Origin of the sequence: Sphingomonas ginsenosidimutans, from assembly GCF_002374835.1 — a bacterium.
GTDB lineage: Bacteria > Pseudomonadota > Alphaproteobacteria > Sphingomonadales > Sphingomonadaceae > Sphingomonas > Sphingomonas ginsenosidimutans.
This window is the reverse complement of sequence record NZ_NWVD01000008.1, coordinates 1-56,431: the sequence shown is the minus strand read 5'-3', so window position 1 is coordinate 56,431 and position 56,431 is coordinate 1. Positions and strand designations below refer to the sequence as shown.

Annotated in this window: 52 protein-coding genes, 1 tRNA gene and 1 pseudogene; 26 read left to right on the top strand and 28 right to left on the bottom strand. The window is 68.9% G+C overall.

The genetic code is table 11. The annotated features are described in order from the left end of the window. Nucleotides 1-47 precede the first annotated feature (47 nt). On the bottom strand, nucleotides 48-1,427 hold the full coding sequence (gene radA, locus COA17_RS14890) for a DNA repair protein RadA (protein ID WP_096613524.1): 1,380 nt from the start codon (nucleotides 1,425-1,427) through the stop codon (nucleotides 48-50). Between the two features lie 158 nt (nucleotides 1,428-1,585). Between radA and COA17_RS14885 the strand changes: the two genes are divergently transcribed. Then, nucleotides 1,586-2,254 carry a hypothetical protein gene (locus COA17_RS14885; protein ID WP_141397113.1) on the top strand — a complete coding sequence of 223 codons (669 nt, stop codon included), beginning with the start codon at nucleotides 1,586-1,588 and terminating at the stop codon, nucleotides 2,252-2,254. 80 nt (nucleotides 2,255-2,334) lie between these two features. Here COA17_RS14885 and alaS read toward each other — a convergent pair whose 3' ends face one another. The 8 genes from alaS to COA17_RS14845 all read right to left on the bottom strand — a co-directional run bounded on the left by alaS (nucleotide 2,335) and on the right by COA17_RS14845 (nucleotide 13,284). Beyond that, nucleotides 2,335-5,013, bottom strand: coding sequence for an alanine--tRNA ligase (gene alaS / locus COA17_RS14880; protein WP_096613520.1), 2,679 nt, complete (start codon nucleotides 5,011-5,013; stop codon nucleotides 2,335-2,337). A gap of 368 nt (nucleotides 5,014-5,381) precedes the next feature. Continuing rightward, entirely contained in the window at nucleotides 5,382-6,029 is a 648-nt protein-coding gene (locus COA17_RS14875; RefSeq protein ID WP_066488678.1) for a glutathione S-transferase family protein, read from the bottom strand. After that, nucleotides 6,026-6,865, bottom strand: coding sequence for a class I SAM-dependent methyltransferase (locus COA17_RS14870; RefSeq protein WP_096613518.1), 840 nt, complete (start codon nucleotides 6,863-6,865; stop codon nucleotides 6,026-6,028). The genes COA17_RS14875 and COA17_RS14870 overlap by 4 nt, the downstream gene beginning before the upstream one ends. Before the next feature lie 139 nt (nucleotides 6,866-7,004). Continuing rightward, nucleotides 7,005-8,078, bottom strand: coding sequence for a recombinase RecA (recA, locus tag COA17_RS14865; RefSeq protein WP_066489116.1), 1,074 nt, complete (start codon nucleotides 8,076-8,078; stop codon nucleotides 7,005-7,007). Nucleotides 8,079-8,184: 106 nt separating this feature from the next. After that, complete coding sequence (locus tag COA17_RS14860; protein ID WP_096613516.1) at nucleotides 8,185-8,892, bottom strand: enoyl-CoA hydratase/isomerase family protein; 708 nt, start codon at nucleotides 8,890-8,892, stop codon at nucleotides 8,185-8,187. Then, complete coding sequence (locus COA17_RS14855; protein ID WP_096613655.1) at nucleotides 8,889-9,722, bottom strand: 4-(cytidine 5'-diphospho)-2-C-methyl-D-erythritol kinase; 834 nt, start codon at nucleotides 9,720-9,722, stop codon at nucleotides 8,889-8,891. The genes COA17_RS14860 and COA17_RS14855 overlap by 4 nt, the downstream gene beginning before the upstream one ends. Nucleotides 9,723-10,013: 291 nt before the next feature. Beyond that, nucleotides 10,014-11,615 carry a tetratricopeptide repeat protein gene (locus tag COA17_RS14850; RefSeq protein ID WP_245857842.1) on the bottom strand — a complete coding sequence of 534 codons (1,602 nt, stop codon included), beginning with the start codon at nucleotides 11,613-11,615 and terminating at the stop codon, nucleotides 10,014-10,016. A gap of 10 nt (nucleotides 11,616-11,625) precedes the next feature. After that, nucleotides 11,626-13,284 carry an electron transfer flavoprotein-ubiquinone oxidoreductase gene (locus tag COA17_RS14845; RefSeq protein ID WP_176484932.1) on the bottom strand — a complete coding sequence of 553 codons (1,659 nt, stop codon included), beginning with the start codon at nucleotides 13,282-13,284 and terminating at the stop codon, nucleotides 11,626-11,628. Between the two features lie 120 nt (nucleotides 13,285-13,404). On the opposite strand from COA17_RS14845, the gene COA17_RS14840 reads away from it, so the two are divergent. Together COA17_RS14840 and COA17_RS14835 are read left to right on the top strand one after the other, a co-directional pair. Further along, nucleotides 13,405-14,124, top strand: a complete 720-nt coding sequence (locus COA17_RS14840; RefSeq protein ID WP_096613510.1) for a uracil-DNA glycosylase family protein — start codon at nucleotides 13,405-13,407, stop codon at nucleotides 14,122-14,124. 41 nt (nucleotides 14,125-14,165) lie between these two features. Continuing rightward, nucleotides 14,166-15,950 (top strand): lytic transglycosylase domain-containing protein, encoded by a 1,785-nt coding sequence (locus COA17_RS14835; RefSeq protein ID WP_096613653.1) that lies wholly within the window; start codon nucleotides 14,166-14,168, stop codon nucleotides 15,948-15,950. Between the two features lie 93 nt (nucleotides 15,951-16,043). Here COA17_RS14835 and COA17_RS14830 read toward each other — a convergent pair whose 3' ends face one another. Further along, complete coding sequence (locus tag COA17_RS14830) at nucleotides 16,044-16,439, bottom strand: hypothetical protein (RefSeq protein ID WP_096613508.1); 396 nt, start codon at nucleotides 16,437-16,439, stop codon at nucleotides 16,044-16,046. Between the two features lie 86 nt (nucleotides 16,440-16,525). Here COA17_RS14830 and COA17_RS14825 point away from each other — a divergent pair, with 86 nt between their 5' ends. After that, entirely contained in the window at nucleotides 16,526-17,104 is a 579-nt protein-coding gene (locus COA17_RS14825) for a hypothetical protein (protein WP_096613506.1), read from the top strand. Nucleotides 17,105-17,151: 47 nt separating this feature from the next. Continuing rightward, on the top strand, nucleotides 17,152-17,679 hold the full coding sequence (gene moaB, locus COA17_RS14820) for a molybdenum cofactor biosynthesis protein B (protein ID WP_096613504.1): 528 nt from the start codon (nucleotides 17,152-17,154) through the stop codon (nucleotides 17,677-17,679). A gap of 16 nt (nucleotides 17,680-17,695) precedes the next feature. On the opposite strand, the gene COA17_RS14815 is transcribed toward moaB, so the two are convergent. Continuing rightward, entirely contained in the window at nucleotides 17,696-18,223 is a 528-nt protein-coding gene (locus tag COA17_RS14815; protein WP_176484931.1) for a YbjN domain-containing protein, read from the bottom strand. 118 nt (nucleotides 18,224-18,341) lie between these two features. On the opposite strand from COA17_RS14815, the gene COA17_RS14810 reads away from it, so the two are divergent. Beyond that, nucleotides 18,342-19,421, top strand: coding sequence for a PA0069 family radical SAM protein (locus tag COA17_RS14810; protein WP_096613500.1), 1,080 nt, complete (start codon nucleotides 18,342-18,344; stop codon nucleotides 19,419-19,421). Between the two features lie 214 nt (nucleotides 19,422-19,635). Here the strand turns inward: COA17_RS14810 and dnaE are convergent, their stop codons facing one another. Next, entirely contained in the window at nucleotides 19,636-23,133 is a 3,498-nt protein-coding gene (dnaE, locus tag COA17_RS14805) for a DNA polymerase III subunit alpha (RefSeq protein ID WP_066484923.1), read from the bottom strand. Between the two features lie 93 nt (nucleotides 23,134-23,226). Between dnaE and COA17_RS14800 the strand changes: the two genes are divergently transcribed. Beyond that, on the top strand, nucleotides 23,227-23,856 hold the full coding sequence (locus COA17_RS14800) for an HdeD family acid-resistance protein (RefSeq protein WP_096613498.1): 630 nt from the start codon (nucleotides 23,227-23,229) through the stop codon (nucleotides 23,854-23,856). Nucleotides 23,857-23,932: 76 nt separating this feature from the next. On the opposite strand, the gene COA17_RS14795 is transcribed toward COA17_RS14800, so the two are convergent. The 5 genes from COA17_RS14795 to COA17_RS14775 form a co-directional block, all read right to left on the bottom strand. Further along, complete coding sequence (locus COA17_RS14795) at nucleotides 23,933-24,415, bottom strand: glutathione peroxidase (RefSeq protein WP_096613496.1); 483 nt, start codon at nucleotides 24,413-24,415, stop codon at nucleotides 23,933-23,935. Further along, entirely contained in the window at nucleotides 24,412-25,005 is a 594-nt protein-coding gene (locus COA17_RS14790; protein WP_096613494.1) for a GNAT family N-acetyltransferase, read from the bottom strand. Before COA17_RS14790 ends, COA17_RS14795 begins: the two co-directional genes overlap by 4 nt. After that, nucleotides 25,002-25,688 carry an ABC transporter ATP-binding protein gene (locus tag COA17_RS14785; protein ID WP_096613492.1) on the bottom strand — a complete coding sequence of 229 codons (687 nt, stop codon included), beginning with the start codon at nucleotides 25,686-25,688 and terminating at the stop codon, nucleotides 25,002-25,004. Before COA17_RS14785 ends, COA17_RS14790 begins: the two co-directional genes overlap by 4 nt. Then, complete coding sequence (locus COA17_RS14780; protein WP_066490121.1) at nucleotides 25,681-26,931, bottom strand: lipoprotein-releasing ABC transporter permease subunit; 1,251 nt, start codon at nucleotides 26,929-26,931, stop codon at nucleotides 25,681-25,683. The genes COA17_RS14785 and COA17_RS14780 overlap by 8 nt, the downstream gene beginning before the upstream one ends. 410 nt (nucleotides 26,932-27,341) lie before the next feature. After that, complete coding sequence (locus COA17_RS14775; RefSeq protein WP_096613490.1) at nucleotides 27,342-29,747, bottom strand: TonB-dependent receptor; 2,406 nt, start codon at nucleotides 29,745-29,747, stop codon at nucleotides 27,342-27,344. Nucleotides 29,748-29,948: 201 nt separating this feature from the next. On the opposite strand from COA17_RS14775, the gene COA17_RS14770 reads away from it, so the two are divergent. Next, complete coding sequence (locus COA17_RS14770; RefSeq protein ID WP_066487644.1) at nucleotides 29,949-30,416, top strand: Hsp20 family protein; 468 nt, start codon at nucleotides 29,949-29,951, stop codon at nucleotides 30,414-30,416. Nucleotides 30,417-30,651: 235 nt separating this feature from the next. On the opposite strand, the gene COA17_RS14765 is transcribed toward COA17_RS14770, so the two are convergent. Next, nucleotides 30,652-32,286 carry a CTP synthase gene (locus COA17_RS14765; protein ID WP_096613488.1) on the bottom strand — a complete coding sequence of 545 codons (1,635 nt, stop codon included), beginning with the start codon at nucleotides 32,284-32,286 and terminating at the stop codon, nucleotides 30,652-30,654. A gap of 85 nt (nucleotides 32,287-32,371) precedes the next feature. Next, nucleotides 32,372-32,755: a preprotein translocase subunit SecG gene (gene secG, locus COA17_RS14760; protein ID WP_066487581.1), complete on the bottom strand. Its 384-nt coding sequence runs from the start codon at nucleotides 32,753-32,755 to the stop codon at nucleotides 32,372-32,374. Between the two features lie 264 nt (nucleotides 32,756-33,019). Between secG and COA17_RS14755 the strand changes: the two genes are divergently transcribed. The 8 genes from COA17_RS14755 to eda all read left to right on the top strand — a co-directional run bounded on the left by COA17_RS14755 (nucleotide 33,020) and on the right by eda (nucleotide 40,449). Next, a complete protein-coding gene (locus COA17_RS14755) occupies nucleotides 33,020-33,343 on the top strand; it encodes a MarR family transcriptional regulator (protein ID WP_066487590.1) in 324 nt (107 codons plus the stop codon). Nucleotides 33,344-33,353: 10 nt separating this feature from the next. Beyond that, the gene (locus COA17_RS14750) at nucleotides 33,354-33,647 is read left to right on the top strand and encodes an SH3 domain-containing protein (RefSeq protein ID WP_245857840.1); all 294 of its coding nucleotides are present in this window, start codon (nucleotides 33,354-33,356) and stop codon (nucleotides 33,645-33,647) included. After that, nucleotides 33,644-34,573 carry an N-acetyl-gamma-glutamyl-phosphate reductase gene (gene argC / locus COA17_RS14745; RefSeq protein WP_096613486.1) on the top strand — a complete coding sequence of 310 codons (930 nt, stop codon included), beginning with the start codon at nucleotides 33,644-33,646 and terminating at the stop codon, nucleotides 34,571-34,573. Before COA17_RS14750 ends, argC begins: the two co-directional genes overlap by 4 nt. Nucleotides 34,574-34,599: 26 nt before the next feature. Beyond that, nucleotides 34,600-36,063 carry a glucose-6-phosphate dehydrogenase gene (gene zwf, locus COA17_RS14740; protein WP_066487583.1) on the top strand — a complete coding sequence of 488 codons (1,464 nt, stop codon included), beginning with the start codon at nucleotides 34,600-34,602 and terminating at the stop codon, nucleotides 36,061-36,063. Between the two features lie 140 nt (nucleotides 36,064-36,203). Continuing rightward, a complete protein-coding gene (gene pgl / locus COA17_RS14735) occupies nucleotides 36,204-36,908 on the top strand; it encodes a 6-phosphogluconolactonase (protein WP_066487584.1) in 705 nt (234 codons plus the stop codon). A 109-nt stretch (nucleotides 36,909-37,017) separates the two neighbouring features. After that, complete coding sequence (gene edd / locus COA17_RS14730; protein WP_096613484.1) at nucleotides 37,018-38,850, top strand: phosphogluconate dehydratase; 1,833 nt, start codon at nucleotides 37,018-37,020, stop codon at nucleotides 38,848-38,850. 25 nt (nucleotides 38,851-38,875) lie between these two features. After that, nucleotides 38,876-39,844 carry a glucokinase gene (gene glk / locus COA17_RS14725; protein ID WP_066487595.1) on the top strand — a complete coding sequence of 323 codons (969 nt, stop codon included), beginning with the start codon at nucleotides 38,876-38,878 and terminating at the stop codon, nucleotides 39,842-39,844. Next, on the top strand, nucleotides 39,841-40,449 hold the full coding sequence (gene eda / locus COA17_RS14720; RefSeq protein ID WP_141397111.1) for a bifunctional 4-hydroxy-2-oxoglutarate aldolase/2-dehydro-3-deoxy-phosphogluconate aldolase: 609 nt from the start codon (nucleotides 39,841-39,843) through the stop codon (nucleotides 40,447-40,449). The genes glk and eda overlap by 4 nt, the downstream gene beginning before the upstream one ends. A 25-nt stretch (nucleotides 40,450-40,474) precedes the next feature. Here eda and mltG read toward each other — a convergent pair whose 3' ends face one another. The 6 genes and pseudogenes from mltG to fabD all read right to left on the bottom strand — a co-directional run bounded on the left by mltG (nucleotide 40,475) and on the right by fabD (nucleotide 45,380). Next, the gene (gene mltG, locus COA17_RS14715; RefSeq protein ID WP_096613482.1) at nucleotides 40,475-41,443 is read right to left on the bottom strand and encodes an endolytic transglycosylase MltG; all 969 of its coding nucleotides are present in this window, start codon (nucleotides 41,441-41,443) and stop codon (nucleotides 40,475-40,477) included. 13 nt (nucleotides 41,444-41,456) lie between these two features. Further along, nucleotides 41,457-42,713 (bottom strand): beta-ketoacyl-ACP synthase II, encoded by a 1,257-nt coding sequence (fabF, locus tag COA17_RS14710; RefSeq protein ID WP_066486346.1) that lies wholly within the window; start codon nucleotides 42,711-42,713, stop codon nucleotides 41,457-41,459. A gap of 163 nt (nucleotides 42,714-42,876) precedes the next feature. Then, the gene (locus COA17_RS14705; RefSeq protein WP_066486348.1) at nucleotides 42,877-43,113 is read right to left on the bottom strand and encodes an acyl carrier protein; all 237 of its coding nucleotides are present in this window, start codon (nucleotides 43,111-43,113) and stop codon (nucleotides 42,877-42,879) included. A gap of 118 nt (nucleotides 43,114-43,231) precedes the next feature. Continuing rightward, entirely contained in the window at nucleotides 43,232-43,975 is a 744-nt protein-coding gene (gene fabG / locus COA17_RS14700) for a 3-oxoacyl-[acyl-carrier-protein] reductase (protein ID WP_096613480.1), read from the bottom strand. Continuing rightward, nucleotides 43,954-44,386: pseudogene (locus COA17_RS14695) on the bottom strand (GxxExxY protein). The gene fabG and the pseudogene COA17_RS14695 overlap by 22 nt, the downstream one beginning before the upstream one ends. Nucleotides 44,387-44,420: 34 nt before the next feature. Then, entirely contained in the window at nucleotides 44,421-45,380 is a 960-nt protein-coding gene (gene fabD, locus COA17_RS14690; protein ID WP_066486350.1) for an ACP S-malonyltransferase, read from the bottom strand. A 214-nt stretch (nucleotides 45,381-45,594) separates the two neighbouring features. Here fabD and rpsF point away from each other — a divergent pair, with 214 nt between their 5' ends. Genes rpsF through rplI form a run of 3 tightly spaced genes read left to right on the top strand, consistent with a single transcriptional unit; the run spans nucleotide 45,595 to nucleotide 46,841 of the window. Continuing rightward, complete coding sequence (rpsF, locus tag COA17_RS14685) at nucleotides 45,595-46,008, top strand: 30S ribosomal protein S6 (RefSeq protein ID WP_066486351.1); 414 nt, start codon at nucleotides 45,595-45,597, stop codon at nucleotides 46,006-46,008. Then, the gene (gene rpsR / locus COA17_RS14680) at nucleotides 46,008-46,232 is read left to right on the top strand and encodes a 30S ribosomal protein S18 (RefSeq protein ID WP_007403456.1); all 225 of its coding nucleotides are present in this window, start codon (nucleotides 46,008-46,010) and stop codon (nucleotides 46,230-46,232) included. The genes rpsF and rpsR overlap by 1 nt, the downstream gene beginning before the upstream one ends. A 12-nt stretch (nucleotides 46,233-46,244) precedes the next feature. Next, nucleotides 46,245-46,841, top strand: coding sequence for a 50S ribosomal protein L9 (gene rplI / locus COA17_RS14675; protein ID WP_066486352.1), 597 nt, complete (start codon nucleotides 46,245-46,247; stop codon nucleotides 46,839-46,841). Between the two features lie 146 nt (nucleotides 46,842-46,987). Here the strand turns inward: rplI and COA17_RS19455 are convergent, their stop codons facing one another. Beyond that, nucleotides 46,988-47,176 carry a hypothetical protein gene (locus tag COA17_RS19455; protein ID WP_176484929.1) on the bottom strand — a complete coding sequence of 63 codons (189 nt, stop codon included), beginning with the start codon at nucleotides 47,174-47,176 and terminating at the stop codon, nucleotides 46,988-46,990. Nucleotides 47,177-47,307: 131 nt separating this feature from the next. Here COA17_RS19455 and COA17_RS14670 point away from each other — a divergent pair, with 131 nt between their 5' ends. Further along, the gene (locus tag COA17_RS14670) at nucleotides 47,308-47,832 is read left to right on the top strand and encodes a GAF domain-containing protein (protein WP_176484930.1); all 525 of its coding nucleotides are present in this window, start codon (nucleotides 47,308-47,310) and stop codon (nucleotides 47,830-47,832) included. A gap of 13 nt (nucleotides 47,833-47,845) precedes the next feature. On the opposite strand, the gene COA17_RS19085 is transcribed toward COA17_RS14670, so the two are convergent. Both COA17_RS19085 and mutL read right to left on the bottom strand, forming a co-directional pair. Continuing rightward, a complete protein-coding gene (locus COA17_RS19085; RefSeq protein ID WP_141397110.1) occupies nucleotides 47,846-48,361 on the bottom strand; it encodes a DUF6680 family protein in 516 nt (171 codons plus the stop codon). 14 nt (nucleotides 48,362-48,375) lie between these two features. Then, entirely contained in the window at nucleotides 48,376-50,181 is a 1,806-nt protein-coding gene (gene mutL, locus COA17_RS14665) for a DNA mismatch repair endonuclease MutL (protein ID WP_096613476.1), read from the bottom strand. Nucleotides 50,182-50,329: 148 nt separating this feature from the next. Here mutL and COA17_RS14660 point away from each other — a divergent pair, with 148 nt between their 5' ends. The 6 genes from COA17_RS14660 to COA17_RS14635 all read left to right on the top strand — a co-directional run bounded on the left by COA17_RS14660 (nucleotide 50,330) and on the right by COA17_RS14635 (nucleotide 56,227). Continuing rightward, nucleotides 50,330-51,370 carry a rod shape-determining protein gene (locus tag COA17_RS14660; RefSeq protein WP_066711664.1) on the top strand — a complete coding sequence of 347 codons (1,041 nt, stop codon included), beginning with the start codon at nucleotides 50,330-50,332 and terminating at the stop codon, nucleotides 51,368-51,370. A gap of 21 nt (nucleotides 51,371-51,391) precedes the next feature. Beyond that, nucleotides 51,392-52,306, top strand: coding sequence for a rod shape-determining protein MreC (gene mreC / locus COA17_RS14655; protein ID WP_096613474.1), 915 nt, complete (start codon nucleotides 51,392-51,394; stop codon nucleotides 52,304-52,306). Continuing rightward, the gene (gene mreD / locus COA17_RS14650; RefSeq protein WP_066490256.1) at nucleotides 52,303-52,818 is read left to right on the top strand and encodes a rod shape-determining protein MreD; all 516 of its coding nucleotides are present in this window, start codon (nucleotides 52,303-52,305) and stop codon (nucleotides 52,816-52,818) included. The genes mreC and mreD overlap by 4 nt, the downstream gene beginning before the upstream one ends. Continuing rightward, nucleotides 52,818-54,944, top strand: coding sequence for a penicillin-binding protein 2 (gene mrdA, locus COA17_RS14645; protein ID WP_096613472.1), 2,127 nt, complete (start codon nucleotides 52,818-52,820; stop codon nucleotides 54,942-54,944). Before mreD ends, mrdA begins: the two co-directional genes overlap by 1 nt. After that, complete coding sequence (gene rodA / locus COA17_RS14640; protein ID WP_096613470.1) at nucleotides 54,941-56,047, top strand: rod shape-determining protein RodA; 1,107 nt, start codon at nucleotides 54,941-54,943, stop codon at nucleotides 56,045-56,047. Before mrdA ends, rodA begins: the two co-directional genes overlap by 4 nt. Before the next feature lie 104 nt (nucleotides 56,048-56,151). Then, nucleotides 56,152-56,227: transfer RNA gene (locus tag COA17_RS14635), tRNA-Lys, on the top strand. The last annotated feature ends 204 nt before the right edge of the window (nucleotides 56,228-56,431 follow it).

The window sequence follows — 56,431 nt, the reverse complement described above, 5'->3', positions numbered from 1 at the left end:
CCGCTAGAGCGGTTTCCGGCCGATCCAGGGCTGGCGCGCGCCCATGGTCACCCCCGGCCCAGCATGTGGTCGACGAACTGGCCCAGCGTGCGGAACCCCGATACGCGAATCGGCCCGCTCGCTGCCGCCTCGGCCGCCGCGATCGGCAGCAGCGCGCGCTCGAACCCCAGCTTGGCCGCTTCCTTCAGCCGCAGCGGCGCGTGCGCCACCGGCCGCAATTCGCCGGACAGCGCGATTTCGCCGAACGCTACCGCATCGACCGGCACCGGCCGCTCGCTCAGCGCCGACACCAGCGCCGCGGCCACCGCCACATCCGCCGCCGGATCCTGCACGCGATAGCCACCCGCGACGTTCAGATAGACCTCGCAGGTTGAAAAGCTCAGCCCGCAGCGCGCCTCCAGCACCGCCAGGATCATCGCCAGCCGCCCCGAATCCCACCCGACGACCGCGCGCCGCGGCGTCGCCCCGCTGGCGAGCCGCACGACCAGCGCCTGGATCTCGACCAGCACTGGGCGCGTCCCCTCCAGCGCGGGGAACACCGTCGTCCCGGTCACGCTCTCGTCGCGCTGCGTCAGGAACAATGCGGAAGGGTTGGACACCTCCGCCAGCCCGTCGCCCGCCATCGCGAACACGCCGATCTCGTCGGTGCCGCCGAAACGGTTCTTCAGGCTGCGCAGAATGCGATACTGATGGCTGCGCTCGCCCTCGAAGCTGAGCACGGTGTCGACCATATGCTCCAGCACGCGCGGCCCCGCGATCGTGCCGTCCTTGGTCACATGGCCGACCAGGATGACCGCGGTGCCGCGCTCCTTGGCGAAGCGGATCAGTTCCTGTGCGCTCGCCCGCACCTGACTGACCGTCCCCGGCGCCCCCTCGATCAGGTCGGAATGCATCGTCTGGATCGAATCAATCACCAGCAGCGCAGGCGGCGTGCCCTGTCCCATCGTGGTCAGAATATCGCGCGTCGACGTCGCCGCCGCCAGCCGCACCGGCGCATCGCCCAGCCCCAGCCGCCGCGCGCGCAGCCGCACCTGATCGGCCGCTTCCTCGCCGGAGACATAGGCGACGTCATGCCCCCGCCGCGCCAGCGCCGCCGCCGCCTGCAACAGCAACGTCGACTTGCCGATTCCGGGATCGCCGCCGATCAGCGTCGCCGACCCCGCGACCAGCCCGCCACCCAGCGCGCGATCCAGTTCCGCCATGCCGAACGCGGTCCGCTCCGGCAACGCCACGTCGGTGTCCAGCCCGATCATCTCGATCGCACGCCCGCCGCCCTGCAGGTTGTGCCGCGCCTGGAACGGCGTGACCGTGACCGGCGTCTCCTCCACCAGTGTGTTCCACGCCGAACAATCGGCGCATTGCCCCTGCCAGCGGTGGCTAACCGAGCCACATGACTGGCATACGTATCGCTTCTGAGCCTTGGCCATGCGTCCCCCTAGCGCCAAAGGAACGATAGGGGAACAAACCTGCGATGAACAGCCGGTTCATGCAACGTGCAGGCAAAATGCGGCAGATTCGGAACCCTCTTCATGGCCTCGTCGTTGCCATGGCGACACGAATTCACAAACGAGAGAAGGAGTGCCTCGTGAAGAATTTTGCTGTTTTCGCTCTTGCTTCCGCCATCGCGCTGCCGGGTGCCGCGATGGCCCAGGCACCAGCGCCAGCCCCCGCACAGACCGGTGCCGCCACCGCGGGCGTCACCGTCACCACCGGTGCCACGGTATATGACACCGCCGGCGGTGTCGTCGGCACCGTCGACAGCACCGACGGGACCAACGCGGTCATCAACACCGGCACCGTGAAGGCGGCTGTTCCGCTGACCTCGCTCGGTAAGGGTGCGCAGGGTCCGGTGCTGGCGCTGACGAAGGCGCAGCTCGAGGCCGCCGCTGGCCAGCAGCAGGCGCAGGCCAGCGCGGAATTCAAGTCGAAGCTGGTTCCCGGCGCCACCGTCTACGGCACCGGCGGTGCGCAGCTCGGCACGATCAAGTCGGTCGATGCCACCGGCATCACGCTGACCACGACCGACGGTGACGCCAAGCTGCCGATGAACGGCTTCGGTCCGGGGCCGCAGGGCATCACGATCGGCATGACCGCCGACCAGCTGAAGGCCGCGATGGGCGCCGCCGCCCCGGCAGCCAGCGCCAGCGCCGCCACCGCGACGCAGGCGGAAGCCGCAACCACCTCGACCGACACCGCGGCGGAGGCGACTACGACGGCCGCCACCACCCCGAAGGCGAAGCGCAAGCCGCGCTAAACGCCGGTTGACCGCTTGAAATAGGGACGGCGCCCGCATCGCAGGATGCGGGCGCCGTTTCCTTTTGGCGTATCCGAACGTCAGGCCGGCTGGCTGACCTGCTCCAGTGCCGCTCGCACCGCCGCGACCGCCCCGGCCGCCTTGCTGCCGTCCGGTCCGCCGCCCTGCGCCATGTCGGGGCGGCCGCCGCCGCCCTGTCCGCCCAGTTCGGCCACCGCACGGCGCAACAGGTCGACCGCGTTCAACGCGCCCAGCAGATCGTCGGTCACGCCGACCGCAACCGACGCGCGGCCCTCATTGACCGCGACCATCACCGCCACGCCCGAACCGACGCGCGCCTTGGCGTCGTCCACCGCGCCGCGCAGCCCCTTCGCCTCGAATCCGTCCAGCACCTGCCCGACGAAGCCGATGCCGTTGACGCTCTCCGGCCCGGGCGTATCGGCGCCCGCGCCGCCGCCCAGTGCCAGCGCCTTCTTCGCTTCGGCCAGTTCGCGCTCCAGCCGGCGGCGCTCCTCCATCAGCGTGGCGACGCGCGCGGGCACGTCGTCCGGCGTCGTCTTCAGCGTCGCCGCAGCCTCGCGCAGCTTCTCGTCGCGTGCGTTCAGATAGGCGCGTGCCGCTTCACCGGTCAGCGCCTCGACGCGGCGCACGCCGCTCGACACCGCGCTTTCGCCGATAATCTTGAACACGCCGATGTCGCCCAGCGCGCGGACGTGCGTCCCACCGCACAATTCGATCGAATAGGTCGCGCCCGCATCGTCGCTTCCCATCGATACGACTCGCACTTCGTCGCCGTATTTTTCGCCGAACAGCGCCATGGCGCCCATTGCGATCGCATCATCCGGCGTCATCAGCCGCGTTTCCACCGTGCCGTTCGCGCGGATCTGGGCGTTCACGGCGGCCTCCGCCTCGGCCAGTTCGGCGGCCGACATCGCGCTGGGATGCGACACGTCGAAGCGCAGCCGCTCTGGCGCCACCAGCGATCCCTTCTGCACGACATGCGTGCCCAGCTTCTGGCGCAGCGCCTCGTGCAGCAGGTGCGTGGCCGAATGGTTCGCGCGGATCGCGGCCCGCCGCGTCAGGTCGATCGCCAGCTTGACGGTGTCGCCGACCTTGATCGCGCCCGCGTCGACCCGCGCGTGATGCACCCACAGCTTGCCGAGCTGCTTCGACGTATCCGTCACGGTCGCGGCCAGCCCGCCGTCGCCGGCGATGCTGCCCGCGTCCCCGACCTGTCCTCCGCTTTCGGCATAGAAAGGCGACTGGTTGACGATAACGTCCACCTGCTCGCCCGCCGCGGCCTGGTCGACCCGCGCGCCGTCGCGCACCAGCGCGAGCACGACGCCCTCGCCGACGTCGCTGGCATAGCCGGTGAATTCGGTCGCCCCGACTTCCTCGGCGATATCGAACCACAATTCGTCGGACGCCTTCGCCCCCGAACCCTTCCAGGCCGCGCGCGCGGCACGCTTCTGCTCCGCCATCGCGGCATCGAACCCGGCGCGATCGACGCCAAGGTCCTGCGCGCGCAGCGCATCCTCGGTCAGGTCATAGGGGAAGCCGAACGTGTCGTAGAGGCGGAACGCCGTCTCGCCCGGCAGCGTATCGCCCGCGCGCATCCCCGCGGTCGCCTCGTCCAGCAGCTTCAGCCCCTTGTCCAGCGTCTGGCGGAAGCGCGTTTCCTCCTGCCGCAGCGTGGCCTCGATCAGTGGCTGCGCGCGGACAAGTTCGGGATAGGCCGCGCCCATTTCCGATACCAGCGCCGGCACCAGCCTGTGCATCAACGGCTCCCCACCATTTCCTTTGGCGCCACCCAGCAGATGCGCATGCCGCATCGCGCGCCGCATGATCCGGCGCAGCACATAGCCGCGCCCCTCATTGGCGGGCAGCACGCCATCGGCCACCAGGAAGCCCGAGCAGCGCAGGTGATCGGCGATCACGCGATGGCTCGCCTGCGTCTCACCCGTGGTGGCCGTGTGGGTCAGCGCCCCCGACGCCGCGATCAGCGCCTTGAACGTATCGGTATCGTAATTGTCGTGGACGCCCTGCATCACCGCGGCGACGCGCTCCAGCCCCATACCGGTGTCGATCGACGGCCGCGGCAGGTCGCCGATGATCGCATCCGCCTCCTGCACATGCTGCATGAACACCAGGTTCCAGATTTCGACGAAGCGGTCGCCGTCCTCGTCCGGGCTGCCCGGCGGGCCGCCGGGGATGTGATCGCCATGGTCGTAGAAGATTTCCGAACACGGCCCGCACGGCCCGTCCGATCCCATCGCCCAGAAATTGTCCTTGGTCGCGATGCGGATGATGCGCTGATCGGGCAAGCCGGCAATCTTCTTCCACAGATCGGCCGCCTGATCGTCGGTATGATAGACCGTGACGGTGAGCCTGTCCGCCGGCAGCCCCCATTCGCGGGTCAGCAGTGTCCACGCATGCGTGATCGCCTGTTCCTTGAAATAATCCCCGAACGAAAAATTGCCGAGCATTTCGAAGAAGGTGTGATGCCGCGCGGTATAGCCGACATTGTCCAGATCGTTGTGCTTGCCGCCCGCGCGCACGCACTTCTGCGAGCTGGTCGCGGTGGAATAGGGGCGCGTTTCCAGACCGGTGAAGACGTTCTTGAACGGCACCATCCCGGCGTTGACGAACATCAGCGTCGGATCGTTCTGCGGCACCAGCGGCGCGGAGGGCACGATGCGGTGGCCGCTGCCGCCGAAATAGTCGAGGAACGAGCGGCGAATGTCGTTGGTCGAAGTCATAACAGCGCGACTTAGGCGGAACCGGCGCGCGCGACAATCCGTGACGCGCGCGCGAAACGACCGATAGGGGGTGCTGTTCCCGGCGGGCGACCGGGGGTGTGTGCGGGGTCCAGCGCTATTGTCCCGCTGGCCATCTGTCCGTCAGGGCGCGCCATAGTACGTCCCTAGCATCCCACGGTCGCCGGCCCGACGGAATGGTCGGTCGACCGGGCAGCGTCGCGCGGCGGGAAAAGGTTCTTCCAAGCGGAAGCGAACGTTCCGGGTGGCGGTTGGAAGGCGCGGGGCACGAAATGCCCGTCACGCCCTGGACGGAACAAACGTCGACGTCACGCGATGCGAACCGGCGGACCGCCGTTCCGCTTCACTCGTCAGGCGTAGGCGTAGGGCCCGCCAGCCTCCAGCGCGCGCTGATAGGCTGGCCGCGCATGGATCCGTTCGAGCCACGCGATCGTCGCCGGACGCCCCCCGTCCAGCCCGGCACGGCTGCGCGCCGCCTCCAGCGGGAAACTCATCATCACATCGGCGGCGGTAAAGCCCTCACCCGCGAACCACGGGCGGCTGGCCAGCTGGCTTTCGACGTAATCGAGATGCCGGTCGATCATCGGCTGGATCTTCTTCGCCGCGGGCTTGCCCATCAGCGGGATGCGCCCCAGCACCAGTTTCAGCAGCAGCGGCGGCATCATCGAGCCTTCGGCGTAATGCAGCCAGAACCGATAGGCGAGCGCCTCTTCGCGCCGGCTGGGTGCGCCCAGTTCCCCGTCGGCCTTGTCGACCAGATACTCCACGATCGCGCCGGTCTCCGCGATCACGCGCGGCGCGCCGGCGGCATTGTCCTCGTCATCCTCGATCACCGGCGACTTGCCGAGCGGATGGACACGCCGCAGTTCCGGCGGGGCCAGCATCGTGCGGCGGTCCCGCTCATAGCGCTTGACGGTATAGGGCATGCCGAGTTCCTCGAGCATCCACAGGACGCGCTGCGACCGCGAATTTTCCAAGTGATGGACGATGATCGTCATGCCATTCGCTCTCCTGCCGCCGTGGCGGTCCATATCCAGATCGCTGCGGTAAACGCGATTGCCCCGCCGCATATCCGTGCGGCCAGCATATCGCGCAACGCATCTTCCAGCCGCCGCCGTTCCCCCCCGTCCACCGCGGCCAATATCGCCGCCGCCGACCCGATCCGGCGATAGAAGGCCAGGGCATCCTCCACCGCATCGTCACCTTCGCCGACGACGTAGCGGACGTCGTGCGGAGTCGCCGCGATCCGGTGCCAGCCGGCGTCGTGCAGGATGCGATAGGTGCGTTCCCGGTCGGCGAGCGCATAGGGACCGGGCGCATGGCCGTCGGCGGGTGCCGCCTGGCCCAGCACGCGATCGACCGCGCCCGACCAGTCGTTTTCGATCCGCGAGCGAAAGCACGAGAACACCAGCGGCGCCCCCCCGCGCGCCGCGCGGGCCATATCGGCGAATCCCGCGACGGGATCGTCGAAGAACATGACGCCATGTCGTGAGACCAGCAGGTCGAGCGGCGCCATCGACGGCAGCAGCTCACGCGCATCCCCTGCAACGAATTGCAGGCGCGGGATGCCGTCCGCGCGCGATTGCGCCACCGACAGCAGCGGGACCGACAGGTCGATGCCGGTGACAGTCATGTCCGGCCGCGCCCGCGCCAGCGCGATCGCGGTACTGCCCGCCCCGCATCCGATGTCCACGGCCCGGCCCTTATCGGGAGCATGTTGCGCAACGGTGAGATCGAGCGCCTGCGCGATCGCGGAAAAGGCGCGCTCGGTCCGACGATATTCGGCGGCCCAGGTCTCGCCGACTCGGCCGCGCCAGTCCTGTGCTCCGGTCATGGCATCCGATCCTGCCCTTGCGCGGCGACACCGGCATCAACAACCACGGATCGCCCTTGCCTCTCCCTGCTGCCGCGGAAACGAATCGACCCGCCGTCGCCGGCGGGTCGCCCGTCACCGACGCAGGCAGATGCGCGGATCAGAGATCGTCCTCTTCGCTCGGACCGGCCATCATCCCGTCCGACACCTGCGCGGTGCGGGCGCGAATCGCCTTTTCGAGTCGATCGAGCATCTCGGGATTCTCACGCAGGAACGTCTTGGCGTTCTCGCGCCCCTGCCCGATCCGTACCGAATCGTAGGAGAACCATGCGCCCGACTTCTCGACCAGCCCGGCCTTGACCCCCAGGTCGAGCACCTCGCCGATCTTCGAGATGCCTTCGCCGTACATGATGTCGAATTCGACCTGCTTGAACGGCGGGGCGACCTTGTTCTTCACCACCTTCACGCGGGTGGCGTTGCCGATCACCTCGTCCCGGTCCTTGATCGCGCCGGTGCGGCGGATGTCGAGGCGGACGGAAGCGTAGAATTTCAGTGCGTTGCCGCCGGTGGTCGTCTCCGGATTGCCGTACATCACGCCGATCTTCATGCGCAGCTGGTTGATGAAGATGACCATGCAGCGCGAGCGGCTGATCGAACCGGTCAGCTTGCGGAGGGACTGGGACATCAGGCGGGCCTGGAGGCCGACGTGGCTGTCGCCCATCTCGCCTTCGATCTCCGCGCGGGGGACCAGCGCGGCGACCGAATCGACCACCAGCACGTCGATCGCGTTGGAGCGGACCAGCGTGTCGGTGATCTCCAGCGCCTGTTCGCCAGTGTCCGGCTGCGACACGATCAGTTCGTCGATGTTGACGCCCAGCTTGCGCGCATAGACCGGATCGAGCGCGTGTTCGGCATCGACGAACGCCGCGGTGCCGCCGTTTTTCTGCGCCTCGGCAATGACATGCAGCGCCAGCGTGGTCTTGCCCGAGCTTTCGGGGCCGTACACTTCGATCACGCGGCCGCGCGGCAGGCCGCCGACGCCGAGTGCGATGTCGAGGCCCAGCGAGCCGGTGGAGATCGCCTCCACCTGCATCGTTTCCTTCTGCCCCAGCTTCATCGCCGAGCCCTTGCCGAAGGCGCGGTCGATCTGCGCGAGCGCGGCGTCGAGCGCCTTTTGACGGTCGGTAGTTGCGGTTGCCATGCCGGTATCGATCACCTGAAGTTTGGCGGCCATTGCCTGAAGACCCCTTCGCTAGAGCACCCGCGCGTACCATTCAACGCGTTCGGAAGCGTGTATCGCCTTTGTTCCATGAGAACAAGTGGGGAACTTCATGGGCAAATCAAGAGGTGCGGCGGTAGCGGGCGACCCCATTGGCGAAGGCAGGGGAGCCGAACGACGCCTCGAAGGCGGCGGACAGGGACGAGTCGTGCGGCGAACGAAGGGTGTTTTTGAGCAACCGGAGCGCATCGGCGTCGTTCGCGGCGATCGTCCGGGCGACGTCCACGCCGTCACCGGACAGATCGGCCAACCCGATCCGCAGCGCCTCCGCCGCATCGACGGGTGCGGCGGTGAACAGCAGCCGCGCCGCCTGCCCCTTCCCCACCCGCGCGATCAGCCGCGCGACGTCGCCGGCCGGATAGCCGATCCCCAGCCGCGCCGGGGGAATGGAAAAGCGCGCATCCGCCCCCGCGACGATCACGTCGCAGGCGAGCGCGAGCGCGACCCCGGCGCCGAACGCCGCGCCCCCGACCGCCGCGACCGTGGGCATCGGCAGCGCGGCCAGCGCCTCCACCGCGTCCTGCATCGCCTGCCGGAACGCGGTGCGCGCCGGCACATCATCGACCAGCCGCGCCAGATCGGCGAGATCGGCGCCGGCGGAAAACACCCCCGGAGTCGATGAGGCGACCACCAGCGCCGCGGCATCGGCGGGGACGCGGGCGAGCAGATCGGCGAGCGCGCGCCACCCGGCGGTCGGCAGGGCGTTGCGCGCCGCCGGGCGATCGAGCGTGACCGTGGCGATCCCGCCGGCGACGTCGAGCGCGATCACGCGACGACGCTCGCCAACCGCCACCAGCCCGGTTGTTCCGCGGCGACCACGGCCGCCGCCGCGTCGCGATCCGCCGCGTCCGGGAACAAGGCGAAACAGGTCGCGCCCGATCCCGACATCCGTGCCAGCACCGCGCCCGGTCGCTCGCGCAGGATCGCCAGCACCTGCGCCACCTGCGGCGCGACCCGTTCGGCGGCGGGCTGCAGATCGTTGCGCCCGGCGATACCACGCGCGAGCGTGTCGCCGCCGTTCGGGATCGCGCCGCGATCGACGCCGTCCCACCCGGCGAAGATCGCCGCGGTCGACACCGGCACCAGCGGATTGACCAGCAGCACCGGCATGTCGCCCAGTCCGGCGATCGGCGTCAGCGCATCGCCCCGACCGCTGCCGAAGGCGGCGCGGCCAAGCAGGCAGGCGGGCACGTCGGCACCCAGCCCGACGGCCAGCGCGACCAGCCGCGCGTCGTCCGCCGCCACGTCATGCCGCCGCGCCAGCGCGCGGAGCGTCGCGGCGGCATCCGCCGATCCGCCGCCGATCCCGGAGGCGACCGGCAGATATTTGTCGAGCGTGATCGCATGATGCTGCGCGATGCCGAACGCCGCGCGGAACGCCGCGGCGGCGCGCACGACCAGATTGTCGGCGTCCGGCCCGACGACGCCCGCGAACGGGCCGCCTACGGTGAAAGCGGACGTATCGGCGTCGGCCAGCGACACGCGATCGCCGTCACGCGCGAAGACGAACAGCGTCTCCAGATCGTGATAGCCGTCGGGGCGCCGCGCGCGGACGTGCAGCGCCAGGTTGATCTTGGCCGGGGCGGTTTCGGTCAGCATCCGCGCGCTGTGCGGCACGGGGGCCGGATCGGCAAGGTGGGTGCGATCGCGGGCGTCGGCGCGGAGCGAGGTGGTAGGGGCTCGCGCGAAGACGCGGAGGCGCGGAGTGCGCGGAGGATGGCCCGCACCGTGATGCGCCGGTCGACTGAAAGATGAGGGCCGCTGTCGCGGCGGGGGCACCATCCTCCGTGAAATTTTCTTTGTTGCGCCCTGCACAAGCCGCGCTCGTCGTCATGCGGGACGTTCCCGGATGACCGGGGGAGCGACGCCATGCGCCAGCGCCCCGCCGGCCTACAGCCCGTCGGCGATCTTCGCATCCAGCCGCGTCGTCGCGGGGGGCTGCGCCGAGACGCGCGCGGCGGTCCAGGCGTAGCGCGCTTCATAGCGGCGGCCGGCCTGCCAATAGGCGTCCCCCAGATGCTCGCCGATCTCGGCATTGGCCGGGTCCGCGGCGGCGGCGCGTTCGATCAGCGGGATCGCGCGCGCCACCTGTCCGCGGCGCAGCAGCGACCAGCCGAGCGAATCGGTGATCGCCGCATCCCCCGGCTTCAGCGCGGCGGCGCGTTCCAGCAGCGCCTGGGCGGTGTCGGGCTGTTCGCCGTGTTCGACCAGCGCATAGCCCAGATAGTTGAGCGCGATGGGATCGCCCGGCGCCAGCGCGACCGCGCGTTCCAGCGCGGCACGCGCCTCCTGCCACTGCCCCGCGCGGTCCAGCGCGGCGCCATATTGCAGCCAGAGCGTCCCGTCCTGCACCGCGCCGACGCGCGTGGTCAGCGCACGGAAGATGGCCGCGGCGTCGACCGGCTGGTCGAACCGCAGATAGAGATCGGCGAGCCGCAGGCGATCGGCATCGGTCGCGCCCGGCGCCTGCGCCAGCACGCGCGCTTCCGCCACAGCCGCCTCGGTATCGCCCTTCGCCGCGAGCAGCTGCACGCGCCCGGCGCGCGCGTTGGCGGCATAGATGCTGTCCGGGCGGATCTGCGCCAGTTCGGCGATGCCGCGATCGACGGCGTCGTCCTTCGACAGCGCCGCGGCCAGCAGGATGCGTGCGCGGTCGTCGCCGGGATCGGCGCGCAGCGCACCGCGGATCAGCGCATAGCCGATCGGCCCCGGATCCCCCGGCGACAGATCGGAGGCGATGCGGGTGAACAGATAGGCGACGCCGAACGCCAGCGTCGGGCGCGCGCCCTGCCCGCGCGGACGGTCGCGCAGCGCCGCAACGGGCGATGCATCCCCCACCAGCAGCGCACGGGCCGCCCCCTCCTGCCCGCGGCCGATCAGCAGCCGCGCGGCGGCAAGCCGCAGGTCCTGCGCGGCCTGATCCACGCCGGCGCGCTCCGTCGCGATCAGCGGGCCGATCGCGGCCATTCCCGCCGCGACATCGCCGCGGCCGAGTTGCAGCAGCACGTCGCTTTCCCGCGCAAACCGCTGCGCCACCGGATCGACCGGCACGTCGCCTCCGGCACGCCCCGCGATCCAGCGGTCGAGCGCCGGCGTCAGGACGCGCAGCGGCCCACTTTCCAGCCCCGCCAACGCGCGCCGTGCCGCCGCCGCATCGCCCGCCGCCGCCGCCCGCGCGATCGCCAGCAGCGGGGCGTCGGCGGGGGCGGCATGATGCGCGGCGAGCACCGCCGCGGCGCGATCCGCCAGATCGAGGTCGCCGGCACGGATCGCCTCGCGATAGGCGCGCAATGCCACGACGGGATTGTCGGGCGACGCGGCCAGCGCAGCGGCATAGCCGGCCGCCGCCTGCGCCACCGCACCGTCGCGGTCGGCGACCCGCGCGGTCATGTAAAGGTCCAGGCCGGGGGTCGAGGGCACGGTTCCGGTCGCCGCCGCCGGCGATGCGGCCATGGCCAGGCACACCGCCAGCCCGTTGGGACCGGATGCCAACAGCAGGCGCTTACATATTGGGATAATTGGGTCCCCCGCCGCCTTCGGGCACGACCCAGTTGATGTTCTGGGTCGGGTCCTTGATGTCGCAGGTCTTGCAGTGGACGCAATTCTGCGCGTTGATGACGAACTTCGGATCGCCCGTGTCCTCGCCGACGATCTCGTACACGCCGGCCGGGCAGTAACGCTGCGCCGGTTCGTCGTACATCGGCAGATCGTATTCGACCGGGATCGACGGATCCTTGAGCCTCAGGTGGACCGGCTGGTCCTCCTCATGATTGGTGTTCGACAGGAACACCGACGACAGGCGGTCGAAGGTCAGCACGCCGTCGGGCTTGGGATAGTCGATCTTCTGGACCAGATCCTTGCGCCACAGCGTTTCGTGATCCGGGTGGTGATGCAGCGTGAACGGCATCTTCAGCCCCAGATATTCCGCCCACATCGTGATACCGGCCAGCCCGGAGCCGAGGAAGTCGCCGAATTTCTTCACCAGGGGCACGACGTTGCGGACGATCGACAGTTCCTTCTTCACCCACGACTGGTCGTAGGCGGCGGTATAGCCGGTCAGTTCGTCATGCTGGCGCTGCGACACGATCGCCTCGACCGCGGCCTCGGCGGCCATCATGCCGCTCTTCATTGCGGTATGCGTGCCCTTGATCCGCGGCACGTTGAGGAAACCGGCGCTGTCGCCGATCAGCGCGCCGCCCGGGAACACCAGCTTGGGCACCGACTGGTAGCCGCCGTCGCTGATCGCGCGCGCGCCGTAGCTGACGCGCTTGCCGCCCTTCAGGAGCGCGGCGACCTGCGGATGCGTCTTCCACTTCTGCATCTCCTGGAACGGGGAGACATAGGGGTTGGTGTAGTTGAGCCACGTCACAAAGCCGATCGACACCTGCCCGTTGGCCTGGTGATAGATCCAGCCGCCGCCGTTGGCGCCATGTTCGCTGAGCGGCCAGCCCTGCGTGTGGATGACGGTGCCCGGCTGGTGCAGTTCGGGGTCGATGTCCCACAATTCCTTGACGCCCAGGCCATAGACCTGCGGGTCGCAATCGGCGCGCAGATCGAAGATGCGCATCATCTCCTTTGACAGATGTCCGCGACAACCTTCTGAAAAGAAAGTGTATTTCGCGTGGAGTTCGAGGCCGGGCTGGTAATCGGGCTTGCGCGTGCCGTCGCGTGCGACGCCCATGTCGCCGGTCGCGACGCCCTTCACGCTGCCGTCCTCGTTGAACAGCACCTCGGCGGCGGCGAAGCCGGGGAAGATCTCCACCCCCAGTTCCTCGGCCTTGCCTGCCAGCCAGCGGCACAGATTGCCCAGCGAGCCGGTGTATGTCCCCTTGTTGTGCAGGAACGGCGGGGTCCACAGGTGCGGCAGGTTGACCTTGCCCGTCTTCGTCAGCACCCAGTGGAGGTTGGTCGTGACCGGCACTTCCGCCAGCGGGCAGCCATCGTCGCGCCAGTCGGGCAGCAGCTCGTCGAGCGCCTGCGGGTCGATCGTCGCGCCCGACAGGATGTGGGCGCCGACCTCGGACCCCTTTTCGAGCACGCAAACGGAGATCTCCGTCTCACGCGCGGCGGCGGCCTGTTTGAGACGGATCGCCGCCGACAGGCCGGCCGGGCCGGCGCCGACGATCACCACGTCATAGGGCATGGATTCGCGATCGCTCACTTGCTCTTCTCCTCTCGGTCCCGTTACGGCGGCGCTGGTCGCACCGGGGGAACGTCCTGTCCGTGTCGCGGTGCCAGCAAGTTGACCCTCGCGTCAACCACGCATCCTATAGGGGAGACGATGGGGGCAGACCAGAATCTCGATTGGGCCGCGGCGGCGGCGAGCGCGCTCGACTGGTGGCGCGATGCCGGCGTCGACGTGCTGGTCGCGGACGAACCGCTGCGCTGGCTGGAAGTGCCCGCCCCGGTCGCCGCGCCGGCGGCGACGCCTTCCGCGCCCGCGCCCGATGTGCTGCCCGACACGCTCGAGGCGTTCGCGGCGTGGCGGCTGGGCGACGGCGCGCCCGACGCCGGCTGGGGCGGCGTGCCGATCGCCGCGAGCGGTCCGGCGGGGGCGGCGGTGATGATCCTGGTCGACTGCCCCGAGCGCGACGACCGCGATATCCTGATGGAGGGGCCGGTCGGGCGCCTGTTCGACCGGATGCTCGCCGCGATCGGGCTGGACCGCGCACAGGTGGCGCTGGCGGCGGTCTGCGCGCGTCGCCCGACCACCGGCCGCGTGCCCCGCGACGTGGAGGCGCGGCTGGGCGCGATCGCACGGCATCACGTCGAACTGGTCACCCCGAAGCGGCTGCTGGCGATGGGCGATGCGGCGAGCCGTGCGATCCTGTCGATGAACGTCGCCGATGCCAGAGGACGTTACCACCCTCTTAACCATAGAAACGGCACGATTATCGAGGTCGTGGCGACCCACCATCCGCGCTTCCTGCTGGATCGGCCCGCCGCGAAGACCGAGGCGTGGAGAGACCTGCTGATGCTCATGAAGGAGCAGCATTCGTGAAGAACCGGATGATCGCCGGCCGGATGATCGGCGGATGGCTGATGGCGGCAGCCGCCACGCTGGCCCCCGCCGTGGCGAACGCCGAACCGAGCGCGCGCGGCACCGCCGCCGCCGCGACCGCGCGTGCCGGCATCCCCGACCAGCTGACCGCCGACCAGGCCGCCGGCTATCGCACCGTCTTCGCCGCGCTGCGCGACGGGCGCTGGTCCGATGCGCAGATCGCGCTGGACGCGATGCCGCCCGGGCCGCTCCACGCCTATGCCCGCGCGGAACTCTACACCGCCAAGGGTTCGCCCAAGACGGCGGGCGAGGCGGCGGCCAAGCTGCTGGCCGAGGCGCCCGAACTGCCGCAGGGCGAGGCATTGCTGCGCATCGCGCGAGCGCGCGGGATCGTCGACGGCCTGCCGGTGCTGCCGGTCGCGCAGCGGCTGATCTGGCAGGACGGCGCTCCCGTCCGCGCGCGCGCCAGGGCGACGAAGAGCGACCTGATCGCCGCCGAGCTCGCCACGAAGATGCAGCCGTTCATCAAGGGCGACATGGGCGCCGAGGCGCAGGCGCTGCTGGAGGCGACCCCCGGCCTGACCCCGGAAGCGCAGACCGAGTGGCAGGCGCGGATCGCGTGGATCTATTTCCTGCAGGGGCTCGACACGCAGGCGCGGCAGATGGCGGACAAGGCCGCGGCCGGCACCGGCGACTGGGCGCTCAACGGCCGCTGGACCGGCGCGCTGGCGGCGTGGCGGCAGGACGATTGCGCCGCGACCCAGCCGGGGTTCGAGGCGGTCGCCGCGCGTGCCACCGATGTCGACCTGCGCGCCACCGCGCTGTACTGGACCGCGCGCGCCGACATGCGCTGCGGACGGCCCGACCGGGTGGAGGCGCGGCTGAAGACCGCCGCGCAGTACAAGGAAACCTTCTACGGCCTGCTCGCGCGGCAGGCGCTGGGGCTGGAGATCGAGCGGATCCGGCCGCAGCGCGTGACCAGCGATTGGGCGCGGCTGGAACGCCGCCCCAACGTCCGCGTCGCCGCCGCCCTGTCGCAGATCGGCGAGAACGAGGCCGCCGACGCCGTGATCCGCCATCAGGCGCGGATCGGCGACCCGGCGGATTTCGGCAGCCTGATCCGCCTGACGGAGACGCTGGACCTGCCCGCGACGGTCGTGTGGCTAGCGCACAACATGCCCAACGGCGTCGCCGCCACCCCCGACACCCGCTATCCGATGCCGAGCTGGACGCCCGACACCGGCTGGCGGATCGACAAGGCGCTGGTTTACGCCCACACGCTGCAGGAATCGGGCTTCCGCACCAAGGTGCGCAGCCCCGCCGGCGCCTACGGCCTGATGCAGATCATGCCCGCCGCCGCGACCGATTACATGCGCGAACGCGGGCTGACCGTGGATCAGGCGGCGCTGACCCGCCCGTCGACCAACATCGACATCGGCCAGCGCCATATCGAGAAATTGCGCGACATGGGGCTGACCGGCGGGCTGCTGCCCAAGGTGATCGCCGCCTATAACGCCGGTCCCAAGCCGGTCGGCGAGTGGAACGGGATGGTCCGCGACAACGGCGACCCGCTGCTCTACATCGAAAGCATCCCCTATTGGGAGACGCGCGGCTATGTGGTGACGGTGCTGCGCAATTACTGGATGTACGAGGCGCAGGGCGGCAAGGCGCAAAGCCCCAGCCGCTCCGCGCTGGCGCAGGGCATGTGGCCGCGCTTCCCCGGCCTGCCGGGCGCGAGCGCGGTGCGGATCAAGGCGCCGTCGATCGGCACCGCGCTGGCGGTGAACGCGACCGTCGCGCCCGACGGGACGACGCGCACCAACTAAGGTGCGACGCTTGGCCGCGATGGCGTTCGCCGCCGTCCGACCCGTCGATGACGACGCGATCCGGATGGAGCGCTGCCCCGCCCCGCCGCGCGGTCAGCCATCCGTGTCCGCGCCGCCCGGCGCGATCAGCCAGGCGCGCGCCGCGGCGATATCGGCGAACGATCGCGTCTCGCGCGCGGGGCTGATCCGCCGCGCCTGGATCGCGCCGAGCGCCGAGCCGACGACCACCGCCGTGCGGCGCGTTTGCGCGGCATGGCGTTCGTGGAACGTCGACAGCGCCGCCGCGACGTCCCGCACGTGCAGATGGGCGCGGCGCAGATCGACGAGCGTGCGGTCGGACGTGGCGCCCGGCGGCGCCGTGCCGCGCAGCTCCTCGGTCGCGGCCGCATATGCCGCCACCGTCTGCATCGTCCACAAGCCCACCAGCGTGATCGTCAAGATGCCGCCGTCCGCATCATAGCCGAACGTGAAACCCGGCTCCTCGAACATGATCCTCTCCTCCACCGCGCCGGCATCACCGGGAATACGGCAGCGCGCAACCGGATATTTACGTCATCGCAATAACATGCCGGGCCATGGACGTTCCGCCTCCGGTCCCGGCCGCCGTGCCGATCGACGATCTTGAACCCGGCGAACGCATCCGCTGGCAGGGCCGCGGCCGGGCGCAGGCGATGCGCAGCAGCTTTGCGATCTGGCTGTTCGCGATCCCCTGGACCGCCTTCGCACTGTTCTGGGAAACGCTGGCGCTCTCGCCGTGGATCGCCCCTGCGCGCGCCGGCGGGACGAGCGCCGGCACGCTGCTGGCCGGGATCGTCATGCCGCTGTTCGGGGTGCCGTTCGTGCTGGTCGGCCTGTGGATTCTGGCGCGGCCGTTCGCGCTGATGCGGCGCGCGGGCCGCACCGTCTACGCGCTGACCGACCGGCGGCTGATCCGCCGCGTCGACGGGCGGACCACCGAGGTGGAATCCATCTCGCTCGACCGGCTGGGCGCGATCACCACCAGGGAGCGCCGCGACGGATCGGGCGACCTGTCGGTGCAGACCGGCCGGCGGATCGATTCGGACGGCGACCGGGTCAACGCCTATTTCAAAGTCGACGGCGTCGCCGATGTCGCCGGGCTACGCCGGTTGCTGTCGGCGTCGACGCAGGATTGACGCCGGCCGCTCTGGCACCGGGCGCTGCGCTCGCCTATCGTCGCGCGATGCCGATCGACGACACGCGCCCGTTCCTTCCCGTCCGCATCGCGGTGCTGACCGTGTCCGACACGCGCGGCCCGGCGGAGGACCGGTCGGGCGACACATTGGTCGCGCGGCTGAGCGATGCGGGACATGTACTGGCGGAGCGTACGATCCTGCGCGACGATGCCGATGCGATCGTCGCGCTGCTGCACCGCTGGATCGACGATCCGCAGGTCGATTGCATCATCACCACCGGGGGCACCGGCGTGACCGGGCGCGACGTGACGCCCGAGGCGGTGGAGCGCGTCGCGGACAAGATGATCCCCGGTTTCGGCGAGTTGTTCCGCTGGCTCAGCTACCAGACGATCGGCACGTCGACGGTGCAGAGCCGCGCCTGCGCGTGCGTGGCGCGCGGCACCTATGTCTTCGCGCTGCCCGGATCGACCGGCGCGGTGAAGGATGCGTGGGACGGCATCCTGAAGGACCAGCTCGACAGCCGCCACCGGCCCTGCAACTTCGTCGAGCTGATGCCGCGCCTGCTGGAGCGCTGACGCGGCGCCCGCTCGCTCAGGCGGCGGGCTTCTTCGCCGCTGCCACCGGGGTCTTATGCTCGTCGAAGAAATCGTCGATCGAGCCGACCATCGTCGTCCACCAGTCGATGACGTCGGTGAAGTTGGTGGCGTTCAGCCCGCCGATCGTCGCCACGTCATAGCGCAGGACGACCGCGCCGTTCTTCTCCAGCGCCATCTGGGAAAAGCGCTTGCGCGAATTCCAGTCGTTGACCGCCGCCGCGTCGATCCCGCCCGGGTTCTTGAACGAGGCGTAGAATTGCAGCGAGTCGCACTGCTTCGCCTGTTCGCAGCCATAGAAGAACACGATGTAGGAATAGCCGTCCGTGGCGCTTTCCACCTGCGGATCGCCGGTCTGGTCCTTGCCGGGCAGCCCCTGGTAACCACGCTTGACCAGCGCCGCGGCGACGGTGGCGGGGTTGCTGGCGCACACCATTCCGGCAGCGCACGGCGCCTCATCCTTCGCCAGCGCTGGGCTTGCCGACAGCAACAACGCCGCCACCGCGGCGGCCAGAAAACGCACCATCACACGCCCCTTTTCGCGAATGAACAACCGATAATGGCGTGTGCGTAACGAACTGCGGCGACGGGTGCAACGGTGCGATTGTTCTTTGTTTGTTCCGGTCGGTGCGCTACGACAGCGCATGGCTGCCAGGAGTCGAGCGACGCGAGGAGCGACACTGAACGCCGCCAGCGCGCGCTTTGCCCTGCCGCAGCGTGACGCGGACGGCGACTGGCTCGATTCGCGAAACACCATCGACGGCGCCTCCGCCCCACCCCGCACCACCGTGACGGTCGAACACGCGCGCACGATCATCACCCGCAACCGCTCCCCCGACGTGCCCTTCGATCGCTCGATCAACGCCTATCGCGGCTGCGAGCACGGCTGCATCTATTGCTTCGCGCGGCCCAGCCATGCCTATCACGACCTGTCCCCCGGACTCGATTTCGAGACGCGGCTGTTCGCCAAGCCCGATGCGGCGGCGTTGTTGCGCGAGGAGCTGCGCAAGCCCGGCTATCTGTGCCAGCCGATCGCAATGGGGACCAATACCGATCCCTACCAGCCGATCGAGCGCGAATGGCGCATCACGCGCGCGGTGATCGAGGTGCTGGCGCAATGCCGCCACCCGCTGGTCATCACCACCAAGTCCGACCGCGTCGTGCGCGACATCGACCTGTTGGCGCCGATGGCGGCGGACGGGCTGGTGGCGGTGGCGATCTCGGTCACGTCACTCGACCCGCGGATCGCGATGACCGTCGAGCCGCGTGCGCCCACCCCCGAGCGGCGGCTGCGCGCGGTGCGGGCGCTGAGCGACGCGGGCGTCCCCACCTATGTCAACATGGCGCCGGTGATCCCCGCGATCACCGATGGCGAGGTGGAGGCGATCGTCGCGCGTGCCGCGGCGGCGGGCGCGCGCGGCATCTCCTACATCCCGGTGCGGCTGCCGTGGGAGGTCGCGCCGCTGTTCCGCGCGTGGCTGGACGAACATTTCCCGGACCGCGCGGGCAAGGTGATGGCGATCATCCAGTCGCTGCGCGGCGGTCGGGACAACGATCCGCGCTTCGGCATGCGGATGAAGGGCCAGGGGCCGTGGGCGGACCTGCTGCGCACACGCTTTCGCATCGCGCGTGCCAGGGCGGGGTTCGACGATGCGCGGCGCAAGCTGGACCTGCGCTGCGATCTGTTCCGCCCGCCGGCGGGGGCGCAGGGGGAATTGTTCTGAGGGGGCGGGACCGCACGCGGAGAGGTGTTCCGGCTGTCAGCGGTCGTCCGACGTCCCTGCCCACTCGTCATCCCGGCGAAGGCCGGGATCTTTCGGGGAAGGGAGAAACGGCTGCGGCGGGAGACCCCAGCTTTCGCTGGGGTGACGGTCGGGGCTGGGGTGACGGTTGGAGTGGGCTGACAGGTCGGGCGGGGGGATGTTCGCCGCGCCGGGATCACCCCACCGATTTCAGCCGCGTCTCCTCGACGTCGAATTCCACCTTCGTCACCCCGGGCAGCTGCTCGATCCGCTCGGCTAGTTCGGCGTCGAGCGCGAAGTCGCGGCCCAGGATCACCACCGCGGCGGCATCGCCGTCCAGCGGCACCTTCAGCGTCACCTTTCCGCGCGCGCTGCCGCGCAGCGGGCCGATCAGCGCGGCGAGGCCAGCCACGGCAGCAGGGCTGTCGGCGGTCACCGCCAGCGCAAAACGGGTGACGTTGGCCAGCCCGTCGAACGGCTTGATCCCCTTGATCGAGACGCGCGGGGTTTCCTCGCCGGGGCGGCGGTCCAGCTCGACGGTCAGGAGGCCGCATTCGCCGGTCTTGGCGGCTTCCTCCAGCGCGGCCGAGGCGCCGTCCTCGAAACAGGTCGCGATGAACTGCCCGGTGGCGTCCGACAGCGTCGCCATCAGATAGCGCCGCCCGCGCGCCGAGGTGCGCCAGCGCGCATCCTCGACCAGCACCGCCATCGTCGCCATCACCCGCGCTCCGTCGGGGATCGGCAGGTCGTTCAGCGCCGTATAGCTGCGCGCGCCGTGCATCTTCGCCAGATGGCGGAAACGGTCGACGGGATGCGCGGAGAAATAGAAGCCGAACGCCTCCTTCTCCTGCTCCATCCGTTCGGCGAGCGTCCAGCGGACGTCGGCGGGCGGCTTGATCGTGTCGCCGGTCCCGGCATCGTCGCCGAACAGCCCGCCCTGCCCGCTGGTGCGGCCGTGATGCGTGCTGGCCGCGATCGCCAGTACCGTTTCGGCGACCGCGTGGACGCCGGCGCGGTTGGCGTCGAGCACGTCGAACGCGCCGCCCGCCGCCAGCGTCTCCAGCTGGCGCTTGTTGATGAGCCGCGGGTCGACGCGGTTGGCCAGATCGTCGAGGCTGCGGAACGCGCCGCCGTTCGTGCGCTCCTCGACCAGCCGCTCCATCGCGCCTTCCCCCACCGACTTGAGCGCGGCGAGCGCGTAGCGGACCGCGGGCGCGCCCTCGCCATCCACCTCCACGTCGAACTCGGCCTGGCTGGCGTTGATGCACGGCGGCAGCAGCGCGATGCCCAGCCGGCGCATGTCGTCGACGAACACCGCCAGCTTGTCGGTCAGATGGATGTCGTAACACATCGACGCAGCGAAGAATTCCGCCGGGTGATGCGCCTTCAGCCACGCGGTCTGGTACGCCAGCAGCGCGTAGGCGGCGGCGTGGCTCTTGTTGAAGCCATAGCCCGCGAACTTGTCGATCAAGTCGAACAGCTGGTTGGCGTAATCCGCCTTGATCCCGTTATGCTCGGCACAGCCGGCGACAAAGGTGGCGCGCTGCGCGTCCATCTCCGCCTTGATCTTCTTGCCCATCGCGCGGCGCAGCAGGTCGGCGCCGCCGAGCGAATAGCCCGCCAGCACCTGTGCGGCCTGCATCACCTGTTCCTGATAGACGAAGATGCCATAGGTTTCGGACAGGATCGGTTCGAGCAGCGGGTGCGGGTACGTGATCTCCTCCGTCCCCTGCTTGCGCCGGCCGAACGACGGGATGTTATCCATCGGGCCGGGGCGGTAGAGCGAGACGAGCGCGACGATATCGCCGAAATTGGTCGGGCGCACCGCCGACAGCGTGCGGCGCATCCCCTCCGATTCCAGCTGGAACACGCCGACCGTATCGCCGCGCTGGAGAAGTTTGTAGACGCCCTCATCGTCCCAAGACAGCGCATCGAGGTCAATCGAAATCCCACGCTTTTCAAGCAGCTGCACCGCCTTCTTGAGGACCGACAACGTTTTCAGGCCCAGGAAGTCGAACTTCACCAGCCCCGCCCCCTCGACATATTTCATGTCGAACTGCGTCACCGGCATGTCGGAACGCGGATCGCGGTAGAGCGGCACCAATTGCGCCAGCGGCCGGTCGCCGATCACCACGCCCGCGGCATGGGTGGAGGAGTGGCGCGGCAACCCTTCGAGCTTGGTCGCCAGATCCCATAAGTGGCGGACCTGGTTGTCGTTAGAATATTCCTTCGCCAGCTCCGGCACGCCGTTCAGCGCGCGCTTCAGGTCCCACGGGTCGGTGGGGTGGTTGGGCACCAGCTTGGCCAGCCGGTCGACCTGCCCGTAGCTCATCTGGAGCACGCGGCCGGTATCCTTCAGCACCGCGCGCGCCTTCAGCTTACCGAAGGTGATGATCTGCGCCACCTGGTCGCGGCCGTATTTCTCCTGCACGTAGCGGATCACCTCGCCGCGCCGGGTTTCGCAGAAGTCGATGTCGAAGTCGGGCATCGACACGCGCTCCGGGTTCAGGAAGCGTTCGAACAGCAGCCCCAGTTGCAGCGGATCGAGATCGGTGATCGTCAGCGCCCAGGCGACCGCCGAGCCGGCGCCCGATCCGCGTCCCGGCCCGACCGGAATGTCGTGCGATTTGGCCCATTGGATGAAATCCGCGACGATCAGGAAATAGCCGGGGAATCCCATCTGGATGATGACGTCCAGCTCGAATTCCAGCCGCGCGCGATAGGCGTCCTGCCACCCCTCGCCCCCGGCCTGCCCAAGCTCCTCGATCCGCCGGAGCCGTGCGGCCAGCCCCTCGCGCGCGCGGTCGCGCAGCATCGCGGCCTCGCCCTCGCGGTCGCCGGCGAGGCTGGGGAGGATCGGCTTGCGCTTCGGCGCCGCCACCGCGCACCGCTGCGCCACGACCAGCGTATTGGCGATCGCCTCCGGCAGATCGGCGAACAGCGCCTTCATCTCCTCGGCCGGCTTCATCCACGCATCGGGCGACGAACGCGGGCGATCCTCGCTTTCCACATAGGTGGAATGCGCGATGCACAGCATCGCGTCATGCGCGTCGCCGAACGCCGCTTCCTCGAAACAGCTGGGGTTGGTGGCGACGATCGGCCAGTTGCGATCGTAGGCGAGGTCGAGCAGCGGCTCCTCCGCCTTCTCCTCGGTCGCGTCGCCGCGTCGGCACAGCTCGATATAGAGGCGATCGGGGAAGATCGCCGCCAGCCGGTCGGCATAGGCTGCGGCGCGCGCGGGCTGATCCTCCGCGAACAGCCGCGCGACCCCGCCCTCCCCGCCGGCGGTCAGCGCGATCAGCCCCGCGCAATGACGTTCCAGCAGGTCGAAGCCGACGTGCGGCGCCAGTTCCAGCGGCCGGTCGAGATGCGCGTGGCTAACCAGCGCGCACAGATTGTCGTAGCCGGCGCTATCCTGCGCATAGAGCGCGATCCAGTCGATCACCGGCGGCGCACCGTCGGGCATGTCGGGCCGCGCGAGGCCCAGCATCGTACCGATCACCGGCTGCACCCCCGCGCCCACCGCCGCGTCGGAAAAGGCCATCGCGGCATAAAGGCCGTTGCGATCGGTCAGCGCGGCGGCGGGAAAGCCCAGCTTTGCGGCGCGCTTGGCCATCGCCTTCGGCTCGATCGCGCCGTCGAGCATCGTGTAGGACGAGAAGATGCGGAGCGGTACGAACCCGGAATGCGGCATCGGCCTTACCTAATGTGAACCGCCTGATTCGACCAGTGCGGAACCGCCACCGCGCGCACCCGTTCGCCACCGACGCCACCAGGAGTTAGTGCGATGACCGACCTGCGCGATCCGATCCTGCCACCCGATACGCCCCCGAGCTCCGGCCCGACCTCCGGGCCGACCTCCGGCCCGCCCACGAGCCCGGCGACCGGCGCCGGGTGGGGCTGGATCATGGCCTATGGCGTGGTGTCGGTGGTGCTGGGGATCGCGGCATTCGCCTTTCCCTATGCCGCCACCTTCGCCGCGACGGTGACGATCGGGGTGCTGTTCTTCGTATCGGGTGTGTTCGCGATCGCGGCGGGGTTGTTCGCCCAAGGCGCGGAGAGCCGTGGCTATTCGGTGCTGTTCGGCATCCTCTCCGTCGTGGTCGGCGCGTTGATGGTGATGGAGCCGGTGACGGGCGCGATCTCGCTGACGCTGACCGTCGCGGTGTGGCTGGGCGCGCGTGGCGCGCTGGAGCTGTGGTGGGGGCTGAAGATGCGGCGGCGGCGCGCGATGGTGATGGCGCTGGGCGCGGTGAACCTGCTGCTGGCGGTGTTCATCGCGATGACGGTGCCGTGGTCGGCGCTGACGCTGCCGGGCTATGTGCTGGCGATCAGCTTCCTGTTCGGCGGCGTCGCCGCGCTTGCCGCCGCGGGGGACCACCGCAAGGGAGCGAGCGCGTTCGCCGTGCCGGAGTAAGGCCACCGTCGGGCGCCTTGAGCGCCCTGTCCCGGCGGCACGTAGGGTCCGGCATGACGGAGGGGAAGCGGGGCGATCAGCCCAGCAGCGCCTCGATATCCTTTTCGATATCCGCCGGCTTGGTGGTGGGCGCGTAGCGGTTCACCGTCCGCCCCTCCCGGTCGACCAGGAACTTGGTGAAGTTCCACTTGATCGCCTTCGACCCCAGCACGCCGGGCGCGTCGGCCTTCAGCCGTTCGAATAGCGGATCGGCGCCCGCACCGTTGACGTCGATCTTGGCGAACACCGGGAAGGTGACGTCATAGGTCAGCGAACAGAAACTGGCGATCTCCGCCGCGTCGCCCGGTTCCTGCGCACCGAACTGATTGCACGGGAAGCCCAGCACCTCGAAACCGCGGTCGGCATAGCGGCGGTGCAGCGCCTCCAGCCCCTCGTACTGCGGGGTGAAGCCGCATTTCGAGGCGGTATTGACGATCAGCAGCACCTTGCCCTGATACGCGTCGAGCGCGACGGGCGATCCGTCGGCGGCGGTTACGGTGAAATCGGTGATCGCGGTCATCGCGGTTTCTCCAGCAGGAAATTCAGATTCATGCGCACGCCCGGCCACTCCGACGCGACGATCGAATAGACCACCATGTCGCGGACGCGGCCGTTGAACAATTGGTGCGCGCGCAGCACCCCGTCGCGCTTCGCGCCCAGCCGCTCGATCGCGGCCTGCGACCGTTTGTTGAACCAGTCGGTGCGGATCTGCACGACCTGGCACCCCAGCACGTCGAAGGCGTGGGTCAGCAGCAGCAGCTTCGCCTCGGTATTCACCCCGCTGCGCTGGACCGAGCGGGCGTAGAAGGTGCCGCCGATCTCCACGCGGCGATGCGCCTCGTGCATTCGCATAAAGCGGGTGAGGCCGACGACGCGGCCGTCGGGCGTCTCGACCGTCAGTGGCAGCGCCCGGCCATAGTCCTGTTCCCGCAGCGCGGCGGCGACGAACCCCTCCGGATCGGTCATGCCGGATACGTTGGTGAAGAACAATTCGGTCAGGTCGCCGTCCGCCGCCGCCTCGGCCAGCGCGGGGGCATCGGCCGCGACCAGCGGACGCAGCGTGACGTGGCGCCCGCGCAGCGTTGGCGGGGTGCGCCACGGGTTGCTCACGCCCCCGCCTCCTCCAGCATGCCTTCATGCAGGCGGACGACGCGGTCCATCTTCGCCGCCAGCCGTTCATTGTGCGTCGCGACCAGCGCGGCGGAGCCTTCGCCGCGGACCAGCCGCAGGAACTCGGCCAGCACCACGTCGGCGGTGCGCTCGTCGAGGTTGCCGGTCGGCTCGTCCGCCAGAACCAGTGCGGGGCGGTTGGCGAGCGCGCGGGCGACCGCGACGCGCTGCTGCTCACCGCCCGACAGCTGCGCCGGACGGTGCGTCAGCCGGTGACCGACGCCCAGCGCGGACAGCAGCGCGGCGGCGCGCTCCTCCGCCGCGGCGAGGGTCGCGCCCTGGATCAGCTGCGGCAGGACGACATTCTCGATCGCGTTGAAATCGGGCAGCAGGTGGTGGAACTGATAGACGAAGCCCAGCTGGTCGCGGCGCACCGCGGTGCGCCCAGCGGCATCGAGCTGCGCGGCCTCCACCCCGGCGATGCGGATCGACCCGGCGAACCCGCCCTCCAGCAGGCCGACCGCCTGGAGCAGCGTCGACTTGCCCGATCCCGACGGGCCGAGCAGCGCGACGATCTCCCCCGGCCCGACCGACAGGTCGACGCCGCGCAGGACGTGGATCGTCGTTTCCCCTTGCGTGAAACTGCGCGCGAGGCCGGTCGTCTGAAGGACGGCGTCACTCATAGCGCAGCACCTGTACCGGATCGGTGCTCGCCGCCTTGAACGCCGGGTAGACGGTGGCGAGGAAGGTCATGACCAGCGTGATGACGACGATCGCGGTGATCTCCACGGGGTTTGGCTTCGACGGCAGTTCGGTGAGGTATCGGATCGACGGGTCCCACAGGTTCTGCCCCGTCACCAGCTGCACGAAATTGACCACCGACTGGCGGAAGAACAGGAACACCGCGCCCAGCAGCAGCCCGGCGATCGTCCCCAGCACGCCGATAGTGGTGCCCACCGTCATGAAGATGCGCAGCATCGCGCCGCGGCTGGCCCCCATGGTGCGCAGGATCGCGATGTCGCGCGTCTTCGACCGGACCAGCATGATGAGCGAGGAGGCGATGTTGAACGCCGCCACCAGGATGATGATGCACAGCACGACGAACATCGCCACCCGCTCCACCGCCAGCGCGTCGAACAGCTCGGCATTCAGGCGGCGCCAGTCGGCGACGACGCCGACGCCCTGCACCTTGCGCGCCAGCGGGGCGAGGATCGGGCCGACGCGGTCGGGATCGACGGTCTGCAGTTCCACCATGCCCACCGCATCGCCCATCAGCAGGAAGGTCTGCGCATCGGGCAGCGGCATCATCACATACGCCTTGTCATAGTCGTAGATGCCGACTTCGAAGATCGCCGCGACGCGATAGTTGACGATGCGCGGGACGGTGCCGAACGGCGTCGTCTGCCCCTGCGGGCTGACCAGCGAGATCTCGGAACCGATCGTCGCGCCCAGCGCCTCGGCCAGCCGCGCGCCGATCGCCACGTTGTTGCTGCCCGGGGTGACCGCGTCGAGATCGCCGGCCACCACCTTCGACCGGATCGTCGGGTTGCCGCGGATGTCCTCCACGCGCATGCCGCGCAACAGGATGAATTCGGCGCGCCCGTTATAGGTGGCGAACAGCGGCTGTTCGATCAGCGGCACGGCGCTGGTCACCCCCGGCGTGGCGGTCGCTTCCTTCACGACGCGCCGCCAGTCGGCGAGGCGGCCGTTATAGCCCTGCACCACCGCATGGCCATTCAGCCCGACGATCTTGTCGAACAGCTCGGCACGGAAGCCGTTCATGACGCTCATGACGATCACCAGCGCGGCGACCCCCAGCATCACCGCGCCGAGCGAGAAACCCGCCACCAGCACAATGAACCGTTCACCCTTGCCCGGCAGCAGATACCGCCGCGCGATCATGCTCTCATAGCGCGACAGCAACATGCCCGCGCCTGTAGGACGGCCGGCACAGCCGCGCAACGGGGCGTGTGGCGGAATCGACACAGCGCGGCCACAATCGGTTTATGTCCCGTTCATTTAGGGTGACAGCGCCCCCATGGCCCCGGCATACGAACCGCACTGGCACACAGGCAACGGCCGTGGTTCGGGGAATGTCGCCAGGCTCCGCTTCGCATGACGAGGCGCGCGGGCCAGGGGACTGGATTAGGGGGCTGACGAGCAATCGTCACGCAGGCGCCCGGGTCGTGAAAACGGCCCGGGCGTTTGCCGTTCGGTCGCAGGCGCACCGCGCCGTCGCGCGCCGCGCGGCGACTGAACCGGCCGGCGGGTCGGCACAGCCGAACCCGTCCGACGTCACGCCGGCGGCTCCGCCGCCGGCCATTCCAAGCCCCCCGTCAGAACGACGCCGACACCGTCACGCCATAGGTGCGCGGGTCGCCCGGCTGACCCACGACCAGCCCGGTGTTGCCCGACTGGGTCGCCAGCAGTTCGTAATAATCTTTGTCGAAGGCGTTGCGCAGCCACAGGAAGGCGTTCAGTCCGCGATCCGCACGATAGCCCAGCCGGACGTTCGACAGCGCATAGCCGTCGATGTTGGTGTAGATCGATTCGGACGGGTTGGACGAAAAGCCCGAGCGGTAGCTGCCGTCATAGCCGACATAGACATTGCCCCCCGCCGCCAGCGGCACGGCATATTCCGCGCCATAGGAAAACGCCCATTTCGAGATGCCCGGCAACCGCTGACCGGAGATGTCGCAATTGGCCGGGCTGCCGGTGCCCCCCGACAGTTCGGGGGGGCACGGCGCGTCGGTGAACGTCACATATTTGGCGTCGGTGAAGGCGCCGTTGGCATAGAGGTTCAGCCGCGTGGTCGGGCGGAGGGCGGTATCGACCTCCACCCCGCGGGTGCGCACCTTGCCCGCATTGGCCAGATAGCCGCGCAGCACGCCCAGCTGGCCGTTGGTGACGGTCGCCTGGTAATCGTCGATCTCGGTCCAGAAGCCCGCGACGTTCACCGTCGCACGCCGGTCGAGGAACTGCGTCTTCAGCCCCAGCTCGTAATGGTTGACCTTCTCCGGCCGGACGGTCGCCGCCGACAGGATCGGGTTGCTGCTGGCATCCAGCGGCAGGCCCGACAGGTTGATGCCGCCCGATTTGTAGTTGCGGGCATAGGTGGCATAGGCGTGGACGTCGCGGGCGACGTTCCACGCGGCGGTGATGTCGCCCGACACGTTCCAGTCGTCGAAATCGGGCTGGTAGCGCTGCGGCGCCAGCACGCCGCGCTGATCGGCGTTGAGCGTGGTCGATCCGCTCCCGATGGTCACCACCGAGACATAGGAACCGCTTTTCTTGTCATAGTTCACGCGCAGCCCCGGTGCGATCGAGAAGGCGTCGCTGATATGCCAGGTCAGCTTGCCGAACGCCGCCGCCGAGGTGTTCGAGAAGCCGATCGTGTTGCGCGCGGTCAATCCGTTCAACACCGCGGGGTTGCAGGCATTGGCGGTCGCGGTGGCGCAACCGTTGGCGCCGAACGGCGGGGTGCCGGGGTTGAGCAGGAAGCGGCTCGCCGCCGGCCCCTGTACCTGCAACCCCTGCGTGTCGATCGTCTGGTGGAAGTAGAACAGCCCGGCGACATAATCGATCGTCCGCCGGCCGTTCGACGCGACGCGCAGTTCCTGGCTCCACTGTTTCTGCTGCGACGGATTGGCCGACACGGTGGTGATCGGCAGCCCGATGAAGTCGCGGTCGTTCGACGGATCCCAGTCCCAGAAGCGATAGGCGGACACCGACGTCAGCGTCGCCGCGCCCAGATCCCAGTTCGCGACCAGCGAGGCGCCGCCCAGTTCCTGTTTCGCGCGCAGCGGCGTGTCGAGATCGGTCAGCCGGTCGAAGGCGTTGCGCGACGGCGGCTGGTAGCCGAAGGCGGCGGCGAGCGCGTCATACTGGCGCCAAACGGGGCGCTGCGTGGCGCCGACGCGCGCGAAAATCTGCGCGCAGCAATCCGGGTCCTGATGGTTGTAGTCGGCGTAGAGCGTCAGATCGAGGTTGGGCGCGGCCTGCCACAGCAATTGCCCGCGCAGGCTCTTGTTGTCCTGCGCATTGACGTCGGCGCCGGTGCGCACGTTATGGATCGTGCCCCGGCGCGAGGTGACCGAGGCGGACAGGCGGATCGCCAGCGTGTCGGCGATCAGCGGGCCGGATGCCGAAGCCTTGGCCTGGATGAAATCGTAATTGCCGGTGCTAAACTCCACCCGCGCCTCGGGCGTGAAGCTGGGCTTGCGGGTGGTGATGTTGATCGCGCCCGCGGTGGTGTTCTTGCCGTACAGCGTTCCCTGCGGTCCGCGCAGCACCTCGATCCGCTCGGTATCGGTGAAGTCGAACGTCGCCGACGCGATGCGGCTGTAATAGACCTGGTCGACATAGATGCCGACGCCCTGTTCGATCCCGTCGTTGGTCAGCCCGAACGGCGCGCCCAGCCCGCGGATGTTCGCGGCCGAATTGCGCGGATTGGTGGAATAGAATTGCAGCGTCGGCTGGATCTGCGTCAGCCGGCTGACATTATAGGCGCCGGTTTCGGACAGCGCGGTGCCGCCGATCACCGATACCGCCAGCGGCACGGTCTGCACGCTTTCGGTGCGGCGGCGCGCGGTGACGACGATATCGCCCCCCGCCGCCTGCGCCGGGCCGAGGCGGCCGGTGGCGGCGGTCGTGGGATCCTCCTGCGCGGCGGGCGGCTCCACCGGCGGCGCGGCGGGCGTGGATGCGGCCTGGAGCAGCAGCGTGGCGAGCGTGATGGACATGAACCGACCCCTTTCGTTCGTCCGCGCATCATCCGTTCGCGATCAAACCCGATCAAGAAAGTAGGTGTTTACCCCACCCCTTGAATCGCTTCGCCGATTTCCCATTTTCCGGATGTGCGGTGCCCATCAGGGGCCGCACGGTGAAGGGCGCCGCGGATGCCCGGGCGCCTTTGTTCAAATAGCTCGCTGGAGGATTTGACGATGCGTTTCGACCTTACCCCCTACCGCCGCTCCACGATCGGTTTCGATCGCCTGTTCGACATGATCGAGGCCAACGCCCGGAGCGCGTCCGAAAATTACCCGCCGTTCAACCTGGAGCGAGTCGCCGACGACCGCTACCGCATTACGCTGGCCGTGGCGGGGTTCGGCCGTGACGAGATCGAGATCGTCGCGCAGCAGAACCTGCTGATGGTGACCGGCAAAAAGGACGACAAGGCGGACAACGGCAACTTCCTCCACCTCGGCATCGCCAACCGCAGCTTCGAGCGGCGGTTCGAGCTGGCCGACTTCGTGTTCGTGGAGGATGCGCGGCTGAACGATGGCCTGCTGGTGATCGACCTGGTCCGCGAGGTGCCCGAGGCGATGAAGCCCAAGAGCATCGCGATCAAGACCGGCGCGCCGCTGGCCGCGGTCGAAAACAAGAGCGGCGACGAGGCGAAGGCCGCGTAACCCGCGCCGCGCCGCGCGATATCGGCGTTCCTTTGCTCCCTTTCGGAGCGCCGGTGGGGGCGTCCGGGCCTGAACAAGGCCCGGGCGCCTTTCCTTTTCACCGGAAACGCGTCACCCCTGCGAAGGCAGGGGTCTCCCGATGGCGTAAGTTGCGCCCGCCAAGCAGAAGATCCCGGCCTTCGCTGGGACGACGATGTGGAGCGGATAACGGCTCGTCGCGACGTTCCGAATACCCCTACACCAGCCGGCTCTGCTTCACCGCCGCGGCGATGAAGCTGGCAAACAGCGGGTGCGGGTCGAACGGCTTGCTCTTCAGCTCCGGGTGGAACTGCACGCCGACGAACCACGGATGGTCGGGCCGCTCGACGATTTCCGGCAGCGTGCCGTCGGGGGACATGCCGGAAAAGACCAGCCCGCCCTTTTCCAGCGCGTCGCGGTACGAGGTGTTGACCTCGTACCGGTGGCGGTGGCGCTCCGAAATCTCGTCGCTGCCGTAGATGGAGGCGACGACGCTGTTGCCGGTCAGCGCGGCGGTATAGGCGCCCAGCCGCATCGTCCCGCCCAGGTCGCCGTTCGCGGCGCGCGTTTCCAGCCCGCGCTCGCCCATCCATTCGGTGATGAGGCCGACGACCGGCTCGTCGGTCGGGCCGAATTCGGTCGACGACGCCTGCGGCAGGCCCGCCAGGTCGCGCGCGCCCTCGATGCACGCCATCTGCATCCCGAAACAGATCCCGAAATAGGGCACGCGGCGTTCGCGCGCGAAGCGGACCGAGGCGATCTTGCCCTCCGCCCCGCGCGACCCGAACGCGCCGGGCACCAGGATCGCGTGGCAAGGCTCCAGATGCGCGGCGATCTCGGTATCATCGCCCTCGAACAGTTCGGCGTCGATCCAGCGGATGTTGACCTTCACCCGGTTGGCGATCCCGCCATGGACCAGCGCCTCGTTGAGCGACTTGTAGGCGTCCTGCAGGCCGACATATTTGCCGACGACGCCGACGGTCACCTCGCCCTCCGGGTGCATCAGCCGCTCGACGATTTCCTCCCAGCGGGTAAGATCGGGGGGCGACGACGGGGTGATGCCGAAGGCGCGCAGCACCTCCGAATCCAGCCCCTCGGCATGATATTGCAGCGGCACGGCGTAGATGCTCTTGGCGTCCAGCGCCGGGATGACGGCGGTTTCGGGGACGTTGCAGAACAAGGCGATCTTCGCGCGTTCCGATTCGGGCAACGGATGTTCGCAGCGGCACACCAGCACATCGGGCTGGACGCCCAGCGCCGCCAGTTCGCGCACCGAATGCTGCGTCGGCTTGGTCTTCAGCTCGCCCGCGGCGGCGATGTACGGCACCAGGGTGACGTGGATGCTGATCGCATTGCCGCGCCCGACCTCGTTCTTCAGCTGGCGGATCGCCTCGATGAAGGGGAGCGATTCGATGTCGCCGACCGTCCCGCCGATCTCGCACAGCACGAAGTCGAGGTCGTCGGTTTCCGCGCGCGCGAACGCCTTGATCGCGTCCGTCACGTGCGGGATCACCTGCACCGTCGCACCCAGATAGTCGCCGCGCCGCTCGCGCTCGATGATCGTCTTGTAGATCCGGCCGGAGGTGACGTTGTCCGACTGGCGGCTGGCGACGCCGGTGAAGCGTTCGTAATGGCCCAGGTCCAGATCGGTTTCGGCGCCGTCGTCGGTGACGTACACCTCGCCGTGCTGATACGGGCTCATCGTGCCGGGATCGACGTTCAGATAAGGGTCGAACTTGCGGATGCGCACGCGATAGCCGCACGTCTGCAGCAACGCCGCGAGGCTTGCCGCCATGAGACCCTTGCCGAGCGAGGAAACCACGCCGCCGGTGATGAAGATGTACCGCGCCATGGGGGTGAACGCCTAACCTTTAAATACGAACGAGGGCAAGCGCGCGGACGTGCCGCGCGCGATGAAACGACGATCGGTGCGACGATCAGTTGGCGAGCGGGACGCCGTTGTCGGCGCGTGCGGGCTGCTGCGCCGCTGCGGCATTGGCGGCGGCGCCGGCCAGCGCGTCGTCCGCCGGGGCCGGCGCGGTCTGCGCCTGCGCGGCGGGCGCGCGGCGCTGGAGCGAGGTGTCGACGCTGGTGGCGCTGCGGCTGGCGGCCAGGAACGCCAGCAGCACGCTCATCGCGATGAACACGCCCGCCAGGACCGACGTGGCGCGCGTCAAGAAATCCGCCGCGCCGCGTGCCGACATCAGCCCCGACGGGCTGCCCGACGACGTCAGCCCGCCGCCCTCCGACCGCTGCATCAGGATCACGGTAACAAGGGCCGCCGCGATGATGGCCTGGACGACAAGCAGAAAGGTGAACATGGCGGCGCGAACGATCCCGGAAATAGAGAAAGCGGGCGAACGGGCCGAAGCCCGCACCCCGGACCGCCGCCACATAGTCCCGCCGCCGCCGCCGATCAACCGGCGCGCCGCAAACCGCATAAGGCGTGGCAAATTCGTGACATGGCTGAAACCAGCCGCGCGGGCGGGCGTTATTCCGCACAAATCCGGAACGTTCCGGCAGCGTTGCAACAGAGACGGGACAAAGACGTGGCGACCTTTGCGCAGCCCGAACTCAATTCATGGATGAAGGCGCTGGTGGACTATGTCCGCTCCGGCGAGCCCGACCTCACCAACCGCCAGATGGCGCTGCTGCTGGTGGTGTACCTGCGCCCCGGCCCGCATACGGTGCGCGGCCTGGCGCGTATATTGAACGTGTCCAAGCCGGTCGTCACGCGCGCCTTGAACAGGCTGGGCGCTCTCGGCTATCTGCGCCGCCAACGCGACGACAGCGACAAGCGCAACATCTTCGTCGCGCGCACTTCCGAAGGGGCAGATTTTCTTGAGGAGTTCGGGCAGTTCATCGGCGACGGCGAGCCACCGTCCGCAGCGCGCGCGGCTGGCGCGTAGCGGATTCGCATTGACCGGGCGCTCCGTCGCGCTCGATCCGCGTACCCATGCGGTGCGCCCCGACATCGCCGACGTCCGCCTGGCCGATCGCGTCTTCGCCCCGCATTACGCCGCCCCGGCCCGCTGTACGCTGGCGCACGATGCCGTGTTGCGCGAGCAGCGCGGCGCCGATTCCCCCGCGGTGATCGCGTTGAGGGCGGGCGATGCGTTCGACCTGTTCGACGTCACCGGCGGCATCGCCTGGGGCATCGCGGTCGAATCGGGGCTGGTGGGCTATCTCGACGCCGGGGCGCTGGCGTCGTGACGGTCGGCGTCTTCATCGACGGTGCGGTCGGCACCACCGGTCTGGAGATTCGCGAGCGGCTGTCCGCGCGGCCGGAGATCGCGCTCTACACGCTGGACGACGATCGCCGCAAGGATGCCGCCGCGCGTGCCGCGGCGCTCAACCGGGCCGATATCGTTATCCTGTGCCTGCCCGACGATGCCGCGCGCGAGGCGGTGGCGATGATCGCCAACGACCGGACGCGCGTGATCGACGCATCAACCGCGCATCGCGTCGCGGACGGCTGGACCTACGGCTTTGCCGAGCTGGAGCCGGACCAGGCGCAGCGGATCGCGACCGCGCGCTTCGTCAGCAACCCCGGCTGCTACCCCACCGCCTTCCTGGCGCTGATCCGCCCGCTGGTGCGCGCGGGGCTGCTGCCCGCGGACGCGCTGCTCAGCGTCAATGCCGCGTCGGGCTATTCCGGCGGGGGCAAGGCGATGATCGAGGAATTCGAAAGCGGCGCCGCAGCCACCGCCTTCCGCCCCTATGGCCTGTCGCTGGCGCACAAGCATGTGCCGGAGATGCAGCGCCACGCCGGCCTTGCCCATCCGCCGATCTTCCAGCCGTCGGTGGCCCACACCTATCGCGGGATGGTGGCGGAGGTGCCGCTGCACGCCGCGCAGCTGGTCGCCGGTACGACGATCGACGACGTGCGCGCCGCGCTGGCGGATCCCTATGCCGGCAGCGCGCTGGTGCGCGTCGCCGACAGCGACGTCGCCACCGTCGCGATCGAGGCAGATGCCGGGACCGATCGCATGACGCTGCGCGTGTTCGGCAATGCCGTTAACGGGCAGTTGCGGCTGGTCGCGACGCTCGACAATCTGGGCAAGGGCGCGGCGGGCGCGGCGGTCCAGAACCTCAACATCATGGCCGGTCTCGACCCCGTTGCCGGCCTGACCCTCTGACCCTTCTTTCAGCCTAGGAGACTCCGGTGGAGCGCAATCCGGTCGGCAAGCTGTTGTTGTTCGGCGCGACGGGCGATCTTGCCCGGCGGATGCTGTTGCCCTCGCTCTACGGCCTCCACGCCGACGGGCTGTTGCCAGAGGGGCTGACGATCACCGGATCGGCGCGCGGCGATCTGGACGACGACGGCTTCCGCGCCGAAGCGAAGAAGGCGCTCGACGAATTCCTCCCCGCCGATCGCAAGGACGAGGCCGCGCTGTCCGGCTTCCTGAAGCGGTTGCAGTTCCAGCCGGTCGACCTGTCGGACGAGAATACCTTCGCGCCGCTGGCCGAGAAGATCGGCGACGTTTCGGGCGGGCTGGCGATCTTCCTGTCGACCGCGCCGTCGCTGTTCGAACCGGCGGTGAAGGGGCTGGAGAAGGTCGGGCTGGCCGGGCCGACGGTGCGCATCGGGCTGGAAAAGCCGCTGGGCTACGACCTGGCGTCGAGCCGCGAGATCAACGACACCGTCGCCGCGGTCTTCCCCGAGGAGCGGATCTTCCGCATCGACCATTACCTGGGCAAGGAAACGGTCCAGAACATCCTGGCGCTGCGGTTCGGCAATTCGTTCTTCGAACCGGTGTGGAACGCGCGCGGGATCGACAACGTGCAGATCACCGTGTCCGAGACAGTCGGGCTGGAGGATCGCGCCGGCTATTACGACGGCGCTGGCGCGCTGCGCGACATGGTGACCAACCACATGCTCCAGCTGGTCGCGTTGATCGCGATGGAGCCGCCGGCGCGCTTCACCCCCACCGACGTGCGCGACGAAAAGGCCAAGGTGTTCCGATCGCTGCGGCAGATCCCGCCCGAGGAGGTGCCGCACTGTACCGTCACCGGCCAATATGTCGGCGGCGCGGTGAAGGGCGAGATCGTCAAGGGCTATGACGAGGAGCTGGGCCGCGATTCGAACACCGAGACGTTCGTCGCGATCAAGGCGCATGTCGACAACTGGCGCTGGCAGGGCGTGCCCTTCTACCTGCGCACCGGCAAGCGGATGCCCGTGCGGCGCAGCGAGATCGCGATCCAGTTCAAGCCGGTGCCGCATTCGATGTTCGCCGGGCGCGGCGGGCTGCTCCAGCCGAACAAGCTGGTCATCCGCCTGCAGCCGGAGGAATATATCGAGCTGCTGGTGATGGCCAAGGAGCCGGGGCTGGACCGCGAGGGCGTGCGCCTGCGCGAGGTGCCGCTGAAGCTGAGCCTGGACGCCGAATTCGCCGGCACGCGCCGCCGCATCGCCTACGAACGGCTGCTGCTGGACCTGATCGAGGGCGACCAGACGCTGTTCGTGCGCCGCGACGAGGTGGAGGCGCAGTGGATCTGGACCGACGCGATCCGCGCCGGCTGGGCCGCGAACGGCATGAAGCCCAAACATTATCCTGCCGGCACCTGGGGCCCGTCCGCCGCGATCGCGCTGACCGAGCGCGACGGGGTGACGTGGCAGGACGATTGATGCACTGAACCCCGCGCGCCCCGCTCCGTTCGTGTCGAGTAGCGACCGAGCGAAGCCGAGGGCGCGTATCGAGACATTCTCGAAACGCCGTCTCGACGTCGCTCGACGGCTGCTCGAACCGAACGGCATTGGAATTGCACATGACCGAAATCGAATGGTGGGACTATGACGATGCCGCCGAACTGGCCGATGCGGTCGCGGGCGACATCCAGTTCGTGATCGAAAGCGCGATCGACGCGCGCGGCTCCGCGGTGATCGCGCTGGCAGGCGGCAAGACCCCCCTGCCCGCCTATGAGAAGCTGGCGAAGGCGAAACTCGACTGGAAGCGCGTGACGATCATCCCGGGCGACGAGCGGATCGTGCCGCTGGGCGATCCGCTGTCGAACGTCACCGCGCTGGGCAAGATCTTCATCCCCAAGGGCGCGCGGGTGATGCCGATCGTCCCCAAGGCGACCGACGATTACAAGGCGGCGGGCCGGTCCGCCGACGCGCTGATGCAGGATCTGCACTGGCCGCTCGACCTGTGCCTGCTGGGCGTGGGCGGCGACGGGCATACCGCGTCGATCTTCCCCGGCCCCGATTACGACGAGGCGCTGAACGGCCCCAAGGAGCGCCGTGCGCTGGGCGTCATGCCCGATCCGCTGCCGCCCGAGGCGCCGGTGGCGCGTGTCACGCTCAGCCGCCAGGCCATCGCCAGCGCGCGCGCGCTGATGCTGGCGGTGACCGGCGACGCGAAGCGCACGGTGATCGAGGATGCGATCAAGGAGGGCGCCGGCTCGCCCTATCCGATCGGTCGCGTGCTGGCCGATGTCGAACTGCCGGTCGACATCCACTGGGCGCCGTGACGTTTCGCCGCACGTGAGTTAACGTTATCAGGAGCTGTCCGGCCGTCACGCACAGGGTGACGGTCGCGGCAACTTCGCACCCGCTTCGCCCCCCGCTAAGGCTCATCGCATGAACCCTGCCGTCAGCGCCGTCACCGATCGGATCATCGAACGCTCGCGCCCCACGCGCAGCGCCTATCTCTCGCTGATCGAACGCGAGCGCGACGGCTGGATCGGGCGTCCCCGGCTGGGCTGCGCGAACTTGGCGCATGCCTATGCCGGCACGCCCGAGGATCGCGACGCGATGAAGACGCAGGCGGGCGCGATGAACATCGGGCTGGTCACCGCGTACAACGACATGCTGTCGGCGCATGCGGTCTATTACCGCTATCCCGAACAGATGAAGGTGTGGGCGCGCGAGGTCGGCGCGACCGCGCAGGTGGCCGGGGGCGTGCCGGCGATGTGCGACGGCGTGACGCAGGGCTATCCGGGGATGGAGCTGTCGCTGTTCAGCCGCGACACGATCGCGCTGGCCACCGCGATCGCGCTCAGCCACGGCACGTTCGAGGGCGCGGCGCTGCTGGGCATCTGCGACAAGATCGTGCCGGGGCTGCTGATGGGGGCGCTGCGCTTCGGCCATCTGCCGATGATCCTGATTCCCGGCGGGCCAATGCCGTCGGGCCTGCCCAACAAGGCCAAGGCGGCGGTGCGCGAGCGCTTCGCCGAGGGGCAGGCGACCCGCGACGAACTGCTGGATGCGGAGATCCAAGCCTATCACACGCAGGGCACCTGCACCTTCTACGGCACCGCCAACACCAACCAGATGATGATGGAGGTGATGGGGCTGCACATGCCGGGCGCGGCCTTCGTCAATCCGGGCACCAAGCTGCGGCAGGAACTGACCCGCGCCGCGGTCCACCGCCTGCCCCGTATCGGCGTGCATGGCGACGATTACCGGCCGCTGGGCCATTGCGTCGACGAAAAGGCGATCGTCAACGCCGCGGTCGGCCTGCTGGCGACGGGCGGGTCGACCAACCACCTGCTCCACGTCCCCGCGATCGCGCGGGCGGCGGGGATCGTGATCGACTGGGAGGATTTCGATCGCCTGTCCGCCGCGGTGCCGCTGCTGGCGCGCGTCTATCCCAACGGATCGGCCGACGTGAACGGGTTCGAGGCGGCGGGCGGGATGCCGTTCGTGATCCGCGAGCTGCTCGACGCCGGCTACCTGCATCGCAACATCATGACCGTGGCCGGCGGAGACCTGACCGATTACGGCAGCGCGCCGACGCTGGACGGCGACACGCTCGCCTGGGCCCCCTCCGGCCCGACGCGCGACGACACGATCCTGCGCCCGGCCGCCGCGCCCTTCTCCCCCGATGGCGGGATGCGCATCCTGCAGGGCAACATCGGCCGCGCCTGCATCAAGGTGTCGGCAGTGGAGCGCGACCGCTGGGTGGTCGAGGCGCCCGCGCGCGTGTTCGCCGACCAGCTCGAGGTGCTGGAGGCGTTCCGGGCCGGCGAGCTGGAGCGCGACGTCGTCGTCGTCGTCCGCTTCCAGGGGCCGCGCGCCAACGGGATGCCCGAACTGCACAAGCTGACCCCGCCGCTCGGCGTGCTCCAGAACCGCGGCTTCCGCGTCGCGCTAGTCACCGATGGGCGCATGTCGGGCGCCAGCGGCAAGGTACCGTGCGCGATCCACTGCTCGCCCGAGGCGCTGCCGGGGCAGAATGGCGCGGCGGGCGGCGCGATCGGGCTGATCCGCGACGGCGATCTGATCCGCGTCGACGCGGAAGCGGGAACGCTGGAGGCGCTGGTCCCCGCCGACGAATGGGCCGCGCGCACCCCCGCCGCCGCGCCGCCCGCGGCGACCGGCATGGGCCGCGAATTGTTCGGCATGTTCCGCGGGCTGGCCGACGAAGCCGAAAAGGGCGCGAGCGCGATCCTGGCGGGCGCGGGGCTGTAGGCGCGACGGGAATGAGGAGACGATGATGCAGGTGGTTTCGGTCGATATCGGCGGCACGCACGCGCGCTTCGCCATTGCGGAGGTCGCCGACCGGCGCGTCGTGTCGCTGGGGGAACCGGTGACGCTGAAGACCGCCGACCACGCCAGCCTGCAGACCGCGTGGGAAGCCTATCGCGAGCGGGCGGGCGGCACCCTGCCGCGTGCCGCCGCGATCTCGGTCGCCTCGCCGATCACCGGCGACGTCATCCGCCTGACCAACAATCCCTGGGTGATCCGCCCGTCGCTGATTCCTGAACGGCTGGGCGCCGACACCTGGACGATCATCAACGATTTCGGTGCGATCGGCCATGCGGTGGCGCAATTGCCGCATGAGGATTTCGAGCATCTGTGCGGCCCTGACGAACCGCTGCCGAGCGAAGGCATCACCACGGTGTGCGGCCCGGGCACCGGGCTGGGCGTGGCGCAGGTGTTCCGCCACGACGGCGAATATCATGTCCTGTCCACGGAGGGCGGGCATATGGATTACGCCCCGCTCGACGGGATCGAGGATGCGCTGCTCAAGCGGCTACGCAAGACCTATACGCGCGTGTCCGCGGAGCGGATCGTCGCCGGGCCGGGCATCGTCGCGATCTACGAAACGCTCGCCGACATGGAGGGGCGCTCCGTGGTGCTGCGCGACGACAAGGCGATCTGGACCGCCGCTCTGGAGGGGACCGATTCGATCGCCAATGCCGCGCTCGACCGCTTCTGCCTCGCGCTCGGCGCCGTGGCGGGCGATCTGGCGCTGGCGCATGGCGCGAAGGGCGTGGTGATCGCCGGCGGGCTGGGGCTGCGCATCAAGGACAAGCTGCTGCGCTCCGGCTTCGACCAGCGGTTCGTCGCGAAGGGCCGTTTCCAGCAGATGATGGCCAAGCTGCCCGTCAAGCTCATCACCCATCCCCAGCCCGGCCTGTTCGGGGCCGCCGCCGCCTTTGCCCAGGAGCACGCACGTTGACCGATATCGCCGCGATCATGCAGACCAGCGCCGTCATCCCGGTACTGGTCATCAAGGATGCCGCGCAGGCGCGCCCGCTGGCCGAGGCGCTGGTCGCCGGCGGGTTGAAGGTGCTGGAGGTGACGCTGCGCACCCCCGCGGCGCTGGATGCGATCCGCGAAATGAAGCAGGTGCCCGGCGCGATCGTCGGCGCGGGCACCGTCGTGACGATCGATCAGGTCGCCGAGGTGAAGGCCGCCGGCGCGGAGTTCATCGTCTCCCCCGGCCTGTCGCAGCCGCTGGGCGAGGCGATCGCCGCCGCGGGCATCCCGTGGCTGCCGGGCGTCGCGACCGCGGGCGACATCATGCGCGGGCTGGACATGGGCCTGTCGCACTTCAAGTTCTTCCCGGCCGAAACCAGCGGCGGGATCAAGGCGCTGAAGGCGCTGGCCGCGCCCTTCTACCAGTGCCGTTTCTGCCCGACCGGCGGCATCACCGAGGCGAGCGCGCCCGACTGGCTGGCGCTCGACCCGGTATTGTGCGTCGGCGGCAGCTGGGTGACCGAGGGCACGCTGCCGGAGATCGAGGCGCGCGCCCGCGCCGCGGCGGCAATGAAGCGCGGCTGACGTCGCGCCGCGCCCGAGGGGATGGTTACATCTCCCCGCGCGCGCGGCGGATCGCGTACCATTTCTTCACATTGGCGTTATGTTCCGCCAGCGTATCGGCGAAGACATGCCCGCCGCTGCCGTCCGCAACGAAATACAGCGCCTTCGATGCGGCGGGATCCAGCACCGCGTCGATCGACAGCCGGCCGGGATTGGCGATCGGCCCCACCGGCAGGCCTGGGCTGGCATAGGTGTTGTAGCCGTTCTTCGCGCGCAGTTCCGACTGGCGGATGCGGCGGCCCAGCGGGCGCCCCTTGGTGATCGGGTAGATCACCGTCGGATCGGCCTGTAGCGGCATCCCGAGCCGCAAGCGATTGGAATAGACCGCGGCGACCGCGCGGCGCTCCTCCGGCTTGCCGGTTTCCTTCTCGACGATCGAGGCGAGGATGATCGCCTGCCGCGGGGTCGTGACCACGGTGGTCGGCTTGCGCGCCTTCCACGCCGCCGCGAGATAGCGGGTCAGCGCCGCCTGCATCCGCGCCAGCACCGCCGCGCGCGTATCGCCGCGTTCGAAGGCATAGCCGTCGGGCAGCACCGACCCTTCCGCCGGCACCCCGACGTTGCCGGTCAGCCCGTCGGCCGCCATCAGCCGGTCGTGCACCAGCACCGACGGCAGCCCTTCGGGAACGACCACGACGCGCTGCACCGCCTTCCCGCCCTGCAGGATCGACAGCACTTCCGATGCGCTGACCTTCGCGGGGAAGGCATATTCGCCCGCCTTGATCGCGGTTCCCGCACCGAACAGCCGCGCCTGAGCGCGAAACCGCCCGGCCGAGGCGATGACGCCCGCGCGCTCCAGCTCGCGCGCCGCCGCCGCCAGCGTCGCGCCCTGCGCGATGGTGACGGTGGTGGCGCGTTCGGAGGGCCCGTGCCCCTTCCAGCCCTGCACCGCCCACCATCCGGCGATGACGATCAGCAGGCCGGCGATCAGCCCGATACAGCCGACCCTGCGCATTTCGATCGTCTCCTCAGACCGCCTTCATCACCAGCGAGGCATTGGTCCCGCCGAAGCCGAACGAATTGTTCAGCACCGCGCGCACCGGGCGCTTCTTCGCGACCAGCGGCACCAGGTCGACGCCCTCCGTCCCCTCGTCCGGGTTGTGGAGGTTGAGCGTCGGCGGCACCACCTGATCGCGCAGCGCCAGGATGCAGAAGATGCTCTCCACCGCGCCCGCGCCGCCCAGCAGGTGGCCGATCGCCGACTTGGTGCTCGACATCGACGCGCCCGACAAATCGTCGCCGAACACGCGCTTGGCCGCGGCCAGTTCGATCGTGTCGGCCATCGTCGAGGTGCCGTGGGCGTTGATATAGTCGATATCGCCCGGCCCCATGCCGGCCTTGCGCAGCGCCATCCGCATGGCCAGTTCCGCGCCCTTGCCCTCCGGGTGCGGCGCGGTGACGTGATAGGCATCGCCCGACAGGCCGTAGCCGACCACCTCGGCATAAATCTTCGCGCCGCGCGCCTTGGCGTGCTCATATTCCTCCAGCACGACGACACCCGCGCCCTCGCCCATCACGAAGCCGTCGCGATCCTTGTCATAGGGGCGGCTCGCCTCCGTCGGACGATCGTTCATGCTCATGTTGAGCGCGCGCGCCTGCGCGAAGCCGGCGACGCCCAGCGGGTTGACGGTGCTTTCCGCGCCGCCCGCCAGCATGATGTCGGCGTCGTCGTCCTTGATCATCCGCGCGGCATCGCCGATCGAATGCGCGCCGGTGGAGCAAGCGGTGACCACCGCATGGTTCGGCCCCATCAGCCCGTATTTGATGCTGACCTGACCCGAGATCAGGTTGATGAGCCGCCCGTGGACGAAATGCGGGCTGACGCGGCCCGGCCCGCGCTCGTGCAGGTTGACCGATTCGATCTCGATCCCCGGCAGCCCACCGATCCCCGAGCCGATCGACACGCCCGCGCGCAGCTTCGTCGCCTCGTCCATGTCGGTAAGCCCGGCATCCTCCAGCGCCTGCCCGGCGGCATCGATGCCATAGATAATGAACGGATCGACCTGCCGCTGGATCTTGTGATCGACGCGCTGGTCGGGGTCGAAGCCATATTCGTGGTCCCTGGGCTTCACCTCGCACGCGATGGTGCATTTCTGCCCCGTGGTGTCGAAGCGCGTGATCGGCCCGGCCCCGGACTTTCCGGCGATCAGATTGGCCCAGACGGTTTCGACATCCGCACCCAGCGGGGTGACGAGGCCAAGTCCGGTGACGACGACGCGACGCATAGGCTTCCCTTCAACTACCGTATGCCGCGCCACTCCCCTGCACGGACGGTTCTTCAAAATGAAACGGCTTCCCACCCCTTTCTGGAAAGGATGGAAAGCCGCTCACATCGGTCGATGGCCGGGCGTTGGCAAGGGCATGGCCCGCCCGCCCGGCGCTTCGGGCTTAGCCCTTGTGCTCGTCGATGTAGGTGATCGCGTCCTTGACGGTCGAGATCTTCTCGGCGGCGTCGTCCGGGATTTCCACCCCGAACTCTTCCTCGAACGCCATGACGAGCTCGACGATGTCGAGGCTGTCCGCGCCCAGATCGTCGATGAAGCTGGCGTCCTCGGTCACCTTTTCGGCTTCGACGCCGAGATGCTCGACGACGATCTTCTTCACGCGGTCGGCGGTCTCGCTCATGTTATTCCCTCTCTAACTTGGGGGGTAAATACGGAATTGCTGAACGCAGGTAGAACGGGGGGCGCGGCCTGACAAGGGTGTGCGTGGCGCCCGCGCGGTGATCCCACCCGTATCGGTGTCAGACCATCGCCATTCCGCCGTTGACGTGGATGGTCTGGCCGGTGACGTAACCGGCCTCCCTGGACGCCAGATAGACGACCGCGGCGGCAATATCCTCGCCGGTGCCGAGGTCGCCGGCGGGGATGCGCGCGGTCAACGCCTGCTTCTGTGCGTCGGGCAGCACGTCGGTCATCGCCGAGCGAATGAAGCCGGGCGCGACGCAATTGACGGTGATGTTGCGGCTGGCCAGTTCCTGCGCCAGCGCCTTGGACATGCCGACCAGCCCGGCCTTGGACGCGGCATAGTTCGCCTGCCCCGGATTGCCGGTCTGCCCGACGACCGAGGTGATCGACACCACACGCCCGAAGCGCTGCTTCATCATCGGCTTGGCGGCGGCGCGGATCAGCCGGAACGCGGCCTCCAGGTTGACGCGGATCACCTGATCCCATTCGTCGTCCTTCATCCGCATCGCCAGGTTGTCGCGCGTGACGCCGGCGTTGTTGACCAGGATGTCGATCCGCCCGCCCAGCGCCTCGACCGCCTGCGGCACCAGCGCGTCGACCGCGGCGGCATCCGACAGGTCGCACGGCATGGCCACGTGCCCCTCCCCGCCCAGTTCGGCCAGGAACGCCTCCAGCTTGGCCACGTTCGTCCCCGACACTGCCAGCCGCGCACCCTGCGCCGCCAGCCCCTTCGCGATCGCCGACCCGATCCCCCCCGATGCGCCGGTGACCAGCGCGGTCATGCCTGTAAGGTCGAACATCTCATTCTCCGTTGTTTTGGTTCACGCGGAGGCGCGGAGGAGCGATGGTTGTTGACCACCCGTCGCACGCCTTCCTTCAGCGTCTCGCCCCCGAAATTGATGAGCAGCCCGACAGGCTGCTCGACGAGCCTAAGATACGTCAGCAACTGCCTGGCATGTACCGCCAACAGCTTCTCAACGGACTTTATCTCGACGACCAGCCGACCGTCGATCAGCAAACGCCGCCGGAAAGACGTGCTCGTCGAAATGAATGTCCACCGAATGCTGCCGGGAGACGGAATACCCCATTGTCGCCAGACGCCCCGCAATGACCGTTTCGTGCACGCTCTCCAGCAGCCCCGGCCCAAGCTCGCGGTGGAGACGCCACGCAAGATCGAGAACCTCACCGCTGATGGCGTCGATGTCCCTCACTTCTTCTCCGCGTCTCCGCGCCTCCGCGTGAACATCACATCTTCTTCAACAACGCCTCGATATCGTCCATCGAAACGACGCTGGTCGCTTCCGCATCCGGCGCGATGCGCTTGACCATCGGGGACAGCACCTTGCCGCCGAACTCGACGAACTCGGTCACCCCCGCCGCGACCATCGCCAACACCGATTCGCGCCACCGCACGCGGCCGGTCACCTGTTCGACCAGCAGCGCACGGATCGCGCCGGGATCGGCGACCGCCGCGGCATCGACGTTGGCGAAGACCGGGACCAGCGGCGCGCGCAGGTCGGCATCGGCCAGCGCCGCCTCCATCGCGCGCGCGGCATCCTCCATCAGCGGGCAGTGGAACGGCGCCGACACCGGCAGCAGCACCGCACGCTTGGCGCCCATTTCCTTGGCGAGCGCGACCGCGCGCTCCACCGCCACGCGATGACCGGAGATCACCACCTGCGACGGATCGTTGTCGTTGGCGACGGTGCAGACCAGCTCCGCGCCACCCTCCGCCAGGATCGAATCGACCGCGGCACCGGCGATCACCTGCGCCTTCTCGACATCCGCGCCCAGCAGCGCGGCCATCGCGCCCTCGCCGACCGGCACCGCCGCCTGCATCGCACGCCCGCGCAGCTTCAGCAGCCGCGCGGTGGTGGACAGGTCCAGCGCCTCGGCGGCGCACAGCGCGCTATATTCGCCCAGCGAATGGCCCGCGACATAATCGGCCTTGCCGGACAGCGTCACCCCGCCCTCGCGCGTCAGCACCCGCAGCGTCGCGATCGCGTTGGTCATGATCGCGGGCTGGGCATTCTCGGTCAGCGTCAGTTCGTCCGCCGGCCCCTCGGCCATCAGCCGGCGCAGGTTCTGGCCGAGCGCCTCGTCGACCTCGCCGAACACCTCGCGCGCCACCGCGGACGCATCGGCGAGCGCCACGCCCATGCCGACCGCCTGACTGCCCTGCCCCGGAAAGATGAACGCGCGCATATCCCAACTCCTTTGACTGGCGCGCTGCTAGGCCGCACTTGCGCCGCCGGTCAACCGCGGCGACTTGCCTTTGCCGCCGCGATACGCCATAGGGCACGCCGCTTCGGGCGGGATGGCGATGCCGTTCCCGCCCGTTTGCCGTTGATTTGAAGACGACAGCCGGAGGGGCATGGCACGGGGCCATGTCAGCGATCGGCCAACATAGAGGAAAGACATGGCTCTGTACGAGCACGTGTTCCTTGCGCGCCAGGATCTGGCACAGGCGCAGGTGGACGCGCTGGCGGAATCCGCCACGAAGATCGTCGCCGACCACGGCGGCACGGTGGTCAAGACCGAGACCTGGGGCCTGCGCAGCCTGGCGTATCGCATCGCGAAGAACCGCAAGGCGCATTACGTGATGCTCGAGATCGACGCACCGGGCGACACCGTCGCCGAGCTGGAGCGTCAGACCAGCATCAACGAAGACGTGATCCGCTACATGACCGTCCGCGTCGACGGCCACGAAGCCGGCCCGTCGGTGATGATGCGCAAGCAGGAGCGCGATCGCGAGCGTCGCGCCGATCGTGGCGAGCGCGGCGGTGACCGCGGCGAGCGTCCGCGTCGCGACCGTGAAGAGGAGAACGCATAATGGCGCGCCCGTTTTTCCGCCGCCGCAAGTCGTGTCCGTTCAGCGCCAAGGATGCGCCGCGGATCGACTATAAGGACGTCCGACTGCTGCAGGGCTTCGTGTCCGAGCGGGGCAAGATCGTTCCGTCGCGCATCACCTCGGTGAGCGCCAAGAAGCAGCGCGAGCTGGCGCAGGCGATCAAGCGTGCCCGCCACCTGGGCCTGCTGCCCTACGTCGTGAAGTAAGGAGAAGAGCAGATGGACGTCATTCTGCTTGAGCGCGTCGAGAAGCTCGGCGGCATCGGCGACGTGGTGAAGGTGAAGGACGGGTTCGCCCGCAACTTCCTGCTGCCGCGCAAGAAGGCGCTGCGCGCCAACGAGGCCAACCGCAAGGTGTTCGAGGCCAATCGTGCCCGCATCGAAAGCGACAACGCCGCGCGTCGTACCGACGCGGAGAAGGAAGCCGGTTCGTTCAAGGACGCGTCGGTCACGCTGATCCGTCAGTCGTCGAACGTCGGCCAGCTGTACGGCTCGGTCGCGGTTCGCGACCTGGTCGAGGCGCTGCAGGCCGATGGTCACAAGGTGACCAAGAGCCAGATCGTGCTCGACCGCCCGATCAAGGCGATCGGCGTGTACGACGTGCGGGTGCAGCTGCACCCGGAAGTCGCCGTCACTGTGAAGGTGAACGTCGCGCGCTCGCCCGAAGAGGCCGAGATGCAGGCGGCCGGCGTCGACGTCATGGCGCAGGTCTTCGAGGAAGGCCGCGACCAGGGCGGCTTCACCGAGGATTACGATCCCAATGCCGAGCCGGGCGCGACCGCCGAGGTTCAGGAGGAGGAGGAAGCGCAGGGCTGATCCCCCGCGCTTTTCCTTCCTCGCCCCACCCCCGCCCCTGGGCGGGAGCGGGATACAAAAAGGCCCGCCTGGATCGCTCCAGGCGGGCCTTTCCGTTGGGCGCCGCTAGCGGGGGGGGGGGATGCGACGCCCGGGGGGCTCGTGGGTCAGGGCACCGCGACGCACGCGCCGAGCACGGCGACGAGCGGAACGATGGCCAGGACCAAGGGAAAAATCTGCTTCATGTCTGCCCTTCGACAACCGGTAGCCGGTTCGTGGTGCTCAATGCCGGTGCCGCGCAAAGGTTGCGGCGGGCTGAACGAATAATCGCGCACGGGCAGATCCGGCAGCGGCACCGCCTGCGCGGCCGACGCGCGAACGGACGGACGATGAACACGCTGTAATCGCTACCGTTTTGGAACAAATGTCACTGGCCCTGTCCCAACCGCCATGGCAAGACCTGTCCACACACACGCGGAGAACGCGGATGGGAGTGACCATATATGAGCCGCCCTCCCGTTCGCCGGAGGAACCGCGGCGCGAACGCGCGGTCGAACGATCGGGCGCATTGCTGATCCGCAACGACCCCCAGTTGCAGGCGCTGGTAGCGGAGGCGAGTGCCGTGCTGCATACGTCGATGGCGGCGGTCTCGATCGTCTATCGCGACTGGCAGTATCTGATCGCCGCGGAAGGGATGCCGACCGGCCCCTACAGTCGGCGCGCGTCGCTGTGCGGCCATGCGATCCTGGCCACCGACACGGACGAGGACGTGTTCTGCATCCCCGACGCATGGCGCGATCCGCGCTTCGCCGACAATCCGATGCTGGCCGGGACGCAGCTGCTGCGCTTCTACGCCGGGGCGCCGCTCGTGGATGACGACGGGCTGACACTAGGCATGTTGTGCGTCATCGATTCGACCCCGCGCGACCCGCTCCGCCCCGCCGAACGCCGCCGCCTGTCGGAACTGGCCCGCCTCGCGGTGAAGCGGCTGGAGCAATTGCGGCCCGCATAGGCGCCGCCCCGGATCACCCGCTAGCCTCAGGCACGATCTTAAATCTTTTGATTTTATCTTGAAGCTCGTAGTACGCAGCCTCGTCCATGTTTAGCATAAGCTGCGGATAATACACAGCTTGGATATCTGAAACAGCGATCCTATCAGAGAGACCTAAATGCCGTGAAATTTTTTCGCAGATCGCCAGATAGCGTTCCTTGATGCGGTCCGCAGAGTACGGATCCTCCTCCGCGGCTGACAAAAAATGCTTCCAGGCTTGCCTAACTTCCACCGCGTCAGAAAAGACAATATCAATGAGATTAAGCGCTGAGACGGCATTCGGCCCCGCTATTGCTGCGCGATTTTGCATAAGCGTAGTTAATATCCAGAGCTTGAGCCGACGCTCTTCATCATCTTTCTGAGAATCGGCGCGGAGCTTCTCTGCAAACTCAGCGGCTAATTTAGGCGCTCTAAACGTCGCCCAAACCGCACAGGAGGCGGCCAAAAAGGTCAAGACTGCCGAAATAGCCTGCACCTGGTCCGCCGTCATGCCTCATCCCCTGATCAAGACCTGCCGAATAGCTTCTGGAGCTCTTTCGTGTTAAGCTTCACCCACGTCGGGCGCCCGTGGTTGCACTGGCCCGAATGCGGCGTCGCCTCCATCTCGCGCAGCAGCGCGTTCATCTCGGCCACCGACAGGACGCGGCCGGCGCGGACCGAGCCGTGGCAGGCCATCGTCCCGGCCACCGCATCAAGCCGCTCGCGCAGCGACAGCGCCTGGTCGTAGGCGGCCAGTTCGTCGGCCAGGTCGGTGACCAGCCCCTTCGGATCGCCCTGCCCCAGCAGCGCGGGCGTCGCGCGAACCAGCATCGCGCGCGCGCCGAATCGTTCCAGCTCCAGCCCGAAGTCGGCGAGTTCAGCGATGCGCGCCTCCAGCCGGTCGCACGCCGGCTCGTCCAGTTCGACCACCTCGGGCAGCAGCAGCGCCTGCGACGCGACGCGCCCGCCGACCAGCGCCGCGCGCATCCGTTCCAGCACCAGCCGTTCGTGCGCGGCATGCTGGTCGACCAGCACCAGCCCGTCCGCCGCCTCCGCGACGATATAGGTCTTCGCCACCTGCCCGCGCGCGACGCCCAGCGGGAAGTCGCCTGCCTCCGGCGGCGCGCCCCACGCCGGCTCGGCGCGCGCAGCGGGCGGGGGTGCGAAGAAGGTCGGGCGGCGGTCGTTGAGATATGAACCGCCCCCCGGCGGGTGAGCGGAAGCCCCGGACGGACCGCTCGGTGAGACACCGGCCCCTCCCCCAACCCCCTCCCCGGTGGGGAGGGGGCTTGTCTGTTCCGGCTCCCAGAGCGCCATCACGTCGGCGGGCGCATCGTGCGCCACCCGGTGCCCCGCGGCATCCAGCGCGCGGCGCAGGCCCGAGACGATCATCCCCCGCACCAACGCGGGGTCGCGGAAGCGCACCTCGGTCTTGGCCGGGTGGACGTTGACGTCGACCTCGCTGGGCGGGACGTCGAGGAACAGCGCGACCACCGCGTGGCGATCGCGCGGCATCATCTCGGCATAGGCGCCGCGGATCGCGCCGATCAGCAGCCGGTCCTTCACCGGCCGGCCGTTGACGAACAGATATTGATGGTCCGCCACGCCGCGGTGGAAGGTCGGCAGCCCGGCGACCCCACCCAGCACATGGCCGTCGCGTTCCAGGTCGATCGCCACCGAATTGTCCGCCAGCGCGCGATCGGTCAGCGCCGCCACCCGTGCCGGCCGCCCCTCCGCCGCCGCCACCGACAGGACGCGGCGCCCGTCGTGCTCGACGGAAAAGGCGATATCGGGGCGCGCCATCGCCAGCCGCCGCACGACGTCGAGGCAGGCGGCATATTCGGCGCGCGGCGAGCGCAGGAACTTGCGGCGTGCCGGCACGCGCGCGAACAGCCCGTCGACCACCACGCGCGTTCCCGGCGGCAGCGCGGCGGGGCCGTCGCGTTCGACCACGCCATTGTCGACGGTGCGCGACCAGCCGTCGCTACCCCCCGGCCGGCTCTCGATCGTCAGCCGTGCGACCGAGGCGATCGAGGGCAGCGCCTCGCCCCGGAAGCCGAGCGTGACGACGCGATCGATATCCTCATCGGGCAGCTTGGAGGTGGCGTGGCGTTCCAGCGCCAGCGCGATCTCCTCCGGGGTCATGCCGCAGCCGTCGTCGGCGACCTCGATCCGCTCGACGCCCCCGGCGGACAGCGCGACTGCGATCCGCCCCGCGCCCGAGTCGATCGCATTCTCGACCAGCTCCTTCAACGCGCTGGCCGGTCTTTCCACCACTTCACCGGCGGCGATACGATTGACCAGATGCGAAGGGAGACGGCGTATTGACACGAGGCAGTCCCTAGCCCAAGCCGCCGCATCCCGCGACCCCGGAAGACGCCTTCGTTCGACATGATACCCGATGGTGTCACGTGGTCAGGATACAGGCGAACCCTTGCCGGTCGCACGCCGGCGACCCGAACAACGGACAGCAACGTCAATGATATTCTCGCGCTTGTTCAAGATGACCTCGCACGACATGGCGATCGACCTCGGCACGGCGAACACCGTCGTCTACGTGCGCGGGCGCGGCATCGTCCTGAACGAACCGTCGGTGGTCGCCGTCGAGACGATCAACGGGCAGAAGCGCGTCAAGGCGATCGGTGACGATGCCAAGCTGATGATGGGCAAGACGCCGGGCACGATCGAGGCGATCCGCCCGATGCGCGACGGCGTGATCGCCGACATCGACGTCGCCGAACAGATGATCAAGCACTTCATCGAGAAGGTGCACGGCCGCCGCCGCTTCATGCGCTGGCCCGAAATCGTCATTTGCGTGCCGTCGGGCGCAACCAAGGTGGAACGCCGCGCGATCCGCGACGCGGCACAGAACGCCGGCGCGAGCGCGGTCTATCTGATCGAGGAGCCGATGGCCGCCGCGATCGGCGCCGACATGCCGGTGACCGAGCCGATCGGCAGCATGGTGGTCGACATCGGCGGCGGCACCACCGAAGTGGCGGTGCTGTCGCTGCGCGGCCTTGCCTATACCACGTCGGTCCGCGTCGGCGGCGACAAGATGGACGAGGCGATCGTCAGCTACGTGCGCCGCAACCACAATCTGCTGATCGGCGAGGCGACCGCGGAACGGATCAAGCAGGAACTGGGCTGCGCCAAGCCGCCGGTCGACGGCATCGGCAAGACCATCCACATCAAGGGCCGCGACCTCGTCAATGGCGTGCCCAAGGAAATCCAGATCAACCAGGCGCAGATTGCCGAGGCGGTGAGCGAGCCGGTGGCGACGATCGTCGACGGCGTGCGCATCGCGCTGGAAAACACTGCGCCGGAACTGGCCGCCGACATCGTCGACCAGGGTATCGTGCTGACCGGCGGCGGCGCGCTGCTGCAGGGGCTGGACGAGGTGCTGCGCGACGAAACCGGGTTGCCGGTGACGATCGCCGACGATCCGCTGACCTGCGTCGCGATCGGCACCGGTCGCGCGCTGGAGGATCCGATGTTCCGCGCGGTGCTGCAGAACGGCTAACCCTGGCGGGAGAGGACGGCAATGGCGCCGTCGAAAGACCGGCGGCCGGGGTTTTCGCGGCGCGCGCAATATAGTCTGTTCCTCGCCTATATCCTCGGCATCGCGGGCGCGGTGATGGGGGCGGCGCTGCTCGCGCTGTCGACGTTCCAGCCGGCCGCCTTCGCGATGCTGCGCGCCGGTGTGGCGGAATTGACCGCGCCGGTATCGGGCGCGGTCGCCACCGGCGTGCGCTGGCTGGCGGTGATCCCCGACACGGTCGGCAGCTATATTCTCGTCCATGACGAAAACGCCCGGTTGCGCGCGCAGGCGGAGCGCAACAGCCGCGCGCTGGTGATCGGACGCGAGGCGCAGCTGGAGAACGTCCGCCTGCGCCGCCTGCTGGCGCTGCGCGATCGCACCGGCGAGGTGGTGGTGGCCGCGCGGATCGTCAGCACCACCGCGTCGAGCACGCGCCGCTACGGCCTGCTCAACGCCGGCAGCTGGCAGGGGGTCGCCGATGGCCAGCCGGTCAGCGGGCCGGAGGGGCTGATCGGCCGCGTCCTGTATACCGGCCCGAACACCGCGCGCGTGCTGCTGCTGACCGATGCCGAAAGCGTCGTGCCGGTCTATCGCCTGCGCGACGGTCGACCGGCGCTGGCGGCGGGCCGCGGCGACGGATTGATCGACGTGCGCACCATCGACACCGCCGACGGCGATTTCCGGCCCGGCGACGTGTTCGTCACGTCGGGCACCGGCGGCATCTTCGTCCCCGGCGTCCCGGTGGCGCGGGTGCTGCACAAGGGCACGGACAGCGCGCCGGCGCGGCCGTTCGCGCGGCCCAGCGCGCTCGACGTCGCGATCGTCCACCGCGCGTTCATGCCGCCCCCGCCGGCCGTGCCCGCACCCACCCCCAGCCCCACGCCCACGAAGAAGCCCGCCGCGGACGACGAACAGTGACGCCCCCGTCCTCCTCCCGCCGCCCGTTCGACGAGCCGCTGACGCCGGGCAGCGCGCGGCTGCTGCCGTGGACGACGGTGATGGCCGGATCGCTGGTCACGATCCTGCCGTGGGGCGCGACGCTGGCGCTGCTGCCGCCGTTCGGGCTGCTGATGATGCTGGCGTGGCGGCTGCTCGCCCCGCTGTCGCTGCGCGTCTGGGCGCCCGCGCTGCTGGGGCTGTTCGATGACTTGGTATCAGGCCAGCCGCTGGGCAGCGCGATGCTGCTGTGGACGCTGTCGTTCTTCCTGGTGGAGGCGATGGACGCACGCTCCGGCGTGCGCGACTTCGCGCAGAACTGGGCGATCGCGGCAGTGTCGATCGCTTTTTGCCTGGCCGGCGGTCGATTGGTGGCGACACGGCTGGGCGCGCACGTCGACAGCGTGCTATTGCTCCAGATCGTGATCTCGATCCTGCTGTTCCCCCTCGCCGCGCGCCTCGTCGCGTGGATCGACCTCAAGCGGGCGCCGTAATGGCGCGCGCCCCCCGGATCATGACGCAGGCGGCCCAGGCGTACAGCTTCTCGCGCCGGGCATGGCTGCTGGGCGCGGCACAGGCGGGCGTCGGCGGGCTGCTGATCGGGCGGATGGGCTGGCTGGCGATCGCCGAGAACGAACATTACAACCTGCTGTCCGAAAGCAACCGGGTCAGCATGACGATGATCCCGCCGCGCCGCGGCTGGATCGTCGACCGCCACGGCCAGCCGATCGCCAACAACCGCGCCGATTTCCGCGTCGACGTCATCCCCGACCGGCTGGAGGACAAGGACCGCACGCTCGCGCTGCTGCGCCAGATCCTGGCGCTGACCGACGAGGACATGGCGCGGATCGAGGCGGACCTGAAGAAGGCGGTCGGTTTCCGCCCGGTCGAGATCAAGGAGAATATCGACTGGGACCGGTTCGCCGCGGTGCAGGTGCGCCAGCCAGAGATGCCGGGCGTCGCGCCGACCCGCGGCTTTGCGCGGCAATATCCCGCCGGCGCGGCGGTGGCTCACCTGACCGGCTATGTCGGCGCGGCTTCCGCCGAACAATATAAGGCGACGCGCGACCCGCTGTACAACACGCCGGGGTTCAAGCTGGGCAAGGACGGCCTGGAAAAGACCATGGAGCCGCTGCTGCGCGGCAAGGCCGGCGCCAAACGGGTCGAGGTCACCGCGCGCGGCAAGCTGGTGCAGGAACTGGCGACCCGTCCCGACGTGCCGGGCCGCACGCTGCGGCTGACGATCGACGCCGGGCTTCAGGAATATGCCGCGCGCCGGCTGGGCACCAATTCCGGCTCCGCCGTGGTGTTCGACTGCCAGACCGGCGAGATGCTGGCGATGGTGTCGATGCCCGCCTACGATCCCAACAGCTTTTCCAGCGGGATCAGCCAGAGCGAGTGGAAGATGCTGAGCGAGGACGATCACGTCCCGCTGATGAACAAGGTGACGCAGGGGCTGTATCCGCCCGGCTCCACGGTGAAGCCGATGAACGGCCTCGCGCTGCTGGCCGCCGGGGTCAGCCCGGACGAGCGCGTCTTCTGTTCGGGCGCGATGCGCGTGGGCACCGGGGTGTTCCACTGCCACAAGCGCGGCGGGCACGGGCCGCTCGACCTCAAGAACGCGATCATGCAGAGCTGCGACATCTATTTCTACGAAATGGTGCGCCGCGTCGGCTACGACCGGATCGCGCCGGTCGCTCGCGCGCTGGGGCTGGGGCAGAAATTCGACCTGCCGCTGGTCACCCAACGCTACGGCACCGTCCCCGACAGCGCGTGGAAGCAGCGCAAGTACAAGACCGACTGGAAGGTCGCCGATTCGCTCAACGCCTCGATCGGTCAGGGCTATGTGCTCGCCAATCCGTTGCAGCTGGCGGTGATGTCCAGCCGGATCGCGTCGGGGCGCAACCTGGTGCCGACGATGATCCGCGATCCGTTCAAGCCCCGGGCCGACGCGATGGCGATCGATCCCGAGCATTTCCGCATCATCCGCGAGGCGATGAACGGCGTGGTCAACGGCGGCGGCACCGGCGGCGCGGCGCGGATGCTGGTGCCCGGCATCGGGCTGGCGGCGAAGACCGGCACCGCGCAGGTGCGCCGCATCACCATGGCCGAGCGCCGTTCCGGCGTGCTCAAGAACGGCCAGCTGCCGTTCAAGCTGCGCGACCACGCGCTGTTCGTCTGCTTCGCTCCCTATGACAATCCGCGCTATGCCGCGGCGGTGGTGCTGGAGCATAACGGTCATACCGTCCGCAACCTCGATACGCCGATGATCGGGCGCGACATCATGACCTATCTGTTCGACCGCGAGCGCGCGATGAAGAGCCTAGCGGAGGTCGAGCCGACCTGGGGCGGCGACATCCGCACGCGCATGGCCGCGCAGGACGCCGCCTATCGCGCGGCGCATGCCGCCCCGGCGACGGTGGCCGAGGAGGTGGACGAAACCCCCGCCACCAACGCGCGCGCCGTTGCGGCGGCGACCGACGCGACCAACGCCAGCGCGGAGGCGATCGCCAACGACGTCGCCGCCGGCGCCGGCCCCGCGCGCACCGGCTCCCCCGAACCGGAAACCGACGCCGAACGCCGCGCCGCGCCTGCCGACCGCGATGCGGGGCCGCAATGAGCGGCTTCGTCCCGGCCCCCGTCGCGCGCCTGCCGTGGTCGGTGCTGCTGCTGGTCACCGCGATCGGCGGATTCGGGCTGGTCGTCCTCTATTCCGCGGCGGGCGGCAGCGTGCGCCCGTGGGTGCTTCCGCAAGGGACGCGCTTTGCGGTGTTCCTGATCGGCTCGATCGTGATCTCGCGCGTGCCGATGGAATTCTGGCGACGCTACGCCTTCTGGATCTACGGCCTGTTCCTGGTCCTGCTGTTCCTGGTCGAGCTGCTGGGCGCGGTGCGCGGCGGCAGCCAGCGATGGCTGGGCTTCGGCCCGATCCGCATCCAGCCGTCGGAGATGATGAAGGTGGCGATCGTGCTGGCGATGGCGCGCTTCTACGACATGCTGCCCGCCGCCGAGACGCGCCGGTTCCAGGCGGTGTGGCCCGCCTGCGTGCTGATCGGCCTGCCCGCCGCGTTCGTGATGATGCAGCCGGACCTCGGCACCGGCCTGATGATCTGTTTCGGCGGGGCGACGGTGATGTTCCTGGCGGGCATCCCGCTGCGGCTGTTCATCGGCGGCGCGGTGGGCGCCGCGCTCGCCATCCCGCTGGCGGTCAATTACGTCCTCCACGATTACCAGCGCCATCGCGTGCTGATCTTCATGGACCCGGAAAGCGATCCGCTGGGCACCGGCTATCACATCAGTCAGTCGAAGATCGCGATCGGATCGGGCGGGCTGTTCGGCAAGGGGTTCATGAACGGCACGCAAAGCCACCTCGACTACCTGCCGGAGGGGCACACCGACTTCGTCTTCGCCACCATGGCGGAGGAATGGGGGCTGCTGGGCGGCGCGTTCCTGATCATCGCGTTCCTGCTGGTGATCCGCTGGGGGATCAACGTCGGCGTGCGCGCGGAGGATCGCTTCGCCAAGCTGGCGGCGGCCGGGCTGGCGACGACGATCTTCTTCTACATGGCGATCAACCTGATGATGGTGATGGGGCTGGCCCCCGTGGTCGGCATCCCGCTGCCGCTGGTCAGCTTCGGCGGATCGGCGCAGATGACGGTGCTGATCTCGCTTGGCATCATGATGGGGATCGACCGTTCCACGCGCTGCCCGCAGCGGTGGTGACGAAAAAAGTCGAAAAAGGGCTTTGCATCCCCGGCAGACGTTGCTAGAGGCGCGCTTCCCGAACGCGGGCGGCCTCTTGCGGGCAGCTTCTACCGCGCTTCACCGGACGCATAGCTCAGTTGGTAGAGCAGCTGACTCTTAATCAGCGGGTCCTTGGTTCGAGCCCAAGTGCGTCCACCAGTTTTTTCAACGGCCCCGCAGCGATGCGGGGCCGTTGTGCATTGGGACATGGTACACGGGGTCGCTCCCCCAACCATGGCCCCCAGACGGAAGACGATATGGCCGGATACAAGACCCCCGATTTCAGTCAGCGCGCCGCCGCGTCGCGCGATGCCAAGGCGAGCGCGCTCGAAAAGCTGCGCAACAAGGCAGCCCCGGATCCCG

Excerpts from the sequence above, each read along its gene's own strand:
- moaB (WP_096613504.1), top strand. The coding sequence starts at position 17,152 with ATGCCGATCGACGACACGCGCCCGTTCCTTCCCGTCCGCATCGCGGTG.
- mrdA (WP_096613472.1), top strand. The coding sequence starts at position 52,818 with ATGGCGCGCGCCCCCCGGATCATGACGCAGGCGGCCCAGGCGTACAGC.
- COA17_RS14810 (WP_096613500.1), top strand. The coding sequence starts at position 18,342 with ATGGCTGCCAGGAGTCGAGCGACGCGAGGAGCGACACTGAACGCCGCC.
- radA (WP_096613524.1), bottom strand. The coding sequence starts at position 1,427 with ATGGCCAAGGCTCAGAAGCGATACGTATGCCAGTCATGTGGCTCGGTT.
- rpsR (WP_007403456.1), top strand. The coding sequence starts at position 46,008 with ATGGCGCGCCCGTTTTTCCGCCGCCGCAAGTCGTGTCCGTTCAGCGCC.
- secG (WP_066487581.1), bottom strand. The coding sequence starts at position 32,755 with ATGTTCACCTTTCTGCTTGTCGTCCAGGCCATCATCGCGGCGGCCCTT.
- mreC (WP_096613474.1), top strand. The coding sequence starts at position 51,392 with ATGGCGCCGTCGAAAGACCGGCGGCCGGGGTTTTCGCGGCGCGCGCAA.
- fabF (WP_066486346.1), bottom strand. The coding sequence starts at position 42,713 with ATGCGTCGCGTCGTCGTCACCGGACTTGGCCTCGTCACCCCGCTGGGT.
- COA17_RS14825 (WP_096613506.1), top strand. The coding sequence starts at position 16,526 with ATGGACGTTCCGCCTCCGGTCCCGGCCGCCGTGCCGATCGACGATCTT.
- COA17_RS14815 (WP_176484931.1), bottom strand. The coding sequence starts at position 18,223 with ATGGTGCGTTTTCTGGCCGCCGCGGTGGCGGCGTTGTTGCTGTCGGCA.
- rodA (WP_096613470.1), top strand. The coding sequence starts at position 54,941 with ATGAGCGGCTTCGTCCCGGCCCCCGTCGCGCGCCTGCCGTGGTCGGTG.
- rpsF (WP_066486351.1), top strand. The coding sequence starts at position 45,595 with ATGGCTCTGTACGAGCACGTGTTCCTTGCGCGCCAGGATCTGGCACAG.
- COA17_RS14785 (WP_096613492.1), bottom strand. The coding sequence starts at position 25,688 with ATGAGTGACGCCGTCCTTCAGACGACCGGCCTCGCGCGCAGTTTCACG.
- COA17_RS14875 (WP_066488678.1), bottom strand. The coding sequence starts at position 6,029 with ATGACGATCATCGTCCATCACTTGGAAAATTCGCGGTCGCAGCGCGTC.
- dnaE (WP_066484923.1), bottom strand. The coding sequence starts at position 23,133 with ATGCCGCATTCCGGGTTCGTACCGCTCCGCATCTTCTCGTCCTACACG.
- recA (WP_066489116.1), bottom strand. The coding sequence starts at position 8,078 with ATGGCCGCCAAACTTCAGGTGATCGATACCGGCATGGCAACCGCAACT.
- COA17_RS14830 (WP_096613508.1), bottom strand. The coding sequence starts at position 16,439 with ATGTTCGAGGAGCCGGGTTTCACGTTCGGCTATGATGCGGACGGCGGC.
- COA17_RS14800 (WP_096613498.1), top strand. The coding sequence starts at position 23,227 with ATGACCGACCTGCGCGATCCGATCCTGCCACCCGATACGCCCCCGAGC.
- pgl (WP_066487584.1), top strand. The coding sequence starts at position 36,204 with ATGACCGAAATCGAATGGTGGGACTATGACGATGCCGCCGAACTGGCC.
- COA17_RS14670 (WP_176484930.1), top strand. The coding sequence starts at position 47,308 with ATGGGAGTGACCATATATGAGCCGCCCTCCCGTTCGCCGGAGGAACCG.
- COA17_RS14660 (WP_066711664.1), top strand. The coding sequence starts at position 50,330 with ATGATATTCTCGCGCTTGTTCAAGATGACCTCGCACGACATGGCGATC.
- fabG (WP_096613480.1), bottom strand. The coding sequence starts at position 43,975 with ATGTTCGACCTTACAGGCATGACCGCGCTGGTCACCGGCGCATCGGGG.
- edd (WP_096613484.1), top strand. The coding sequence starts at position 37,018 with ATGAACCCTGCCGTCAGCGCCGTCACCGATCGGATCATCGAACGCTCG.
- COA17_RS14705 (WP_066486348.1), bottom strand. The coding sequence starts at position 43,113 with ATGAGCGAGACCGCCGACCGCGTGAAGAAGATCGTCGTCGAGCATCTC.
- alaS (WP_096613520.1), bottom strand. The coding sequence starts at position 5,013 with ATGACTTCGACCAACGACATTCGCCGCTCGTTCCTCGACTATTTCGGC.
- fabD (WP_066486350.1), bottom strand. The coding sequence starts at position 45,380 with ATGCGCGCGTTCATCTTTCCGGGGCAGGGCAGTCAGGCGGTCGGCATG.
- COA17_RS14780 (WP_066490121.1), bottom strand. The coding sequence starts at position 26,931 with ATGTTGCTGTCGCGCTATGAGAGCATGATCGCGCGGCGGTATCTGCTG.
- COA17_RS14775 (WP_096613490.1), bottom strand. The coding sequence starts at position 29,747 with ATGTCCATCACGCTCGCCACGCTGCTGCTCCAGGCCGCATCCACGCCC.
- glk (WP_066487595.1), top strand. The coding sequence starts at position 38,876 with ATGCAGGTGGTTTCGGTCGATATCGGCGGCACGCACGCGCGCTTCGCC.
- COA17_RS14765 (WP_096613488.1), bottom strand. The coding sequence starts at position 32,286 with ATGGCGCGGTACATCTTCATCACCGGCGGCGTGGTTTCCTCGCTCGGC.
- COA17_RS14855 (WP_096613655.1), bottom strand. The coding sequence starts at position 9,722 with ATGCTGACCGAAACCGCCCCGGCCAAGATCAACCTGGCGCTGCACGTC.
- COA17_RS14840 (WP_096613510.1), top strand. The coding sequence starts at position 13,405 with ATGGGGGCAGACCAGAATCTCGATTGGGCCGCGGCGGCGGCGAGCGCG.
- mltG (WP_096613482.1), bottom strand. The coding sequence starts at position 41,443 with ATGCGCAGGGTCGGCTGTATCGGGCTGATCGCCGGCCTGCTGATCGTC.
- COA17_RS14755 (WP_066487590.1), top strand. The coding sequence starts at position 33,020 with ATGAAGGCGCTGGTGGACTATGTCCGCTCCGGCGAGCCCGACCTCACC.
- COA17_RS19085 (WP_141397110.1), bottom strand. The coding sequence starts at position 48,361 with ATGACGGCGGACCAGGTGCAGGCTATTTCGGCAGTCTTGACCTTTTTG.
- rplI (WP_066486352.1), top strand. The coding sequence starts at position 46,245 with ATGGACGTCATTCTGCTTGAGCGCGTCGAGAAGCTCGGCGGCATCGGC.
- COA17_RS14770 (WP_066487644.1), top strand. The coding sequence starts at position 29,949 with ATGCGTTTCGACCTTACCCCCTACCGCCGCTCCACGATCGGTTTCGAT.
- COA17_RS14870 (WP_096613518.1), bottom strand. The coding sequence starts at position 6,865 with ATGACCGGAGCACAGGACTGGCGCGGCCGAGTCGGCGAGACCTGGGCC.
- COA17_RS14835 (WP_096613653.1), top strand. The coding sequence starts at position 14,166 with ATGGCGGCAGCCGCCACGCTGGCCCCCGCCGTGGCGAACGCCGAACCG.
- COA17_RS14795 (WP_096613496.1), bottom strand. The coding sequence starts at position 24,415 with ATGACCGCGATCACCGATTTCACCGTAACCGCCGCCGACGGATCGCCC.